Genomic DNA, 57,671 nt, shown 5'->3' on the forward strand with positions numbered 1-57,671 from the left:
GCGCTTTATATAGCGCAACTCTTGAATCTTTTCCATAAGGATACTTTTTGTGTATCGCTATTTCAGGACAAGACAAAATAATAATATAAAAAAAATAGCTTCCGGACAGGAAGCTATTTTTTTTGAACACAAAAAATTATTCAGTAAAAGGAACAGCTGCTCTTACTTTGCCCCAGCCTAAATTTAGAATAATACCTTTATCGCCTTTTGTAAAAACCATTGAAAAAGCTTCTAAAGAATCTGCAGCTTCTGTTACAGGAACCTTTAATCTGGCCACATCATTTGCTTCTTTATAGGAATAAGATCCCCATGCATTTAAATCTTTACTGATGATAATAGTGATACCGTCTTTTTCCGGAAGGGAAAATAAGGTGTAAGTTCCTGCTTTAATTTTTTTGTCACCTAATTTCAAGTCTTTGTAAAAAGTAATTTCCGGGGCTTCATTTGCGCCTGTTCTCCAGACTTTTCCTTCAGGTACAAGTGTGTTCAGCTCGCGCCCTTTTAGTTGTGGTCTGCTGTAAGTAATTTTTACAATTTTAGCTGCATCTTTATAATCGTTTGGATAAGCTGCTGCATCCATTGGGCTTTTGTCTAAGTCAGGGAATTTTTGAGCAATGACATTTGATGATAAAAGCATCGTTACTCCAAAAGCAATTGTGGTAATGATTGTAGATTTTTTCATAATAATAGTTAAAAATTAATGAGTGTTAAAATTATATATTGTTTGTCAAAAAATATTAAACATCTTGTTAATTTTTGTTAATGAGTTTGATATTGAAATTAAAAATAACAATTAGGTTTATGAAATTTTTGAATAAAACCTTTGCATCTTTGTAACTTGGAACCTTAGTAGCTTTAAAAAAATGACTTTCAAACAAAAAATACATTCCCATTATTTACAAATCGTTCAGGACCGAATTGATGTTTTCAGAGATATGATTTCAAATCTGACCGAAGATTCTAAAAACGATGCCAAAGGCTCTGCAGGCGATAAGCACGAAACGGCTTTGTCCATGATGCATATCGAGCAGGAAAAGCTTACGAATAAACTTAAAGAAGCAATTGCTCAAAAGGCGGTTTTAGATAAAATTGATGCCTCGAAAACAGCTGAAAATATCATTTCAGGCAGTCTGGTAAAAGCTAACGGAATTTATTTGTACCTAAGCGTTGCCCTTCCAAAAATCGCAATTGATGGTATAAATGTTATTGCACTTTCTCCGCAATCTCCTTTAGGAACACATCTAATGGGTAATAAAGTTGGGTTTCAATTTGAAATTAATAAGACGCATTATACGATTGAAAGTGTAGATTAAAGATATTCTACTCAATCTTGTCATTCCGAGGAACGAGGAATCATACTAGAAATTCGACAAAAACTGGCGAGTTTTAATGAATTGTCAGGAAGAAGTTGCTTTTTTAAACCATTTTTGCCTTCCAAATTAAAATTTTCAAGTTTCAACCTTTTTTTGGTGATAAAATTTTGCATTTTATATGTAAATTGATTTTTTTGATTGATATTTGTAACTGATATTGCTATTTGTGTTTTTCAATTGTAACTAATATTTCATCTTTGCCCTATCAAAATAAAATTTAAAAGTAAAAATATAGAATTATGTGTGGAATTGTATGTGCCTTTGACTTAAAGCAAAAAGCTGAAAGCTTAAGACCTCAAGTATTAGAAATGTCTAAAATTATCCGTCACCGCGGACCGGACTGGAGTGGAATTTTCAGTAATGATAAAGCAATTCTTTCTCACGAGCGTTTGGCAATTGTTGACCCGGCTTCAGGAAAACAGCCTTTATTTACGGAAGATAAAAAATTGGTTTTGGCTGCAAATGGTGAAATCTACAACCACAGAGAGCTTCGCAAACAATTTGCAGGAAAATATAACTTTCAGACTGAAAGTGATTGTGAAGTTATTTTAGCACTTTACAAAGAAAAAGGAGTAAACTTTGTTGATGAATTAAACGGAATCTTCGGATTTGCTATTTATGATGTTGATAAAGATGAATATTTTGTGGCTCGTGACCACATGGGAATTATTCCATTGTATATTGGTTGGGACCAAAACGGAACTTTTTACGTAGCTTCTGAATTAAAAGCTTTAGAAGGATACTGTACAAAAATCGAGTTATTCCCTCCAGGGCATTATTTGTCAAGCAAAGACGGTGAATTTGTACAATGGTACAAAAGAGACTGGACTGAATATGATGCTGTAAAAGACAACGAAACAAGTATTCCTGCAATTAAAGAAGCTTTAGAAGCAGCAGTTCACAGACAATTAATGAGTGATGTTCCTTACGGAGTTTTACTTTCAGGAGGTTTAGATTCGTCTATTACTTCAGCTGTAGCCAAAAAATTTGCACAAAAACGTATTGAATCTGATGATACAACAGATGCGTGGTACCCACAATTACACTCTTTTTCAGTTGGTTTAGAAGGTTCTCCGGATTTAGCAGCAGCAAGAAAAGTAGCAGATCATATCGGAACCATTCACCATGAAATTAAATTTACAATTCAGGAAGGTTTAGATGCAGTTCGTGATGTAATTTACAACCTTGAAACTTATGATGTAACGACAGTAAGAGCTTCAACTCCAATGTGGTTAATGGCGAGAGTTATTAAATCTATGGGAATAAAAATGGTTCTTTCAGGTGAAGGTGCAGATGAGTTGTTTGGAGGATACTTGTATTTCCACAAAGCACCAAACGCAAGAGAGTTTCACGAAGAAAACGTTCGTAAATTAGGTAAACTTCACATGTACGACTGTTTACGTGCAAACAAAAGTTTAGCAGCGTGGGGAATCGAAGGTCGCGTACCATTCTTAGACAAAGAATTTATGGATGTTGCAATGCGTATTAACCCACAGGATAAAATGATAAACAAAGAGCACCCAATGGAAAAATGGGTAGTTCGTAAAGCTTTTGAAGATATGCTTCCCGAAAGTGTGGCATGGAGACAAAAAGAGCAATTCTCTGATGGAGTAGGATACAGCTGGATCGATACTTTAAAAGAAGTTGTTGCAAGAGAAGTTTCGGATGAACAATTGGCAAACGCAAGATTTAAATTTCCATTGCAGACACCAACTTCAAAAGAAGAATATTACTATCGTTCAATCTTCTCAGAGCATTTTCCAAGTGATGCGGCAGCATTATGTGTTCCTCAGGAAGCAAGTGTGGCTTGTAGTACAAAAATTGCTTTGGAGTGGGATGAGGCTTTCAAAAATATGAATGATCCATCAGGTAGAGCGGTTGCGAGTGTACATGATGATGCATATCAAAAATAATAAAGTTTAATTTAGAACTTATATTGCAGAAAAACGTTCTCTTTGAGAACGTTTTTCTGGTTTACAGAAGGGCTTAGATTATTTTATTTTTGGAGTTTAATTGTTTGTAAATTAAAAGTTTATTGATTTTTTTTATATTTGGCTTTCGCTGAATTAAAATAGATTTTAGAAAAAAATAAAGGAGATTAAATATAATAAAAGTATGGGTGGAATATTAGCTGTTATTGGTAAGGGAAAAGATCCGCAACTTGTAAAAGAACTTTCAGGAAGAGTTTCGCATCGTGGTTCAGATGAAAGTGATTTACATATTATGGAAAATGGAAGCGTTTTAGCCAATCAACGCTTGACTATTATTGATTTAAATTCAGGGAAACAACCTATTCAGGGTTCGAAAAATGCCTGGATGATTCATAACGGAGAAATTTATAATCATCAGGAATTAAGAGAAGGGATTTTAAAACATCACACTTTTAGATCAAAATCAGATTCGGAAGTAATCGTCCATTTGTACGAAGAATTTGGTTATGATTTTTGTAATTTACTCGATGGTGATTTTGCCTTCGTAGTTGTTAACGGTGATGATTACATTGCCGGAAGAGACCCGATTGGTGTTAAGCCTTTGTATTATGGATTAGATGAAAGAGGAAGAATTTATTTTTCTTCCGAAATGAAATCAATTGCGGATCAGTGCAAGTCTTTTTCTACCTTTCCTCCGGGACATTATTACACTGCAAAAACAGGATTTGTAAAATATTATGAACCTGAATACGAAGAATATGAAAATGCAAATCAGCCGCTTGATTTAGACTTGATCCGTGAATCTTTAATTGAAGCAACCCGTAAACGTTTAATGAGTGATGTTCCGGTTGGAGTATTGCTTTCAGGGGGTCTGGATTCATCATTAACTTCGGCGATAGCTTCTCGATTATTAGCAGGAAGTAAGGAGAAATTAAAATCGTTTTCTATTGGCTTAGATGCTAATTCGCCGGATAATATTGCGGCTAGAAAAGCTGCAGAATTTTTAGGAACCGATCATCATGAAATTTATTTTTCTGTGGAAGAGGGGGTAGAGGTTTTAGAAAAATTGATTTATCATATCGAAACGTATGATATTATTTCAGTGCGCTCCGGTGTACCAATGTACTTGCTAGCTAAAGCTGTGAAAGAAAAAGGAATAAAAGTCATCATTTCAGGTGAGGGAGCTGATGAGGTTTTTGGAGGTCATTTGTATTTTAGAAACGCACCTTCTTCAGAGGAATTTCAAAAAGAAACTATTGAAAGGGTTCAGAAGTTATTCACGGCAGATATATTACGTGCTGACAAATCGACCATGGCACATAGTTTAGAAGCCAGGGTTCCATTTCTGGATAAAGATTTTCTGGATGTAGCGATTCGTATCAAAACAGAAGAAAAACAGCCAAAAACATATGAGGCTATTGAGAAATATATTTTAAGAAAAGCATTTGATACGCCTGAAAATCCCTATTTGCCATCAGAAATTTTATGGAGACAAAAAGAGCAATTTTCAGATGGTGTAGGATATGAGTGGGTTAATCAATTAATTGAATATTGTACTTCCCAGGTTTCAGATGAGCAATTAGCGGGCGCTTCTGTAGAGTTTCCGTACAATTCGCCAACGACAAAAGAAGCTTACTTATACAGATCTATTTTTCATAAATATTATCCGCAGGTAAGTTCAGCACAAACTGTAAGAAAATGGATTCCAAAATGGCAGGATAATCCTGATCCAAGCGGAAGAGCAAATGCGGCACATTTAAATGCAGATATTGAAATTGCAAAACCTGGTGTGATTGTTTAGTCATAAAAACGATTTTAAATTCCGGATTTAAATTTTGGAAAGATAATTCGAAAGAAAAACCGAAATAACGTTTAATGTTATTTCGGTTTTTTTATGTTATTCCTATTTTCGGAATTTCGAATTTATGAAGTCTGGAATTTTAGGATGTCTTTTAGAAATTATTTTCTGTAATTTTTAATAATTCTGTTAATAACTTAGGTGCTTTAAATAGCATTTTAAGAGGTATATAAATTGCGTTTTCATATATTTGCGTGTTAAGACAATAATTACATTTTTTAGAATAAATTATATGAGCGAAGAAATCAAGAAGAACAATTATTCAGCAGATAGTATTCAGGCATTAGAAGGAATGGAGCACGTAAGAATGCGTCCATCGATGTATATTGGAGATGTAGGTGTTCGAGGGCTGCACCATTTGGTTTATGAAGTTGTGGATAACTCTATTGATGAGGCGATGGGAGGACATTGTGATACGATTAGTGTTGCAATAAACGAAGATGGTTCGGTAACAGTTGAGGATAATGGTCGTGGTATTCCGGTTGATTTACATAAAAAAGAAGGCGTTTCTGCTCTTGAGGTTGTAATGACTAAAATCGGTGCAGGAGGTAAATTTGATAAAGATTCTTATAAGGTTTCCGGAGGTCTTCACGGTGTTGGGGTTTCTGTGGTAAATGCACTTTCTGTTCACATGAAATCTACTGTTTTCAGAGAAGGAAAAATCTACGAACAGGAATACGAAAGAGGGAAATCTTTATATCCGGTAAAACAAATCGGAGAAACAGATAAAAGAGGTACACGTCAGACTTTTTATCCGGACGATACTATTTTTCAGCAGACTACAGAGTTCTCTTATGATACACTTTCAGCTCGTATGCGTGAGCTTTCTTTTCTGAATAAAGGAATCACAATTACTTTTACGGATAAAAGAGAAGTAGATGAAAAAGGAGAATTTAAAAGCGAAGTATTTCATTCTGATGAAGGATTAAAAGAATACATTCGTTATTTAGACGGTAATCGTGAGCCAATTATTTCTCATGTAATCAGCATGGATAATGATAAAGGCGAAATTCCGGTTGAAGTTGCCTTGATATACAACACCAGTTATTCGGAAAATATTTTCTCTTACGTAAATAACATTAATACGCACGAAGGAGGTACACATTTACAAGGTTTTAGAAGTGGTTTGACAAGAACACTTAAAAAATATGCAGATGCTTCCGGAATGCTGGATAAACTGAAGTTTGAGATTTCAGGTGATGATTTTCGTGAAGGTTTAACAGCTATTATTTCGGTAAAAGTTTCAGAACCGCAATTTGAAGGACAGACAAAAACGAAACTTGGAAACAGAGAAGTGGTTTCTCCTGTTTCTCAGGCTGTAGGAGAGATGCTTGAGAATTATTTGGAGGAAAATCCAAATGATGCAAAAGTAATTATTCAAAAAGTAATTTTAGCAGCTCAGGCACGTCACGCAGCTAAAAAAGCACGTGAAATGGTACAGCGTAAAACCGTGATGGGCGGTGGAGGGCTTCCTGGAAAACTTTCAGATTGCTCTGAACAGGATCCGGCAAGATGCGAGGTTTACCTTGTCGAGGGAGATTCGGCAGGTGGAACAGCAAAGCAAGGTCGTGACCGTAATTTTCAGGCTATTCTGCCATTGCGAGGTAAAATTCTGAATGTTGAAAAAGCCATGCATCATAAAGTATTCGAAAATGAAGAGATTCGAAATATTTTTACAGCACTTGGAGTTACTGTCGGGACAGAAGAAGATAGTAAAGCACTGAATCTTTCCAAATTACGTTACCATAAAGTAATCATCATGTGTGATGCCGATGTCGATGGTAGTCACATTTCTACCTTAATACTAACGTTCTTCTTCCGTTTCATGAAAGAATTGATCGAAGAAGGTCACGTTTACATCGCGGCACCGCCATTATATTTAGTTAAAAAAGGAAACAAAAAAGAATATGCATGGAATGATGTTCAGCGTGATCAGGCGAATGAAAGAATGGGAGGAAGTGCAGCTATTCAGCGTTATAAAGGTCTTGGGGAAATGAATGCAGAGCAATTGTGGGAAACTACAATGGATCCTAATTTCAGAACTTTACGTCAGGTAAATATTGATAGTCTGGCTGAAGCTGATCAGGTTTTCTCTATGTTAATGGGAGATGAAGTACCACCTCGTAGAGAGTTTATTGAAAAAAATGCCGTTTACGCGAATATCGATGCCTAATAAAATTTAACCGTCAATTCGTTTAATTGTTTAAATTTACGTAAACAATTAAACGAATTGTTGATTTATCAGATAAATTAATTAATAACCAATAAAGTATAAAATATGAAAGTTACCATTGTAGGAGCAGGAAATGTTGGAGCCACTTGTGCGGATGTTATTTCTTATAGGGGAATAGCCAGCGAAGTAGTATTGTTGGATATTAAAGAGGGTTTTGCCGAAGGTAAGGCGTTGGATATTATGCAATGCGCTACAAACACAGGTTTTAATACGCATGTGTCAGGTGTTACAAACGATTATTCTAAAACCGCAGGAAGTGATGTAGTGGTAATTACATCGGGAATCCCAAGGAAACCAGGAATGACTCGTGAAGAATTAATCGGTATAAATGCAGGAATTGTAAAAGCAGTTGCTGAAAACGTACTAAAATATTCCCCTGATACCATTATAGTTATGGTTTCTAATCCGATGGATACTATGACATATCTGGCTTTAAAATCCACAGGATTGCCCAAAAACCGAATAATTGGTATGGGCGGAGCATTAGACAGTTCCCGATTCAGGACCTATCTTTCGTTAGCTTTAGATAAACCTGCAAATGATATTTCAGCAATGGTAATTGGAGGCCATGGTGATACGACTATGATTCCGTTAACACGTTTAGCATCCTATAACGGAATACCGGTAACTGAATTTCTTTCAAAAGAAGTATTGCAAAAAGTAGCAGCTGATACGATGGTTGGAGGAGCTACATTAACAGGACTTTTAGGGACATCTGCATGGTATGCTCCTGGAGCTTCTGTGGCATTTTTGGTTGACAGTATTTTAAATGATCAGAAGAAAATGATAGCGTGTTCTGTTTATGTAGACGGAGAATATGGACAAAACGATATTTGTATTGGTGTACCATGTATAATTGGTAAAAATGGGGTTGAACAAATTTTAGAAATTCATTTGAATGAAGAAGAAAAAGCGCTGTTTTCTAAAAGTGCAGATGCGGTTAGAAGCATGAATGATGCTTTGAAATCGATTCTGACTTAAGTGTTTTAAATAAAAAAGAATCAAGACTGCACTTTTGCAGTCTTTTTTTTGAGATTAATTAATAAATAAATTGTTTAATCATTTCGAGAATTATATATTTGCTCGGTTTAAAAAAAATGTTGTAATTCGTGATTAAGTTTTTTCGTTTTAAAAACTCATATCAAGGCTTATTCTATAGAGATTTAAAACAAAAAGTAAACAAAACATAATTAATTTTTAGTAATAATGCAGAATAAAGGACTTATTAAATTTTTCGCAATTCTATTTGCATTGGTAAGTATTTACCAACTTTCTTTCACTTTTGTGGCAAATAATGTCAAAGAAGAAGCCAAAGCTTTTGCAGGAGATAATCCTGATAAGGAATTAAAATATTTAGATTCCATTGGTAAAGTGAAGGTTTTTGATCTTGGTTTTACAGATTTTACTTACAATGAAGTAAAAAACAAACAATTAAATAAAGGACTTGACTTAGAAGGAGGAATCAATGTGATTCTTCAAATTTCTATTAAAGATGTTTTGAAAGGTTTGGCTAATAATTCTAAAAACCCCGTCTTTAACAAATCATTAGCCGATGCAAGTGCCAATTTAGAAGGAAATAAGACCTATTTAAATAAGTTTTTTGAAGCTTTTGAAGCGAACTCAAAAGGTGAGGTGAAATTAGCATCACCTGATATTTTTGCAAACAGAAGTTTACAGGGAGAAGGTGGTATCGATTTTCAAATGTCAGATGCACAAGCTCAAAAAGTAATTAAAAGAAAAGTTGACGAGTCTGTTGAAAGTGCTTTCAAAGTATTAAGAGAACGTATCGATAAGTTTGGTGTTACTCAGCCAAACGTTCAGAAATTAGGAGAAACAGGAAGGATCTTAGTTGAACTTCCAGGTGCTAAAGATGTTGACAGAATTAAGAAATTATTAGGAGGAAAAGCTCAATTGGAGTTTTGGGAAACTTTTAAAATTGAAGAAATTGGAAATTTTTTAGTTGCTACTAATGAGGCTTTAAAAAAGACTGAAATCAAAAAAACAGAAACTAAAGCTGTTGTTAAAGATTCATTGAATGCCTTGTTAACAGATGCTAAGGATTCAGTTGATACTAAAAAAGGAAACAATCCATTATTTGACAAAATGATTGGTCAGGGTGGCGGACCGGTTTTAGGTTATTTTGCCCCAAAAGATACTGCAGTTGTTAATGAGTATTTTAAAAGACCTGAAATCAAAGTTTTATTGGCAGGAGACCAGCACAATGCAAAATTTGTTTGGAGTAAACCAACTGTTACAAAAGATGCAAAAGGAAAAGATATTGAAGCTGTAGAATTATATGCTTTAAAAGGAAACAGAGATAATGCTCCTGCTATGAGCGGAGGTGTTGTTACAGATGCAAAAGATACTTTTGATCAACTAGGAAAACCTGCTGTATCTATGCAAATGAACAGTCAGGGTGCTAAAATTTGGGAAGAATTGACAGGAAGAGCTTTTTCTCAAAAAAGCTATATAGCTATTGTTTTGGATAATGTAGTTTATTCTGCACCAGGAGTTACAAGCGGACCAATTGCAGGAGGAAGATCTGAAATTACAGGTTCTTTTGATGTTGCTGAAACTAAAGATTTAGCAAACGTATTAAATGCAGGTAAGTTACCGGCTTCTGCAGATATTATTCAGTCTACTGTAGTGGGTCCATCTTTAGGTCAGGCAGCTATTGATGCAGGGACTATCTCAGCTGTATTGGGATTTTTATTAGTTTGTCTATGGATGGTATTTTATTATGGTAAAGCAGGTTGGTATGCTAATCTTGCTTTATTATTAAATTTACTTTTCTTGTTCGGAATTATGGCAAGTTTTGGTTTTGTGTTAACATTACCGGGTATTGCAGGTATCGTATTAACATTGGGTACGGCTGTGGATGCTAATATTATTATATTTGAAAGAGCAAAAGAAGAATTACGTGAAGGTAAGTCATTGTCAGAAGCTGTTATAGCATCTTACGGATGGCATGGAGCGATGCGTTCTATTATTGATGCAAACGTTACTCACGTATTGACAGGTGCTATCTTATTTATTTTCGGAACAGGTCCAATTAAAGGTTTTGCTTTGACTTTACTTATTGGAATTGTAACTTCATTGTTTACTTCAATCTTTATTGCAAGAATTTTTATTGACAGAAACATAGCAGGAAAAGCAGATTTAACTTTCTCTACAAACATTACTAAAAATTGGTTTACTAATTTCCACTATGATTTTATTAAAGTGAAAAAATTCACTTATATTTTCTCATCTATTGTAACAGTGGTAAGTTTAGTTTCTATATTCTTCGTTAACGGATTGGATGAAGGTGTTGATTTTGTTGGTGGTAGAACTTTTCAGGTTAAGTTTGAAAAACCTGTAGATGCAACAGTTATTTCTGATGAATTGTCTACTGCTTTTGCTACTCCGGTTGAAGCTAAAATTTTGGGTGATGAAGATCAATTGAAAATCACGACAAAATACAAAATTAAAGAAGATGGTATAGCTGTAGATGAAGAAGTAAATCAAAAATTATATAAAGCATTAGCCAAATATTTCCCTAATGTTTCTTATGAGAAATTTACAAACACATATGATGGTAAAAGGATTGGAGTTTTACAGGCTTCAAAGGTAGGGGCTTCAATTTCAGAAGATATCAAAACGAACTCATACTGGGCAGTTCTTGGTGCCATGGCAGTTATTTTCTTATACTTAATGGTATCTTTCCGTAAGTGGCAGTATTCACTAGGTGCGATTGCAGCTGTAGCGCATGATGTAATCTTTGTATTAGGAATTTATTCTTTATGTTATAAATTCATGCCTTTCCACATGGAAATGGATCAGCATTTTATCGCGGCTATCCTTACGGTTATTGGTTACTCTATGAATGATACTGTGATTGTGTTTGACAGGGTAAGAGAATTTATCATAGGAAATCGTAAAGGTAGTTTTGAAGATATTGTAAATGCTTCTATTAATACTACTTTATCAAGAACATTGAATACTTCATTAATGATGATTATCGTGTTATTAACGATGTTTATCTTTGGTGGAGAATCAATTAGAGGATTTATCTTTGCAATGTTAATAGGTATTGTTGTGGGAACATATTCTTCATTGTTTATCGCTACGCCAGTATTGGTTGATACGATTTCTAAAGATGAGAAACATACAATCGAAGACAAGCATAATAGTAAGGTTTAATATAAATCTTAACTAAATATGTAGAGAAAGATCCAGTAAAAGCTGGATCTTTTTTTTGTTTATATTGGAATTGTAAGAGAGATTTTTAGTGAAGTTACTACTCTCAAAAAAAAATAATATTAGAAGAATTATGGAGTTTAGCGTTCAATCACAGTTTTCAAAGAGAATTTACTTTTGAGGATAGGTTAATATTTAATGATTTTGAACATTCTTTAAATAAATGTTTGACTGAAAAAAGTATAATTCTGAAATAGGAAAAATATACATTGTGTAATTTTGTGTGTAGAAAGATTTTGAGCTTTTGTTATGGCTAGACCCCTAAAGATATTAAGAAAAGAACCTGCTGTTGAATATAAATTAAACTTGAATTTGACTCTTTAAAAAAAAAAAATAGTGAACAAAGGATAAGGTTTTACAACATTAATTTTAATCGAGTCAAAAGAAATTTTGAGTAGCAAAAAAAAATGAAAAAATTTGTGTTTGATGAGTTTTTGAAAGATGTTGAGAAATGTTTTATTTAAAATGTTTTTGTTAGAAATGTTTTTGTGAAGTCAGATTAATTCACAGTACAAGAAAAGGTCTTTTGAAACAAAACATCTAACAACCCTGATCGAAGCGGCGTCCTTTTATGCCTGGGTTTGGTATAAAAGATACAGAGGAGAGCAGGATAAAAGTTGTTATGGAAATGTGCTGCCAGCTTCTAATAATATTTACATTATCAGATAGTTTTCTGTAAAAAAAAAGCCTAATATTTGGAATATCAGGCATTTGAATAATTTGTGATTTAGTTTTAAGATGCTGCCAAAGGATTTCTTTGAGCTCTAATAATAAAGAAAAGCCCAATGATGATAAACGGTATGCTTAGCCATTGTCCGGTTGAAAAATAGCCTAATGCATTTTCAAATCCTCCCTGACTTTCTTTTACAAATTCTACAATAAAACGTACTACAAACAGAAGTACTAAGAACAAACCAAATAAATAGCCTGATTTAAGTCTTGCATTAGTTTTCCAGTACAGAAAAAATAAAATAGCAAATACAAAAATATAAGAGAATGCCTCGTATAACTGAGTTGGATGCTTTACAGGAACTTCTGCTAATATTTGGGCAAATTTAGGATCTGTTGCTATTGCGGTATAAGCTTCTTTTGGATCTGCAATTCCTGTTTTACTGATTGCTTCGTTTTTACTGAATTGATCGTGTAAAAAGCGAATTCCAAATGCAGAAGAAGTTTCTTGCCCGATAATCTCTGAGTTCATGAAGTTTCCGATACGTACAAAAATAGCACCGCTTGCTACTGGAATAACCACTCGGTCTAAAATCCATAATAAAGGACGTTTTAGAATCATTTTGCTGTAATAATACATCGCGATTATAATTGCAATGGCCGCGCCATGACTTGCTAATCCCTGGAATCCTGTAAATTGAAATTCGGGTTCGAATTTAAATGGTAAAAAGATTTCAAGTAAATGATTTCTGAAATATTCCCAATCATAAAATAAAACATGTCCTAAACGGGCTCCAATAAGAGTTGCTAAAACGGTCCAGACAAAAAGAGAATCGAGCTTGTCTATTGATTCATTTTCGCGTTCGAAAATCTTTTTCATCAGGAACCAGCCCAGACCAAAAGCAATTACGAACATTAAACTGTAATAGCGAATCATAAAAAATCCTAAATCAATTCCTTCAGAAGGATTCCAAACGATGTTTAAAGCGTGTATCATGTAGTATTATGTTTTTTTTAGATAGTTGTAAAAATAAATATTTAAAACAGAGTAAGTCTTTATTTAAAGTTAATGTTTATGCGAACATTTCTTTTCAGGTACGGGATCATAACCGCTTTTTCCCCAGGGATGGCAACTCAAAATTCGTTTGATTCCTAAATATCCGCCATGAAATAATCCATGTTTTTGCAAAGCTTCAATCATGTAACTTGAACATGTTGGTTCAAATCTGCAAGATGCCGGTGTAAATGGTGAAATTGCATTTTGGTAAAAGCGTACTAATAAAACAAATGGAGTGATAACTTTCATGGTTTATTAGAAGATTATTTGATTATATCGAAAAGGTTGTTCCCTCTTTTCCGTCTTTTAATTGAATGCCTAAAGCGATCAATTGGTCACGAATCTGGTCAGAAAGTACAAAGTTCTTATCAGCCCTGGCCTGATTTCTCATTGAGATAAGCATGTTTACTACACCTTCTAATTTATCGTTATTGCTGTCAGCAGCCTTCTCGTCGCTTAAACCTAAAACATCAAATACGAAAGCATTAATTGCTGTTGAAAATGATTTTAAATCTTCTGCAGAAATGGTCTCTTTGCCTTCTTTTAATAAATTAATATAACGAACTCCTTCAAATAAATGGGCAATTAAAATAGGAGTATTGAAATCATCATTCATTGCGTCATAACACAATTGTTTCCATGCAGCAAAATCAATAGAACTTGAAGTGCCTGCTGAAATAGCCGGCAATGCATCAAGCGCTTCCATTAATCTTTTATATCCTTTTTCGGCAGCAGTTACGGCATCATCAGAAAAATCAAGGATGCTTCTGTAATGTGCCTGTAACATAAAAAACCTTGTTACTGAAGCAGAAAATGGTTTGCTTAAAACAGTATTGTCTCCACTTAAAATTTCTCCTGGAAGGATGTTGTTTCCGGTAGATTTAGCCATTTTTTTGCCGTTTAACGTAAGCATGTTGGCATGCATCCAGTAATTTACCGGAGACTGACCGGTGCAGGCTTCATTTTGTGCAATTTCGCATTCGTGGTGTGGGAATTTCAAATCCATTCCGCCACCGTGAATATCAAAATGATTTCCAAGGTATTTGGTGCTCATTGCAGTACATTCAAGATGCCAGCCCGGAAAACCGTCACTCCATGGCGAAGGCCATCTCATAATATGTTCAGGTTCTGCTTTTTTCCAAAGGGCAAAATCCTGTGGATTTCTTTTGTCAGACTGTCCATCAAGGTCACGGGTATTCGCTAACATATCTTCGATATTTCTGCCACTTAGAATTCCGTAGTTGTTGGTTTCGTTATATTTTACAACATCAAAATAAACGGATCCGTTAGCTTCATAACCAATTCCGGTATCAATAATTTTTTTGATAATTTCAATTTGTTCTATGATATGTCCGGTAGCTGTTGGCTCTATGCTTGGCGGTAAAAAATTGAAAGCTTTCAGAATATCATGAAAATCGACAGTGTAGCGCTGTACCACTTCCATAGGTTCCAATTGTTCCAGACGTGCTTTTTTTGCAATTTTATCTTCACCTTCATCGACATCATCTACAATATGTCCAACGTCCGTAATATTTCTTACGTATCTTACTTTATAATCAAGATGTAAAAAATACCTGAATATGACATCAAAAGACATAAATGTTCTCACATTTCCTAAGTGAACATTACTATATACGGTAGGGCCACAAACATACATTCCAACGTTTCCTTCATGGATAGGCTTGAAATTTTCTTTTTCACCCGAAAGCGAGTTGTATATTTTTAAATGCTGACTAGTGTATAAAGGCATATTTTAATTTATTTTTTTTAGGAGCTAATCCTGCTCTTCACTGTATCTTTTATGGTGAACCCCACCATAAAAGGATGTCGCTTCGATCAGGGCTAGACAATAAATAATAGAAATATAGTAATAATTAGAATTGTGTATCTAATTTAATATAATCTAAAAATTCTCTTTTTGTTTGAGGTTCTTTGAATTTTCCACCAAATTCAGACGTAACAGTACTGCTTTCAATATCTTTAATTCCTCTTGAATTTACGCAGAGATGTTTTGCATCTATAACGCACGCAACATCTTCTGTTCCAAGGGCTTTTTGTAATTCCTGAACAATCTGCATGGTTAAACGTTCCTGAACCTGCGGTCTTTTGGCATAATATTCAACAATACGGTTCATTTTTGATAAACCAATAACTCTTCCGCTGGAAATATAAGCGACATGAGCCCTGCCAATGATTGGTAATAAGTGGTGTTCACAGGTAGAATAAACGGTAATGTTTTTTTCTACCAGCATTTCGCCATATTTGTAGTTATTATCGAAAGTAGAAGCTTTTGGTTGTTTTGCCGGGTTAAGTCCGCCAAAAATTTCTTTTACAAACATTTTTGCTACACGGTTTGGAGTCCCTTTTATGCTGTCATCTGTCAAATCCATTCCAAGTGTCTGCAGAATATTTTCAACATCTTTTTTTATTTTTTCAATTTTTTCATCATCAGTCAAGGCAAACGCATCTTCTCTTAAAGGGTTTTTTGCATTACTGCTAAAATGATTGTCACCTATTTCGTCTAAAAAATCTTCGTTATTTGTCATTAAAAACTACTATTATAATGTGGTATATCTTTTTAAGGCGGTAAAGATAATTAATAAATAGGAAACCTTTTCTATCGTTTTTACTATTAATTACTCCTTTTTGGATATAATATTAAATTAAAACCCAAAGTGGTTTCTTAAAAACACAAAAGACAATAACTTAGTCAGTTATTGCCTTTTGAAGTCTCTATTTAAATCTTGTTATTTTTTGTTGTAAGCGGTAAGTGCTTCTTTCAATATATTTACAGCGGTAGTCAAATCCTTTTTATTTAATACATAAGCAATTCGAACCTGATTCAAACCCATTCCCGGAGTCGAATAAAAACCTGCTGCAGGTGCTACCATTACAGTTTCTCCGTTCAAATCATAACTTTCCAGAAGCCATTGTGCAAAATCTTCAGAATTGTCTATTGGTAACTGTGCTATACAATAAAAAGCTCCTTTTGGCTTAGTAACGATAACTCCTTCAATTTTATTTAATTCACTAATAAGTGTATCACGACGGCTTTTGTATTCTGAAATTACTTCATCAAAATAACTCTGGGGCGTATCGATTGCAGCTTCGCAGGCAATTTGTTCAATTGTCGGCGGACTTAAGCGTGCCTGTGCAAATTTCATTACCGTTGCTAAAACCTGCTTGTTTTTTGTTACTAAACAGCCAATTCTGGCACCACACATACTGTAGCGTTTTGAAACAGAATCAACCATTATAACATTTTGCTGGATGTCTTCTAAGTTCATTACTGAAAAATGTACATCATCTCCATCGTACAAAAATTCACGATATACTTCATCAGCAATTAAATACAAATCATGCTTTTTTACTAAGCCTGCCAATTGTTTAATTTCTGATTCAGAATATAAGTAACCAGTCGGATTTCCGGGATTGCAAATCAGGATTGCTTTTGTTCTGGGTGTAATTAATTTTTCAACTTCTTCAATGCTTGGTAATGCAAATGCGGTTTCAATTGTAGAAACAAGAGGCACCACAGTTGCGCTCGTTGATGATGCAAATGCATGGTAATTAGCATAAAATGGTTCCGGGATAATAATTTCATCTCCAGGATCTGTAATTGTGGCCAGTGCAAAAAGTAAGGCTTCAGAGCCACCAGTGGTTACAATGATGTCTTCTGGGTTAACGTTTACATTTTGGCGCTGGTAAAAATGAGCTAATTTTTTTCTATAGCTTTCATATCCTGCAGACGGACTGTATTCTATAATACTCAAATCAATATTTTTTACCGCCTCGATGGCCACATCCGGTGTCTTGATATCCGGTTGACCAATGTTTAAATGATACACTTTGTGTCCTTTTTTCTTTGCTAAATCTGCAAAAGGAGCCAGCTTGCGTATCGGTGATTCGGGCATGTTTCTACCCTTGTGTGAAATTGTTGGCATGAGTATAAATTATTGAAGTGCAAATTTGCATTTTTTTTTCGAATTTAACGCCAACAATACAGGGACTTATAAAAATGTAACAATAATCAATATTTTTAGTAATTTTATAATAAAAAAATGTCAATGAAAAAATATATTCTATTGTTTTTTGGACTTTTGGCATCTTTTGTATTAAAAGCTCAGGACGATTTCTTAATGGAAAAACACAAAAAAAAAGTTGTAATTCCGTTTAAATTGATTAATAACTTAGTTTTTATACCAATAAAAGTGAACGGTATTGAACTGAACTTTTTATTAGATTCCGGTGTTGATGAAACACTTTTATTCAGTATGGAGGACAAGAAGGAGGTAAGTTTTAAAAACATTCAAAAAATTAAACTACGGGGATTAGGAAGCGAAGAGGAAATTGAAGGCTTAAAATCAACCAATAATATCTTGGAAACACGGGGCTTAAAATCTATAAATCATTTGGTTTATATTATTTTAGATCAGGGATTTAACTTGTCATCACATATTGGGATCCCGGTTAACGGAATAATAGGTTATAAGTTTTTTAAAAATAATATTGTAGAAATTAATTATCAAAAGAAAAGAATTTTTGTACACCAAAATAATGAAATTGTCAAAAAGAATTTAGATAAGAAATTCAAAGTATTGCCTATTACCATTGAAAGATCAAAACCTTATGTTATGGCTGCAGCTGTGGTTGAAGGCGAAAATATACCCGCAAAATTACTTGTAGATATTGGTAACAGTGATTCATTTTGGGTTTTTGAAAATAACAAAATTAAATTACCTAAAAAGAATTTTCCGGATTTTTTAGGGAAAGGCTTTAGCGGGGATATTGAAGGACACAGGGCAAAGGTTGGTAAGTTTTCGCTCGCCGATTTTGAATTTAGGAATCCAATTGTAGCTTTTCCTGACTCAAGCTCTATAAAAAATGTAAAAATGGTTGCAAATCGACTCGGTTCAGTTGGAGGCGAAGTTTTAAAAAGATTTACAATCGTTATGGATTACACTGATAAAAAAATGTATCTGAAAAAAAATAATAAGTTCAATGAGCCTTTCAGTTATAATAAAAGTGGAATTACAGTTCAGCATAATGGTTTACAATGGGTACAGGAAACGGTACATTTAGAGACAGTGCGTGTAAGTAACGCAACTGATGAAAATTTTAAGGATCGAAATAACAATGATTTCAGATATAAATTTCAATTAAAACCTATTTATGAAATCGTAAATGTCCGCAAAAAATCAGCAGCTGAAAAATGCGGCCTGCAAAAAGGAGATGTCATTATCAGTATTAATAATATCAAACCTTACAAGTATACATTACAACAAATTAATAATCTATTAAAGTCAGAAGAAGAAATCTCGATTAATCTAGAAGTTGAACGTAATAGCGTTTTGCTGAAATTCCGTTTTCGGTTAGAAGATGAACTGTAGTTATATTCTTGTTTTTTTTTTGGTTTTGTATTTGATAATTAGATAGTTATTGGTTTGCTTTTGTAGATTTAATAGTTTTATTGAATAATTTAAGTATTTTTAGCAAAAATTTAATTAGTCTATGATTAAAAAATACTTTTCTCTAATTGTTTTTGGCTTTTATATCATTCTTTTTCTTTCACTTTCCACTAAAAGTTTTGCACAATGTGCAGGTCAGGACTCTTCGGCTCCTTTTGAAGTTTGTGATATACCAAATGTTAGTAGTCAGGCAATAGATTTGTTTCCTCTATTAGGAGCAACTGCAGTTCCCGGCGGGACATGGTCAGATGATAATAATTCAGGAGGTTTAGATGAAATTACGGGTGTTTTAAATGCTCAGCTAATTCGTTCTAGTGGGACTTATCATTATACATATACTGTTACAGGTATGAATGGCTGTGCAGATAATTCAGCAACTATCGAAGTTATTATTGGCGGATATGCAGGTTTTGCAGAAAAAGCTTCAGCGTGTAGCGATGATACTTCATTTAACCTTTTTCAGATATTCAATGCATCTAATCATTTGAGTCCTCAATCTGGGGGAAGCTGGTACAATGATACAAACGGTACCGCGTCCCCAAGTGTTATTAATGCAGAGACATTCGAACCTGGAACTTATAAATTTACATATTCTATTGCTGCTATTGGAAGCTGTCCGGCTGTTTCTTCAACAGGATTTGTAACTTTTTTCAGGTCACCGGAACCGGGAAAAGCTACACCATTAATATTATGTGAAGACAGTGATTTTTCAATATATTCTAATCTTGATCTGAATGATCGGATTGCCGGAGAAGATTCAGGAGGAACATGGACGGATATTAACGGTACAGGGCAAATTACTTTTATAAAAGATCATAATATAAATGTTCAGCAGATATTTAACAATTATGGCATAGGCGAATATAACTTTGCTTATACAGTTTTACCAACAAGTCCAGTTTGTAAAATAGAAACTACTGTTGTAAGAATTAAAATTGAAAAAAAATACGATTTCACAGGAGCAACTTTAGAAGTGAGAAAAGATATTTGTGAGTCTGATATTCGAACAGCGGATTATTTGGTTATATTAAATCAGGGTATTCAGAATATTCCAAATGGTCAATATTTTGTTACTTATTCAGTTTCCGGACCAAATGGAGGGACAAGAACAATAGAAGAAACATTTGTAAATGGAGTTTTAAGTTTTAATTTAAACAGGAATAATTTTCAACAGCCAGGAGATTTTACAATCAGAATCACCGAGATTAAGGAAGTTGGCAGTGAAGGTGGCTGTGTAAATATTATAAATGATATTTCAGATGTTCTGCATGTTTATAAAATACCTGTTTTAAACGGATCGATATTGAGCACTTCAACAACCTGCCAGAATAAAAGTGCTCAGGCGGTAATTTCAAATGCTTCAGGATTAGTTGATGGTTTGTATACAATTAGATACAATGTTTCAGGTTCAAATACGGCAACAGCACAAACTGCTACAATCAATGTTGTAGGAGGAAATGCAAGTTTTACGATTCCTTCCAATTTGAATTCAAACAGTGGCAATTCAATTATTACGATTACTAATATTACCAATGCGGCTACCCCATATTGCACAAATAGCGCGAATTTAAACGGAAATTTAATTATAAATAGATTACCGGATACTGCCAACTTAAAAATTGGAGTTTCAGATAACTGTTTTAATAAAACTTTTTCAGCTTCAGTTACCGGTTTAGGAACACTTACGAATGTTGCAATTACATATTTGTTATCTGGAAGCAATTCAGCAGTACAAACCATAACTTTAGTTGTAACTGATGGAAAAGCTAATTTCACTATTCCGGCTATTTTGCTTCCGAATACTGGTTCTACAACTATTTCGATTAACAATCTGGTAAACAATGATACTGGTTGTGATGTAAATTTGACAACAGTTTCTGATGCGTTTGCAATAAATCCTATTCCGATAGCTCCAACTGCAGTAAACCAGCCTTTTTGCAAAGCTGACAGAGCTACAATTGCTAATCTGGTTCCTAACGGAGCTCAGTATAAATGGTACAATTCCTCAGCGCTCACCACACCTTTGTCTGGTACGTATGTTTTAAAATCTGAAGATTATTGGGTAACAGAAACGTCAGCAGCAGGTTGTACTTCTGAAGCGACTATGATAGCAGTTACCGTAACTGATTCGCCGGCACCGATTTTAGATACAAATGGACAAAATTTTTGCGGTTTGGAAAATCCTGTTATTTTAGATTTATCTAATAACACAAATGCGCCATCAACAGTAGTCTGGTATGATGCTGTAAGTAATGGTAATTTGCTGGCTCCAACAGCACCACTTACAGACAATACAACTTATTATGGTTTCGACTTATCAACATCTACAAATTGTATTTCAGAAGATCATTTAGAAGTGAAGGTTTCCCTGAGTCATTGTGATGAAACAGAATATGAGACATTTTTTGTTCCGGATGGATTTTCACCGAACGGCGATAATATAAACGATACTTTTACCATTCTTAAAATTGACTTTTTATATCCAAATTATACCCTTGAAATTTATAATCGGTATGGCAATGTCGTGTATAAAGGAAATAAAAATAAACCGGATTGGGATGGGAAAAATTCTGAGGGAGCCGGTTTTGGTGATGGGATAGCGCCCAATGGAGTCTATTTTTATGTTATCCATTTTAATAAAGATAATAAACCGCCTCAGCAGGGCCGTCTTTATTTAAATAGATAATCTTCATTTACATTAATAAAATTTCAAATGAAAAAAATAATACTTTTTATAAGTTTCCTTTTTTATGTCATATCAGCATCCGCACAGCAAGATCCCGAATATACACACTATATGTATAATATGAGTGTTGTAAATCCTGCTTATGCTACAGGTACGGCTGCAATGCTAAATTTAGGAGGTTTGTACAGAACACAATGGGTTGGGGCAGTGGGTGCGCCAAAAACATTTACCTTTTTTGGTCATACCGCTTTAAGTGAAAAGATTGAAATTGGCGCCTCATTAATTTCAGACGACATTGGGGATGGTGCAAAAAAAGAAAATAATTTTTATGCTGATTTTGCTTATGTACTTCAATTAAAAGGGAAAAACAAACTTTCTTTAGGATTAAAAGCAGGGTTCACTTCTTTACAAACCAATTTTAACGGATTTCGTTTTACTGATCCCGCTACAGATTTGGCTTTCGCCGAAAATATAAACGTTACAAAACCTAATATTGGAGCAGGAGCCTATTATTTTACAGATAAATATTATGTTGGATTGTCTGTCCCTAATTTACTGAGTTCAAAACATATTGAAGAAAAATCCGGAATAAATGCTTTCGGATCTGAAGAGATTCATACTTTTTTAACTGCAGGATATGTTTTTCAGATTAATGATGCATTCAAATTAAAACCTGCATTTATGTCGAGATTTGTTTCAGGAGCTCCTGTTTCAGTGGATATTACGGCCAACGTTTTATATAATGAAAAATTTGAACTGGGTGCAGCTTACAGAATAAATGATGCTGTAAGTGCTTTGATGAATATAAATGTTACACCGTCCCTGAGAATTGGATATGCTTATGATTATACCGTTTCAAATTTGGGACAGTTCAATTCCGGAACTCACGAGATTATGCTGCTGTTTGATTTGGATTTATTAGGAAAAGGATATGATAAATCACCAAGATTCTTTTAAAATGAAAAAGATGAACAAACTACTCGTTATTATATTCGTATTTTCTATACAGTTTATAAACGCACAAGATCAGGATTTGGCAAGAGCCAAACGTTTTTTCGACCGAACATATTACGCTGAAGCGATTACTTTATATGAAAAATTAGCTGAACAAAAACCTTCTCAGGAGGTTATTAAAAATCTTGCTGATTCTTATTATTATACGAACGATTTGATAAAAGCACAACGATATTACAGGCTTTTGATTAAAAATTACGATAAGGATTTAGACCGAAATTACTATTTCAAATATGCCCAAACCCTCAAAGCTACAGAGAATTTGGAAGAAGCAGCCGAAGCTTTAAAAACATATTATTCGAAATCGGCCAATACTGAAGATTTGTCGAATTTTGAAAAAGAGATCAAAACTTTAGAAAATGTTGCTGCAATTGGAAACCGTTTTGAAATAAAAAACTTAGTTATAAATACATCAAATTCTGAGTTTGGAGCTGTAAGATACAATGACACTCTGGTATTCGCAGGAGTCAAACTCAAACCGGGATTATTTGATAAAAAATACAAGTGGGATAATGCAACTTATTTGAATCTTGTAGCTGTACCGATCAAAAATATAAATTCACCAGATCAGATTACACATTATTTTTCGAATGAATTAAAAACCGGAATGCATGAGTCAAATGCTGTTTTTACAAAAGATGGCAAAACAATTTATTTTACACGTAATAATTCTAAAAACGGCAGTAAAAGAAAAAATGAGAAGAAAATTTCGAACCTTCAGATTTTTAAAGCCGAAAAGGTAAACGGAAAGTGGACAAATATAGTATCACTGCCTTTTAATGGTGAGAATTATTCTGTTGAGCATCCCGCTTTAAGTGCTGACGAAAAAGTATTGTATTTTGCTTCAGACATGCCGGGAACATTCGGCTCTTTTGATATTTTTTCAGTAAATATAAATCAGGGAGCTTTTGATACACCAAAAAATTTAGGTCCAATTATCAATACAGACAAAAGAGAGCAATTCCCTTTTGTATCAGAAGACAATAAACTTTATTTTTCATCTGAAGGACATTTAGGATACGGATCTCTTGATATTTTTGTTTCTGAAATCAAAGGAAAAGAATACGAAAAGCCTGTAAACGTTGGACTGCCTGTAAATTCCAATTTGGATGATTTTTCATTTTACTTTAATTCTGATACAAAAGAAGGCTATTTTGCATCCAATAGAACAGGAGGAAAAGGTGGTGATGATATTTATGAGTTAAAAGAAATTAAGGATTTGGTAGTTGAAGATTGTAAACAGTTTATTACAGGAGTAATTACGGACGCCGACACAAAATTAGCTTTAGAAAATGCAATTGTAGAACTTCAGGATGCCGATAAAAAACAGCTGAATTTAGTTAAAACAACTGCTGACGGAAAATTTAGTTTTACCGTGCCTTGTGAAACTTCTTATACCGTTTTGGCTTCTAAAGAAAATTATACAAATAATTCAAAATCGTTGGCTTCTGGTAAAACCAGAAATGCGAATAACGATGCTTCAATGACTTTAAAATCATTAGAAATCATTAAACAGGAAGAAAAACAGATTGCTGAAAATAAACGAAAACAGGAGCTTATCTTAGAAGAAGAAAATAAGAAAAAAGAAGCCCTGGCAGTAATCGCCTTAAAAGAATCAGAAAAAAAAGCCAAAGCGGATAAAATTGCTGCAGAAGAAGTAAAGAAAAAAGAAAAAGTAAATCAGATTTTAGCACACGAAAAAGATGTTGTAAGGGATAAAGACAGACTTATTATTAAAACAGATCCTATTTATTTTGATTACAATATGTGGTATATCCGAAAAGAATCAAAAGTAGTTTTGGGAAGGGTAGTAGAGCTAATGAAGAAATATCCAGGAATGGTTATCGAAATTGGATCACACACCGATTCAAGAGGAAATGCTAAATTCAACGAAGATTTATCACAAAAAAGAGCAGCTTCTACCAGAGAGTTTATCATACAATCAGGAATTGATGCTAAAAGGATAACTGCCAAAGGTTATGGAGAGTCTGTACCAATTATAAAATGTAAAACAGATGATGCCTGTTCAGAAGAAGAACATGAGTTGAACAGAAGGTCTGAATTTGTCATTAAAAATTTGTAGATTTTTGAATAATAAATTCAACTAAGAAGCCTTTCCATGGCTTCTTTTTTATTAATTTTATAGGATAACCATGAAATTAAAAATATCAATTTATGAAAAAGCTAGTTTTATCCTGTCTGATTTTGTCTTTATCCGGACTGCAAAGTTGTAAAAATGATGAAAAACAGAAAGAAATTGAAGCAGCTAAAGCCGAAGGCGAAAAGGTTGTAAGTACCCAATGTTATAAAGCAATTTATGAGGATGATACTATTGATTTAAACCTGAATACTTTAAAAAACGGGAAAATTAGCGGAAACATGTCAATGAAAGTTTCGGGAGCGGCAGAAAGAATTGGCGAAATCAAAGGGGAATTTCATGGAGATACTTTGTTTGCAGATTATACTTTTACGGAAGGAGCGAATAAAAAAACATTCAAAAATCCCATGGCATTCTTGAAAAAGGACAAACAGCTTATTTTAGGAAACGGAACCATGCAGACTACAATGGGCGTAACATATCTGGTTAAAGACAAACCGATTGACTTTGAACGTGTAAAATATAAGTTTGACAGCATTGATTGTGCTGGTAAGTAAAATGTTTAGGAAGTAAAAAGTTAAATGATTTTACTTACTTCTAAAATAAAAGCCGTTTCAAACTAAATGAAACGGCTTTACTATTTTCTTTAAAATTATTTTTATAAAACTTCACCTTTAATTTTTAATGCAACCCTTCCGTCAGGATAATTTACAGCATTGGTTTCAACAGTAATCGTTTTACGGATTGGTCCTGTAGCCATGTTATATTTTACGTCAATTTTTCCTTTTTTTCCCGGCTGAATTGCACCAGCGGGTTTTGTAACAACAATTGAACTCAATGTAGACTGAGCATCAATAATTAATAAGGGTGCATTTCCGGTATTGGTAAATTCAAACGAACGAACTGCATTATCGCCTTTTGAAATTTTTCCGTAATCAATAGTGTTGTCCGGAGCTGAAAACTCAATTTTAGGACCGTTTTGAGAATAACCCGCTACGCTAAACAGTATGATTACAATAAATTTAATAACATTTTTCATTTTGAAATTGTTTTTAAGATAGGAGTAAATATACTTTCTTTTAATTAATACACAAATTATTAATTCGTTTTTTATAGTGTACTTAATTATTTACTTTTGCTGTCAGTTATAAGTACAAAAATTAAACCAATTTTTTTGTTTAACTGTTTAATCGTTATTTCGTTTAATCGTTTTTTGATTAATCATGAGTAATGCTATTAGTAAAGTAAAAACAATTAAAAAAAGTACTATTTTGACTAAGTAAAACATCGATTAAACAATTAAACAAATTCAACGATTAAACAACCTAAGTAAATGACAATTCCAGCACAATTTGACGCTAAGACGATTGAGAGTAAATGGTATGATTACTGGATGAAAAACAACTATTTTCATTCCGAACCAGATCATAGAACACCGTACACCATTGTAATACCGCCGCCAAACGTCACTGGAGTACTTCACATGGGACATATGTTGAATAATACAATTCAGGATGTTTTAATTCGTAGAGCACGTCTTAAAGGATTCAACGCTTGTTGGGTTCCTGGAACAGACCACGCTTCTATTGCTACTGAAGCAAAAGTAGTAGCAAAATTAAAAGCTGAAGGGATCAATAAAAACGACTTAACCCGAGAAGAATTCCTAAAACACGCTTGGGAATGGACAGATAAATACGGCGGAACAATCCTGGAGCAACTTAAGAAATTAGGCGCTTCATGCGATTGGGAACGTACTAAATTCACGATGGATCCGGATATGTCGGCTTCTGTAATTCGTTCTTTTGTTGATTTGTACAACAAAGGCTTAATTTACAGAGGTTACCGAATGGTAAACTGGGATCCGGAAGCGAAAACAACTTTATCTGACGAAGAAGTAATTTATGAAGAACAACAAGGGAAATTATTTTTCTTAAAATATAAAATCGAAGGTTCAGAAGATTTTTTGACTATTGCTACAACACGCCCTGAAACTATTTTTGGAGATACTGCCATCTGTATTAATCCGAATGATGAGCGTTTTACACATTTAAAAGGTAAAAAAGCCATCGTTCCAATTTGTGGCAGAGTAATTCCGATTATCGAAGACGAATACGTAGATGTAGAATTCGGAACAGGATGTTTGAAAGTAACGCCTGCTCACGATATGAACGACAAAACATTGGGTGAAAAACACAATCTTGAAATCGTTGATATTTTTAATGAAGATGCTACTTTAAACAGTTTCGGATTACATTATCAGGGAAAAGACCGTTTTGTAGTTCGTACCGAAATTGCAAAAGAATTAGAAGAAATTGGAGCTTTGGCTAAAACCGAAATCCACTTAAATAAAGTTGGAACTTCTGAAAGAACCAAAGCTGTAATCGAACCAAGATTATCAGATCAATGGTTCCTGAAAATGGAAGAATTGGTAAAACCAGCTATAAAATCAGTTTTAGAAACGGGAGATATTAAATTACATCCAAAACGTTTCGAAAACACTTATGCACACTGGTTAAACAATATTCGTGACTGGAATATTTCGCGTCAATTATGGTGGGGACAACAAATTCCGGCGTATTATTACGGAGATGGAAAAGAAGATTTCGTAGTTGCTGAAAACATTCAAGATGCATTAGCATTAGCCAAAGAAAAAACCAACAACCAACAACTAACAACTGACAACCTTAAACAGGATGTTGACGCCTTAGATACATGGTTTTCATCATGGTTATGGCCAATGTCTGTTTTTGGAGGAATCATGGATCCTGAAAGTCCGGATTTTAAATATTACTATCCAACAAACGACTTGGTAACAGGTCCGGATATTTTATTTTTCTGGGTTGCGAGAATGATTATTGCCGGTTACGAATATGCAGGAGATAAGCCGTTTACAAATGTATATTTAACAGGTTTAGTTCGTGATAAACAAGGACGTAAAATGTCTAAACAATTAGGTAATTCACCAGACCCTTTAGATTTGATTGATAAATTTGGCGCAGACGGTGTTCGTGTAGGATTGCTTTTAAGTGCTTCTGCAGGAAATGACATTATGTTTGATGAAGAATTATGCAGCCAGGGGAAAGCATTTTCAAACAAAATTTGGAATGCCTTCAAATTGATTAAAGGATGGGAAGTTTCAGAAACTATTCTACAGCCGGAATCTTCAAAAGTGGCAATCGAATGGTACGAAGCTAAATTACAGCAGGCTTTAGTTGATATCGAAGATAATTTTGACAAATACAGAATTTCAGATTCATTAATGGCTATTTATAAATTGGTTTGGGATGATTTCTGTTCATGGTTCCTTGAAATGATCAAGCCAGCGTATCAACAGCCAATTGACAGCGTAACTTTTGCGAAAGCGATCGAAATGTTGGAAAATAACTTGAAGTTGCTTCACCCATTTATGCCTTTCCTGACAGAGGAAATTTGGCAGTTAATTGCTGAAAGAACTCCGGAAGAAGCTTTAATTGTTTCAACCTGGCCGGAAGTAAAACCATTTGATGCAAAATTAATTGCTGACTTTGAAAATTCAATAGAAGTAATTTCCGGAATCAGAACGATTCGTAAAGACAAAAATATTCCGTTTAAAGATGCAATAGAATTAAAAGGAATCAACAGCGAGAATGTTTCAACTTATTTCGATTCAATTATAACGAAATTAGGAAACGTTTCGGCTTTCGAATATGTTTCTGAAAAAGTAGATGGTGCCTTGTCTTTCCGTGTAAAATCAAATGAATATTTCATTCCGATTACAGGAAATATCGACGTTGAAGCTGAAATCAAAAAACTGACAGAAGAGTTGACTTATACCAAAGGATTCCTGAAATCTGTAGAAGCAAAACTTTCAAACGAGAAATTCGTAAACGGAGCTCCGGAGAAAGTCCTTAATTTAGAAAAACAAAAACAAGCCGATGCTTTGGCTAAGATTGCAACAATTGAGCAGAGTCTGGCTGGTTTGAAGTAGGAAATTAAACTTAGTTTATAATACTAAACCCGATAGATTTTAAAATTTGTCGGGTTTTATTTTGGACTTAAATGACTAGTTTTTATTCAAAAAATATATTCGACTTTTATGATTTTGTATTTTAAAATGATATAATTTTAATACGGTTTTGTCTCTAAAAATTAACTGTATTTTGCAATGAAAAAAATCGTTTTGCTGGTGTTTGTTTTTTCTCTTTTTTGTGGATGTTCTAAAAAAGAAAATCAGGTTGTAAATGTTGAAAGAGCTTTCTATTATTGGAAAAGCGGTTCTTATTTTGATGCTGAATCGGCAAAACAATTAAATAAATTAGAGGTTAAAAAAATCTACTATAAACTTTTTGAGGTGGATTATAATGAATCGATGGGGAATTTTCCATATCAAAAAAATAGCCCGTCCCTGTATACTTTTCGCGATTTGGATTCCGTAAATGTTGTTCCGGTTGTTTTTATTAAAAATGAAATCTTTCAATATAATAATGAAAAATCATTAGATAAATTAGCAGATAACATAACCTTTTTGATAGATAAATATCATAAGGAAAATAATGATTATGACAAAAGTGACGAGAAAATAATATTTGATTATACAGAAATTCAGATTGACTGTGATTGGACAAAATCTACAAAAGACAAATACTTTTATCTGTTAAAGAAAATTAAGGAATTGTCAAAAAAAGAAATTAGTTGTACGCTGCGTCTTTATCCGTATAAATATCCCGATATTATGGGAGTTCCTCCGGTAGATAAAGCAACTTTGATGTGTTATAATTTAATTAAACCCTTATCAAAAAAAGAAAAAAACTCCATTTTAGATATCGAAGAATTAAAATCTTATCTAAATAAAAAAAGAAGTTATCCGGTACATTTAGATGTGGCACTGCCTGTTTTTTACTGGACACTTTGGTATCATAATAATCGTTTTGCCGGACTGGTAAATTTTAATTCGGCTGATATAAGTGAATTTGCCAAGCAAACGAAACCAATGTGGTATGAAGTAACCAAAGATTATACTTATGAATATGAAACGTATTTAAAAAAAGGAGACCAGCTGAAATGCGAAGAAGTAGATGCAAAAACGATTACAGAAGCTATTTCAATTATAAAGCAAAATGTCGAATTCGATAATACTACAACAATTTCATTATTCCATTTAGACGACAGTACTTTTAAAAAATACAGCCATGAAGAAGTTTCTAGTTTTTACAGTTCTTTTAGTAAGTAGTTTTAGCAGAACTCTGGCTTGTGGTTATTCTCCGAACGGCGAAGATGTAAGATATTCGATCTGTAAACCGGAATATTTTAAATATGCGTCATATAAAGCTTTTTATTATAACGCCGATCTATGGGGATTTGACTATGACAGAGACCCAAATAGTTACAAATTGATAGATGCCAATATTTTGGATTGGTACAATTTTACGAATAGAAAGGTTTCAATAGAAGATATAGAAGATTTTAATTTTAATTTGACTTATACAGATGTTCATTCACAAAGTGATAATGAATTTATTAAGTATTTGTATGTCAATAATAAAACAGAAGCGATCAGGTATCTAAAAATAGCAAAAAGCTGCGAGCTCACTAATGATTCAGATGATGTCTGGGAAAGAAATGAAAATGAAAACAATCAAAGAAGAAGTCAATTATTAGCTAAAATAATTAAGATTACAAACAGTGAAAAAAATCAATATTTTAAAAGAAAATATGCTTTTTTAACCATCCGTCTTGCATATTATTCAGGCGATATAAATATGATTAAAGACGTTTTTAAATCTAATTTTAAAGAAGGAAAAAAAGACTATCTCTATTATTGGAGTTTATTTTTTTACACTTTTACTCAGGAAAATCAGGCTTATATGGTCGATGTAGCCAATTTAATGGCTAATTGCCCAGAAAAAAAATATGCCAGTTATTATTTTTTTCATGAAAAATTTAAGATAGACGAAGCTTTAAAACTATCCAAAACTAAAGAAGAAATTGCAAATGTTTACGCATACGCTTCTATGCAGAAGAAAGATAAAAACATACACTATCTTAAAGAAATTTATAAAAATAATCCAAAGTCAGAAATTTTAGGTTTTTTACTTTTGCGTGAACTGAATAAAATTGAAGATTGGGTTTATACACCTTATTATTCTAATTACACACCATCAACAGATTTCGAAAATTTCTGGAGTAATGATAAAAATAAAATTACAACAGAGACATTAAGAAACCAATCTGAGGTTGATCGGCTTTATGCGCAGGAAATACTTGATTTTATAAAATCTATTGAAATCAATAAAATACACGATCCTGTCGTTTGGAAAGCTGTTCAAATTAATCTGGAGTTTATTACCAGACATTATAATGACTGTTTACAAAATATCACTTTGTTTAAAAAGCAGTATCCATCAGAAAAGGTTATTGAAGAAATAGAAAAAATAAAAGCACTTTGTATTACTGCCGATCAGGAAAATGGAAAAGCAGTTATAAAGCCGGAAATCGAATCTGTTATTTTGAAATACAAAGATGACGAGCGTTTTATTTTCGCATTGGGAAGAGAATTAGAATTTAAAGGAAATATTGTAGACGGATTAGCTTTAATGTCCTTAATTGAAGGAACTACAAATGAGGGCTATAATTCAGATGATGTAGAGTGGAGGGACAATCGCATTAAAACATCCGGAAATCTGGCAGAATTTTATCGTTACTTTGATTATGTAGATTTTGTTTATGCTGCTAAAGATTTACAAAAAATCATAAATAGAGTAGAGAATGAAAATTGGTCTGAATTTCAAAAAAACATTTATACAAAAATATCTAAAGACAAGGATTACTTAAAAGATTTGTTAGGGACAAAGTACATTAGAGAAAATCAATTAAGTAATGCTTTAAAAACCTTTAGAAGTTTAGACAAAAAATATTGGGATGATAATTACAATGCGTGGGAAAGAGGAGAATATGATGAAAATTACGTTTTTAATCAAAATCCATTTTATGATTTTAAACATACAAAAGACTTTATTGAACATAAAGAAAAATATATTGTTACGAAACTTTCAGTGACTGAGCGGCTTATCAAATACACTAATTTAGCCAATAACCCAAAAACCAAAGATCGGGATTATTATTATTTTCTTATTGCAAATTGTTATTACAATATGTCAGATTATGGTAATTCCTGGATGATGCGTCGTTATTTCAGCAGCGGTTATGATATTTACCATGGAAAGGAATCTTATATAGATGAAATTGAATATAGAAATAAATTGAAAGCTGTAGCAAATTACAAGCTTGCATTTCAAAATGCAAAAACAGATAAATTTAAAGCGTTGTGTTTACGGATGATTGATTTTGCAGAAAAAGAAGAATATACAAATTCGTCAAGAGTTACTAAACAATTTCCGGAATTTGCTTCAGATTTATCTGGATGTGAAAATTTGGAAAGTTATTTTAATGCGAGAAGATAAAAACAAACCCCGACTGAACTATATCCTGTCGGGGTTTTACATTTTTTTAGCACTTATTTCTTATTAAGCTCTGCAGCTTTTTGTTCCCAAAATGTTTCAAGTTTACTATAATCAATTGCATCAGCTGGTTTTTGGTAAGATAACCTGCCGGATTCAAATGCCCGGACGAGAATGGTTTCTATCAGATAATCTTCGTTGACTTCAAAAGGTTTGTATTCCCGTTTTAAACTAATGTCAAACATATTCGCAGTAGCATTTGACACAAATGCCTTGAAACCGCTTTTTAAAGTTTTTACTAATTCGTATGTTGTTATTCCGGTCTGTCGATGGATAAGTTTTACTAAAATTTGTCCTTGTTTTCGGGAAAGTTTTTTTAATCTTGCTTCGAACTCATTATTAAGATAATCTTCAACTATTTTGAAATATTTTTTCTTTTCCCGGCTGGTTTTCAAACGCGCCATTCCGTTGTTTAAAGCCGTTAATCGGTCTGCCGCCAGTTTTGCATAAGGATAAACTTTGTAAACCCTGTTCTGAAGAATCAGAAACTGTTTTTTAGCTTCAGGATTCAGTTCACCTTTTGAAATAACAATTTCCGCTAATTCAATTGTATCATTCAGAATTGAATCATTTTCAGTAAGCGTGTAGCCCATTTCACTTTCTTTTGGCGTAATCTGTGCTTTAGCAGTAAAAGAAATTAAAAGAAAACATAAAATACAGGTTGTAAATCTCATCGAATATATATTTAAGTGTAAAATTATACATTATATACACAACTGTAGTACCAAATTTTTAAATTAGCAAAAAAATATTTTTATGAGTACAAAATCTATACTGAATGATACGTCAATTGCTTTTTTAGAAAGCTACCTAAATAACGCTTCGCCGACAGGTTACGAAAGCGAAGGACAAAAAATCTGGATGAATTATCTGGAGCCTTATGTAGATACTTTTATTACGGATACGTACGGTACTGCAGTAGGAGTTATCAATCCGGATGCACCTTTCAAAGTTGTGATCGAAGGTCATGCCGATGAAATTTCGTGGTATGTAAATTATATCACAGATGATGGTTTAATATATGTAATTAGAAACGGAGGTTCTGATCACCAGATTGCACCTTCAAAAAGAGTAAACATCCATACAAAAAAAGGAATTGTAAAGGGAATTTTCGGGTGGCCAGCCATTCATACCCGTTTGCGCGACAAAGAAGAGATCCCGAAATTAAGCAATATTTTTATTGATCTGGGTTGCGAAACCAAAGAGGAGGTTTTAGAATTGGGGGTTCATGTGGGCTGCGTAATTACGTATCCGGATGAATTTATGATCTTAAACGAAAATAAATTTGTATGCCGTGCTATTGACAACAGAATGGGCGGCTTTATGATTGCAGAAGTGGCCCGTTTGCTAAAAGAGAATAATAAAACCCTTCCGTTTGGTTTATACATTGTGAATTCTGTTCAGGAAGAGATTGGTCTTCGGGGAGCAGAAATGATTTCGCAGCGAATCAAACCCAATGTTGCTATTGTGACCGATGTTTGCCATGATACAACTACTCCAATGATTGATAAAAAAGTCGAGGGTGATCTAAAAATAGGCAAAGGACCGGTTATTGGATATGCTCCGGCAATACAAAATAATCTAAGAGACTTAATTGTAGATACAGCCGAGGAGAAAAACATCCCTTTTCAGCGTCACGCGACTTCCAGAGCTACAGGAACGGATACAGATGCATTTGCTTATAGCAATGGAGGCGTGGCTTCAGCATTGATTTCCCTGCCATTGCGTTATATGCATACGACTGTAGAAATGGTTCACAAAGAAGATGTTGAAAATGTGATTCAGTTGATTTATGAATCATTATTGAAAATCGAAAACAATGAAACTTTTTCTTATTTTAAATAAGAAATCATTTAAAATGTTAATTCGGTTATCGGAATATAACCGAATTAACTAATAAAAAAAAGCATGAAAATTTTACTGCTCGAAGACGATTTTACTTTATCTAAAGAAATAGCTGTATTCTTTGCTTCAAAAGAATTCGAGTGTGTTCCCTATTATGATGGTGCATTGCTGTTAAGGAAATATTTGCCGTATGATTATGATTTGATAATTCTCGATATTAATGTTCCCGGTATAAACGGAATCGAAGTTTGTAAAAAAATTAGGGAAGCCGATAAAAAAACGCCTATTATCATGTTGACTGCTTTCAGCGAAATCGAAGACAAACTAGCTTCTTTTGACAGTGGTGCCGATGATTATCTGGTAAAACCTTTCCATTTTGAAGAATTGTATGCAAGGATTTCTTCTCTCTTAAGGCGAAAAGAAATTCCTCAGCAGGCTGAAAATAAGATTGTGATTCAGGATCTGGAAATTTCAGAATCTGAAATGAAAGTATTCCGCGCAGGCGAAGAAATTAAGCTCACCCCTAAAGAATTTAAACTGATTCTGATTTTAGCCCAAGCCAAAGGAAAAGTACTTTCAAAACAATTTATAGCCGAAAAATTGTGGGATTATCATATCGAAACTAATCAGAATACCATTGAAGTTTACATTAATTTTCTTCGAAAAAAAATTGACAAGGACTACGAAACCAAACTAATCCGAACCAAAATAGGTTATGGATATTATCTAAGCGATCAGGAATGACATTAAAAAACAGGATATCACTATTAGTAAGTCTGCTCTTTACAATCCTTTTTGGACTGGCTTCGACTGTGATTTTTGTTTTGTATTCTAATTTCAGAAAAGAAGAATTTCGTGATCGGTTAGAAATAAAAGCACTTTCGAACATCAAACTTCTCGTAAATGTAAAAGAGGTTGACGATCAGCTTTTAAAAATGATTGACCAGAATTCAATCAATAAATTGTACGATGAAAAAACGCTGGTTTTCGACTCACATTTTAAACTCATTTACAGTAGTATTGATGATGCCAAAATTAACTGGTCTGTCGACGATTTAAAATACCTGAAAAAACATAAAACGTTTTTTAAACAACAGGGCGATTACGAAGTTTATGGTGTTTTTTATGATACCAAAGACAGGGATTTTTATGCCTTAATCTCAGCTACCGACGATTATGGCAAACGAAAATTACTATTTTTAAGATATACTTTAATTATATCCTACATTTTCTTTACTTGTATTTGCTGGGTTTTAACTTCTTTAATGGTAAAAAAAGCCATGAATCCGTTAAGTATTTTTCATCAAAAAATAAAAAATATAAACGAGAATAATCTGGATACCCGCGTAGAATCTAAAAGCAATAAAAACGAAATTGACCTGATTGCAAATGAGTTCAATTTTATGATGGACCGAATTGAAGTTTCGTATCAAAAACAAAAAGAATTTACCGCTCACGCCTCACATGAACTCAGAACTCCTTTATCGAGAATAACATCACAAATTGAAAACACAATTGCGGATCCGGAAACATCCAGTAAAGGAAAAACTTTTTTAAACACTATTTTATCAGATGTCAATCATTTATCGGAACTGATCCATTCTTTACTAGTGTTGTCTAAAATTGATACAAAAACTTCTGCCAATGATGAAATACAACGAATGGATGAAATTCTGTTTTCGGCTATTGAAAATTTGAATAAAACCTTCCCTGATTTTGTTATTCTTTTTGAAATAAAAGAAAGTGATAATCTCGATACGGCTTTAGAAATCAAAGGGAATAAAAACCTTTTGGAAATTGCTGTGAGTAATGTCCTAAAAAATGCCTGTGTGTACTCTGATAACAAACAGGCAAAAGTAAAAATTAATACTCAGGAAGATCATTTGGTCATTTCAGTTTTAAATACCGGAAAAACGCTGAGCGAAAACGAACAAAAAAATCTTTTCCAGCCTTTCATGCGTGGCGAAAATTCAAAAGGTACTTATGGTTTCGGACTTGGGCTGCGTATTGTAAACCGCATTTTAATACTTCATAATGCAAAAATCAGGTATAGCGTACCTGTAGAAAAGACTAATTTATTTGAATTAATTTTTCATTAAATAAGTATTCTTAATTTTTTTAAGCACTTTTTAAGGTCTTTCTTAAGGTGTCTTAAAGTCCTGCAATAGCATATTTGTATCAAATAAAAATGATACGATGAAAAAGTTATTTGCATTATTCCTGCTTATGGCCATGAATCAGATGGTTTTGGCTCAAAAAACAGTCACTTTAGAAGATTGTGAAAGTCAGTTTCTAAAAAACAACCTCTTCCTGCTGGCCTCACATTACAATGTCGATGCCTCAAAAGCACTTACGATTCAGGCACGTATCTGGGACAACCCAGTAATTTCTGCAGAACTGAACGCCTACAATCCGGATCGTGATAAATATTTTGATATCGGGAAACAGGGACAGAAAGTATTTGGTATCGAGCAGCTGATTTATCTGGGCGGGAAAAAACGCAACGAAATAAAATTAGCAAAAACTAATGAACAGCTGGCAGAACTGGAGTTCAATGATTTGCTCAGAACCCTGAAACTGCAATTGCGTAAAAGTTTTTATACGGTTTATTACAATTCAAAAAGTCTGGAAACCACAGACAAACAATTAGCTCACATTGAAGATTTAATCAATTCGTACTCAGTTCAGGCGCAAAAAGGCAATATTCCTTTAAGGGATGTTGTGCGTCTGCAGTCGCTTTATCTGAATTTTAAAAATGAGCGAATGGAAGTCGTGAATAATAATATAGAAGAACAGGCGAATCTGAAATTGCTTCTAAATTCTACTGAAGAAATTGTTCCGAATGTTTCAAAAGACGAATTCAGCAAATATTTAAAAACGATTGATTTCAACTTAAAATCTTTTGAAAATGAAGCTATTGCCAATCGACCTGATTATCTGGCAAAACAAAAAGAAATAGATGCCAACGAACTGAATGTAAAATGGCAAAAATCGCTTTCGGTTCCGGATATCACTTTAGGAGCCAAATACGATCAGCGAAGTGGGGCTTTTAATAATGAAGCTAATTTGACTGTCGGAATTCCATTGCCGCTTTGGAATCAAAATAAAGGAAATATCAAGTACGCAAAAACCATTCTGGAGCAATCAAAAATTGAAAAACAAAATTTTGAACTGCAGCTACAGACTGAAATTACATCAGCATGGAATAAATGGGACGAATCCCGTAAAAATTATGTATTGATAAAACCAACAGTAAACTCTGATTTTGAAGCTGTTTACAACGGTATCGTAACCAATTTCCAGAAACGAAATATCAGCTTATTAGAATTTACGGATTTTATGGAAAGCTACAATCAGGCGAACATTCAGGTAAACGAGTTAAAGAAAAAACTGGCGCTGTCTGCCGAAGAACTAAACAATACAATCAATAAAGACTTATTTTAAAACTAAATAAAATGAAACATAAACTAATTATCGGAATTGCAATTGTGAGTTTATCCATCGCAGGCTGTAAAAAAGAAGTTGAAAATCCGCAGATTAATACCTCTTTTGCTTTGAGCGATAACATGCTGAAAACGACAACAACGGCAGTTGCACAGACACAGCCAGTAACAAACGAATTAAGTTTTTACGGAAAAATTACAGCCGACAACAATAAAATGATTGATGTTTATCCGCTTGTAGGCGGAAATGTTATTAAAGTAAATGTTGAGCTTGGCGATTATGTAAAAAAAGGACAAGTTCTGGCAACTATTAAAAGTACTGATATTGCCGATTTCGAAAAGCAATCCCTTGACGCCAAAAGTGATTTGCTCGTTGCCAAAAATAATCTGAAAGTGGCACAGGAATTATTTGACGGAAAATTAAATTCTGAAAGCGATGTGCTTCAGGCAAAATCTGAAGTAAATAAAGCACAGTCGCAATTAAGCAAAGTTCAGGAAACGTATAAAATCTACAATATCAAGGCAGGTTCTATTTACGAAGTAACGGCTCCAATAAGTGGTTTTGTCATTCAAAAAAGTATCAATCAGGATATGCTTTTGCGAAGCGACCGCTCAGAAAATATTTTTGACATTGCCGAAATAAGCGAAGTCTGGGCAATGGCGAACATTAACGAAATCGACATCAATAAAGTAAAATTAGGAATAGATGCAGACGTTACGACTTTAAGTTATCCTGATAAAGTTTTTAAAGGGAAAGTAGATAAAATTTTCAACGTAATTGATCCGGAAACCAAAGCAATGCAGGCGAGAGTTAAACTGCAAAACCCGGGCTTTTTACTGAAACCGGATATGAATGCCAACATCAAATTGTCTTTTAAAGAAGATAAATCGATGATTGCAATTCCAAGTGACGCTATTGTTTTCGATAAAAGTAAAAATTTCGTCATGATTTTCAAAGACCGAAACAACATCGAAACCAGACAAGTTGAAGTGTATAGAGTGGTTGGAAAAACTACTTATATCTCAGGCGGTTTAAAAGAAAACGAAAAAGTCATTACCAACAATCAGTTATTTATTTACCGTGCTTTAAACGAATAAGACATGAACAAATTCATACGAAATATTATTGCTTTTTCGCTCAAGAATAAAGCATTCACCTTTTTTTGGGTGGGATTATTGGCCGTTGCAGGATTTATTTCCTTCAAAAATATGCCAATTGACGCTTTTCCGGATGTAACAAATACCCAGATTATCATCATTACGCAATGGAACGGAAAAAGTGCTGAAGAAGTTGAACGTTTTGTGACTTCTCCTATCGAAATTTCCATGAACTCGGTTCAGAAAAAAACGAGTGTGAGAAGTATTACCATGTTTGGATTATCGGTTATCAAAATCATTTTTGATGACGGAGTAGATGATACATTCGCACGTTTTCAGGTGAATAATTTATTGAAAAATGTTACGCTTCCAGATGATGTCGAACCGGATGTACAGCCACCTTACGGCCCAACGGGAGAAATATTCCGATATATTGTAAAGAGCAACAGCAGAGACAGCCGTGAATTATTAACGTATCAAAACTGGGTGATTGACAAACAGCTTCGTTCTGTTCCCGGTGTGGCCGATTTGAATGTTTTTGGAGGTCAGACTAAAACGTACGAAGTTGGTGTTGATCCCGTTAAATTAGCAAAATACAATATTACACCGCTTCAGGTATATAATGCAGTTGATGCCGGAAACGTAAATGTTGGCGGAGATATCATCGAAAAAAACGGACAGGCATTTGTGGTTCGTGGGGTTGGTCTTTTAAAATCCCGAAAGGATATTGAAAACATCATCGTCGATCAGGCCGGTGGAAATCCAATTTTGGTTAAAAACGTAGCTTCTGTTTACGAAAGCTCCATGCCAAGAGTCGGACAGACGGGTATTGGCAATAATGATGATGCAGTTGAAGGGATTGTAGTAATGCGAAAAGGTGAAAATGCAAAGGAAACGTTAGCTTTAATCAAAGATAAGATCAAAGATTTAAATGAAAATGTACTGCCGAAAGATATTAAAATAGAAACTTTTTATGATCGTGATAATCTGATGAATTTCACGACAGAAACAGTAATGCACAATTTATTCGAAGGAATCATTCTCGTAACCTGTGTTGTGTTTCTGTTCATGGCCGACTGGAGGACTACTTTTACAGTTTCTATCGTGATTCCGCTTTCCTTATTGTTTGCTTTTTTATGTCTGAAAATGATGGGAATGAGTGCAAATCTGCTAAGTCTGGGAGCAGTTGATTTTGGAATTATTATTGACGGTGCGGTCGTAATGGTCGAAGGATTGTTTGTGGTTTTGGACCATCGTGCGCATCAGTTAGGAATGACAGCCTATAATAAAATTGCTAAAGGAAGCCTGATTAAGAAAACGGGAACCGAAATGGGTAAAGCCATCTTCTTTTCTAAATTAATCATTATTACAGCCTTATTGCCAATTTTTGCTTTTCAGAAAGTCGAAGGGAAAATGTTTTCACCTTTAGCCTTTACCTTAGGTTTTGCGTTGATGGGAGCTTTGCTTTTTACTTTGACACTGGTACCGGTTTTATCACACATTCTTTTGAATAAAAATGTAAAAGAAAAAAACAATCCTTTTGTGAATTTTTGGGACCGGATAGTAGGAAAGGGGTTCGCCTGGACATTCAAACATAAAATAAAATCACTAGTGATTTCGATCGGTATTATTGCAGCAACCTTCTTTTCGGCTTCTTTTTTAGGAACCGAATTTTTACCTCAGTTAAATGAAGGCGCTTTATGGGTAACAGCAGAGTTGCCAATGAGTACGTCGCTTCCTGAGAGTGTGCAGACAGCAGCACTGATCAGAAAAGACCTGGAAACTTTTCCGGAAGTGAAAAAAGTGCTTTCGCAAACCGGTCGAAGCAACGACGGTACAGACCCGAACGGTTTTGGATTCATTCAGCTTCAGGTAGATTTAAAACCGAAATCTGAATGGACGCGTAAAATCAATATGGATGAACTGATTAACGAAATGGATCAGAAACTTAAAGTTCATCAGGGAATTACCTATAACTATTCACAGCCGGTTATCGACAACGTAGCCGAATCAGTAGCCGGTTTTAAAGCTTCAAATGCGGTAAAAATTTATGGAGATGATCTGGATAAACTGGATGAATTATCGAATCAGGTTCTTGAAAAAATTAAAAACATTCCGGGTATAAAAGATGTTGGAATCCTGAGAAACGTTGGTCAGCCTGAAATCAGTGTAATTCTGGACAGAGAAAAAATGGCTGCTTACGGTGTGACTTTAAGCGATGCACAGGCTGTTTTAGAACTGGCTTTTGGAGGAAAAACTGCTACTCAAAAATACGAAGACGAAAAGAAATTTGATGTTAGGGTTCGTTTCTCTAAAGAATACCGTAAAGACGAAGAAGATTTGGCAGAACTAAAAGTGCCAACAATTAGCGGTGCTAAAATTCCGCTGAAAGAAATTTGTGATATTAAAACGGTTACAGGTCCGGCTTTTATTTACAGAGATAACACCAAACGATTTATTGGGGTTAAATTTTCTGTCCGTGACCGTGATTTGGGAAGTACCATTGCAGAAGCACAGGAAAAAGTAGCTCAGGTAAAAATGCCTGCAGGCTATACCACAGGCTGGACAGGCGAATTTGAAAATCAGGTTCGTGCCAGTGCTCGTCTGGCTCAGGTTGTACCTATCAGTTTAATTGGGATTTTTGTACTGCTATTTATTTTATTCGGAAATATTAAAGATTCACTGCTTGTTTTAGCGAATGTTCCTTTTGCTGTAATTGGCGGAATCATAGCGTTACATTTAACCGGAATGAATTTCGGAATCTCTGCAGGAGTTGGCTTTATAGCCTTACTCGGAATCTGTATTCAAAACGGAGTTATCCTGATATCCGAATTCCACCATAACCTCAAGGCTAAGTTTTCGCTCGAAGAATCTATTTTCATGGGAGTAAAAGCCAGAACCAGAGCAGTAGTAATGACAGCTTTAATGGCTTCAATTGGTTTGTTGCCGGCAGCAATTTCAACCGGAATTGGTTCAGAGTCTCAAAAACCATTGGCCATTGTAATCATTGGAGGGTTAATTACGGCAACAGTTTTAACTTTATTGGTTTTTCCAATTTTGTTCTGGATCTTCAATCGTAAAAAACATGCTCCAATCGAATAATAGTAATAGTTGGTTATTTTAATTTGAGGAGAAAAGCATCATTATTTTTATACTGGTGCTTTTGTATTATAAGGAAAGTATTAAAGAGAGAATATTAATTTTCAGGAGCTATTCCCGCTGTCCCTTCTATCTTTTATGGCGAACCCCGCCATAAAAGGATGCCAGTCCCATCGGGGCTAAAAGACACAAAAATAAAAACGACCTTCTGCTCAGGAAGGTCGTTTCAATTACTAACTCAAACTCTTAAAAATTTTCAGGGATTTTATTTCAAATCTTTCAAAATCGCAGCTGCTTCTGCTGCATTAGATAATTGTGCATATTTAAAAGCAGTGAATCCTTTTTCGTTTTTAATACCAGGCTTTGCTCCCTGTGCTAATAGAATTTTAATGATTTCAACTTTGTTGTAACGGGCAGCGGTCATTAAAGGAGTCATTTCTTCGCTTATTTCATTCACGTCAGCCCCGTATTCAATAAATTTTAAAACGATTTGAAGATCTCCTTTTAAAATTGCCACATTTAGTGGCGATGCATCATAAGGTGTAATTATAACTTTTTTGTCTTCATTTAAAGACTTGAAATCTGAAGCTAAAGAAACATTTGTAAAAGCTACTAAAGCTACTCCTAAGTAAACGATTGATTTTTTCATAACGATTGTTGTTTGTTGATTGATTAATGATGATTTTTAATTCTGATGTAAAGATATTCTATTTTTTGTATTATGTATTGCAAGGTACTATGTTTTAACTAATTATTAACATTTTATTAGATTAACTAGTCCTGTTAAATTCATTACTGTTATAGACGCCTTAATTTCAATTTTGTTACAGGATTTAGGGAAATTATACAAAATCAGCAGTAATTGTTAAAATATATCAACAATCCAGAAGGTATTCATTAAGTTTACAAACATATAAAAGCATAAAAATTAACATTATAACTTTGTAATATGCTATGAAAATTCAAATATTTATACCAATCGTAATTCTGCTTATGTCTTTTACATTAAGCTGCAGCACTTCAAGTATGTATAAATATCCTATTACAAAAAATTATGTACCAGATCCACAACTGTATAAAACAATTGTAAGCTTAGATAGTATATTCTTTGATCTTTATAATTCATGCGATAAAAATCTGGAGAAATATGGTGATTTTTATTCTGAGGATATTGAATTCTATCATGATAAGGGAGGATTAATGACTTCTAAAAAAGATATTATAGAAGGCACTAAAAATAACATCTGTGGTAAAGTTACCCGTGAATTAGTAAAAGGAAGCATCGAAGTCTATCCAATAAAGAATTATGGAGCTATAGAAATTGGTTTGCATAAATTTCATAATAATGCTGAAGCGGCAAATACAGAATCAAAAACAGGAAGGTTTATGATTTTTTGGAAAAAGGAAAAAAGCAATTGGAAAATATGCCGTGTAGTAAGCCTGCATTAATTATCTAAGTCTGAATTTATTTTGATAAATATTTTTCAAATCCTTTTCAAACAAAATATAGCTGTTTTCGTAGAACTTTATAAAATCTGGCACACTTACCTGACCGGGAAAAGGAGCATAATAATGTGTGGGGCTCTTAATATCATTACGCCAAACCAAAACATAAGCGAGTTCTAACTTTTCTGATTGTAATGTTTTTAATAAAATTTCAGTCCACCATGTTGCATTCGGAATTGATTCTAAACCTGTCTCAGTAAAAGCAGCTAATTTTTTCTTTTTAATTGCGATATCTGAAATTATTTTCAATTTCTTTTTCGCAGCTTCGGGATCATATTTTCCGTCACGTCCAAAATCACCATAATCATCCATTCCAAAGAGATCGACATAATCATCTCCGGGATATCGCTCTAAATATTCTTCTTCAGAATTAAAACGGTTATCTGGTGAAAAAGCATAAATAAAATTATGAACTCCCAAAGTATCTCTCAAATAAGTAACTGTAAATTGCCAGACAGCTATAAAATCTTCACGGGAAGTATATTTTTTACCCCACCAGAACCAGTCTCCGTCAAACTCATGGTAAGGTCTGAAAATCATGGGAGCTAACTTGCCGTCTTTTGCTTTTACAGAATGGGCAAAATCAGCTATTGTTTTTAAAATTTCTTTGTATTGTTGGTGATGAGAACCGTCTGGTTTAATTAAAGCCATTGAAGCAGTCGAGATTCCGTCTTTCCAATAAAAGCCTCCTTCTGATGCCGGATTTTTGAAATGCCAGGAAACAGTAGTAATGCCACCGCGTTCATAAGTATCAATTACATTTTTTTTCAGTCTTTCTTTTTCTTTTTCAATATTCTCTTTTGATTGTCCTGAAAAATCGCTGAAATCGATTCCTACAACTGCAGGATGTGAACCGGTTACAGATTTTACATCCGATCTGTCAGATTCATTTGACCATCCATGTCCATATTCCATTGCATGCTGATGACCAAATAAAATATGCTCTTTTGAAATCAGTTTTAGATTGTTGTATAAATTCTCGGTTTCTTTTGTTGCCTTTTTATCAATTTGTGCAAAAAGAAAATGCCCTGCTGTCATTAAAACAATTAGCAAGGCATTTTTTTTATTTGTGAATATATTCATGGTTTAAATGGTTAATTTAAACCCTAAAATTACTCTTTAGAAGCAAGATATTCTGATACGTTTTTATCAATACGTTGGTCAATATTGTCAATATCAGCCTTAACGAATTTTTCTCCTAAAATATTCTCGTATAATTCGATATATCTTTCAGAAACAGATTCAATGTAAGCATCTGTCATCTCTGGAATCTGTTGTCCTTCCTGACCCTGAAACCCATTCTCGATTAACCAGCGGCGTACGAACTCTTTTGATAATTGTTTTTGCTCTTCGCCTTTGTTCTGTCTTTCCTGATAACCATCTGCATAAAAATAACGCGAAGAATCAGGGGTATGGATTTCGTCAATCAAAACAATAACGCCTTCTTTTGTTTTTCCGAATTCATATTTGGTATCCACTAAAATCAAACCGCGCTCTGCAGCAATTTCAGTTCCTCTTTGAAATAAATCACGGGTAAATTTCTCTAAAACAATATAATCTTCTTCTGAAACAATTCCTTTTGATAAAATGTCTTCACGGGAAATATCCTCATCGTGAGAGCCATTGTCAGCCTTTGTAGTCGGTGTTATGATTGGTTCAGGAAATTTATCATTTTCTTTTAAACCTTCTGCCATAGTTACCCCACAGATTTGTCTTCTTCCTGCAGCATATTCTCTTGCAGCGTGTCCTGAAAGATAACCGCGAATTACCATTTCGACTTTAAAAGGTTCGCACAAATGCCCAACAGCAACGTTAGGATCAGGAGTTGCAATCAGCCAGTTTGGAACAATATCTTCAGTCAATTCCATAAATCTGGTAGCAATCTGATTAAGGATTTGTCCTTTGTAAGGAATTCCTTTTGGCAAAACCACATCAAATGCAGAAAGTCTGTCTGTAGCGACCATTACTAAAAGCTCATCATTAATATTATAAACTTCTCTAACTTTTCCTCGGTAAACTGACTTCTGGTTCGGGAAATTAAAATTTGTGGTTGTGATTGTATTGCTCATTTTCCTTTGTTGTGTTGTTTTTTATAAATGCAAATTTAAAATTATTTCACAGAGTACACCATCAAATAGAGCAGATAAATTAGAAATGTGATTAAATTGCATTTTAAAATTTGAAATAAAAAAATCCCTGAATTAGTATTTCAGGGATTTAGAGTTTGTATTGAACAAATTAGTTTGACGTCAATTCTTTATCAAGTATTTTTGAGGCGATATATTTTGCGACGCCATCTTCTCCATTGGTTTTTATAACTTCCAAATCGGACAAAGTTTCTTTTAATAAAGCCGGAGCATTTCCCATAATTAAACCTTTTCCTGCTGCCGATAGCATCTGAACATCATTGAAGCCATCTCCAAAACATACTGCTTCTTTTAATGTAAAACCTTCTTTTTCAAGAGCTCTTTCAATCGCTACCGCTTTATCAATTGACTTATCCATAAATTCAAGACAGGTTGGCAGGCTAAATGCATGGTGCAAATGTTCTGAAGAATTCGCCAGAACAGCATCTTTTAATTTTACCAGTTTTTCATGGTCATCACAGGAGAAAAAAAATTTAATGGCTCCAAAATCTTCCAGGGTTTTATAATCAACCAATTCCGGACGGTATTTTAATTCGGCCTGAAAAGCATTTAACCTTTCATTTACCCTATTAGTCTGCCAAACATTCTCTTTGAATAATACCACTGTAATCTCAGGATCAATTTCAACATTCAAAGCTGCTTTTACAACATCACTGTCTAAATTAAAAGAAAACAATTCTTCTTTTTCCGGCGAATGAATTCGGGCGCCATTTGAACTCACTAAGTAAACCGGTACTTCAAGTGTTTCGATAATTGTCATAGCATCAAGGTGATGACGTCCTGTTGCAACCACGATAAGATAATTTTGATTGTGAAGTTCCTGAAAAATGGATTTGGTGTAATCTGAAATTCGGTGTTGAGGGTTGAGTAATGTTCCATCCAGGTCGCTTACAACAACTTTTATATTTTTAAGCTTAGTCATATTAATAATCAAATATTTAGGAGGTGCAAATTTACTGCTTTAAGCACAGTTGAACAAAATTTGAAGGTCTTTGACGCCCTAATTAAGGGAAGTTTATTATTTATTTAACTATTTGTTTCCAAACCTCTCTTTCATGTTTTTGGAATAATTGCAATAAGAATTTTAGACTCAGCTTACTGTTTCTGTTTTAAATAATCTGAAGGGGAAATTTTATAACACTCTTTAAAACAGGTACTAAAATAGCCAGGGCCGTTAAATCCTGCTTTATAGGCAACAGTGGCTATATCTGTTTCTCCTGCATCGAAATATTGCTTTGCTCTTTTTAGACGCATCTCGCTGACAAATTCTACAGGTGTGAGGTTTGTGAGGCTTTTAAATTTTCTGTTGAACGTAACTCTTGACATATTCAATGCATTTGCAATAATATCAATATTAAATTTTGGATTCGTCATACCATCTTCTACTATAGCTATGATGTCTTTTAAAAACTGTTCGTCTTTGGTCGTAATTACTATTTCTCCGGGTTCTAATTCAATTGTTTTTACATTCGATTGCAATTGTTCGAAAATTTTCTTTCTGGACTTTATTAAATTTTGAATTGAAGCTAGTAGAAAATCAGTATCAAAAGGTTTCGTAATATAATAATCTGCTCCATAGTGCAAACCTTCTATTTTGCTTTCAACAGATGATTTTGCAGTTAATAAAATGACTGGAATATGACTGGTTTCGGTTTTATTCTTCAGTGCATCGAGTAATTCAATACCAGTCATTTCCGGCATCATAACATCACTTAAAATTAAATCCGGAAGTTTTTCTGAAGCCGTTACAAAACCTTCTTTTCCGTTTTCAGCTTCCAGTATTTGGTAAAAATGCTGTAGCTGACTTTTTAGAAATGACCTTAATTCATGATTGTCTTCTACTATTAAAACTACAGGAAAGTTAGTATTATAATTGTTTTCAACTAATTGGTTTTTATTGTCTTGTCTTTTAGCAGCAAATTTGTTTTGTTTTTCTTCTGATACCATTGAGTCATAATTGTTGTTCTGAAAAACTGGATTGTTTAAATCTATTTTTATGTAAACTGAAAGACCTTTATTGGTAGTATTATTAGCATAAATAGTTCCCTGATGTAATTGCACATACTCTTTACAAAGTGCAAGACCAATTCCCGTACCTGCTATTTTATTTGTACCACTGTCTGTTTCGTAATAAAGCTTAAAGATATCCTCAAGCTTGGCTTCATCTACTCCGGCTCCCTGATCTGTTACAATGATGTTTAAAATATGATCGTATTCTATTTTTATTTCAACTGTAATGATACTGTTGTTTGGAGAAAATTTGATTGCGTTTGACAATAAATTATAGAGGGTAATATCCATTTTTTGCTTGTCCAGATTTACATTAAGTACATCGCAATCAGAAAGTGTTTTAATTTTGATATTTTTCTCACTAGCTGCGTGAGAAAACAAACTATTGATTTCATTTACAAAAGAAATTAGTTCTACAGGTTCAATATGGAGTTCTTCATTGCCACTTTGAACTTTTCTAAAATCAAGCAACTGATTCACAAAACGTACTAAACGGTTAGTATTTTTTCGCACTGTTTCGATGTATTCACTGCCCAAAGGACTTAGCTTTTCATTTTTTGCAATTTCATTTATCGGATTCACAATCAGGGTTAATGGAGTCCTTAATTCATGTGAGATATTAGTGAAAAAACTCAGTTTTAATTCGGTCATTTTTTGTTCTACAACAACTTTGTTTCGCAGTCGTATCACAGAGTAAGCAATCCTTCTTGAGATTTCAAGCAGACTAATAATAAGAACAGCATATAAAAAATAGGCCAAATTGGTTTTCCAGAAAGGCGGAGTAATTGTAAACGATAAATTTTTTTGAGGAATATTAGTATATAAGTCTGTGTTTGTGCATTTTACCTGAAACTCGTAATCTCCGGGCGATAAATTGGTGAAGGTTGCTTTTTTCTGGTTTTTTACTTCATGCCATGTATCGTCGAGACCTTTTAAACGGTAAGCATACATTTGTTTGTTACTTGATCTGTAATCTAAAACCGTGTAATAAATACTGATCGTATTTTTTGTATAATCTAATTCTATATTATTGCTGTAATTTATATTAGATTTTAATGGGAATTCAGAAGACTTTACATTTGAATTTTTATTATTGATTTCAAAATTTGTAAAAACCATTTTTGCACTATTCTTTTGGTTTTCTATTTTCTTTGGATTAAAAATTAAATATCCGTTTCTACATCCGAAAATCAATTCACCATTTGGCAGTTTTAGAGCTGTCGATTCAGAAAATCCTGTTTTCAGTAAACCATCATTGGAGTCGTAATTTTTAAAAGTATGATTGCTTAAATTGAATTTTGAAATCCCATTTTCAGTTGCTAACCATAAATTCTTCTCATTATCTTCTGTCATGCTCAGGATAAAATCACTGGGCAAGCCATTGTTTTTCGTGAAGTTTTGAAATTTTAAATGATCCCCATTTTCAATAGCCTGATTAAGTCCGCCTCCGGCCGTTGAAATCCACATTTTATTATCCGAATCTTTATAAAGAAACAAAACATCATTACTTCCTAAACTAAATTTGTCACTGGAAATCTTTTTATATCTTGAAAATTTTATTTTATCGGAATTGTAATTGCCAGGATCAAAAGTTAGTAATCCGTTTGTTGTTGCCAACCATATCTGTCCTTTATAGCCTTCTGCCAGATATCTGACTTTATTGGATTCAGTAACGGGGTAATTTTTGAATTGATGTGTAAAGTTAATTTGTCCGTTGTTTTCTTCCACTAAATTGATGCCATTATCATAAGTACCTATCCAAATCCGCCCTTTATTATCTTCTAAAATAGAATAGATTTGGTTGCTGCTTATGCTTTTAAGATTTTTTTTGTCCGCTTTAAATTGTTTTAATACGTACTGAGAATGCAGGTTATTGACAGGTGTTGCCTTAAAAAGGCCGTTTCCCTTTGTTCCTAGCCAGATATTTCCTTTTTTATCGCCGACAATAGTATATATATGACCAATTTCATCTGTTTGATAATTTATAAATGGTTTTTTTAATTCCTTATTGCCTCTGTAAATTTTTACTTTTCCAGCTTTTGATGCAATCCATAATCGATTATTGGTTTTATCTGTAAAAACAGCTCTGATTTCATTCTCAGATTTTATTTTACTGCCCGGAATTAATAGATGTTCTTTAAAAATATTTTTTTGAAAAACAACTTTATTAATACCTCTGTCATCAGTGCTGATCCAGAGAATTCCTGAAGGGTCAAAATACATACTGGAAACGATGTTCGAAAATTTCTGATTTTCATCCCCGGGTTTATTAAAAAAATAATCTAATGTATTGTTTTTGGAGTTATAATATCCAAAGCCGCCACCTTTTAATTTTATCCAGACCCTGCTGAAATTATCTTCAAAAAAGCCAAAGCTATGCTTTAGATCTAAAAAAGTAGCATCGGTTTGCTGAGAAAAAAATCGAACTTTTTTTTCTTTGGGATTTACCATAAAAACCCCGTGTTTCTCAGGTTCGATCCATAATAGGCCTTGTTTGTCCTGATAGACTTTATAAATTGGCGAATCAGAAATTTTAAGTGTCGATTCTATTTTTAAGGTTTTGGAATTAAAAGTAATTAACTCTCCTGATGACGTGGTTAAGAACAGTAAATTGCCGGTTTTTGATTTTATGATTCCATTTATGCTTTTTTTAGCGATAGCTGCTTTCCAATAATTTTTGTGAATTTTATTGTAACGAATCAACATACCTTTTTCGCTTCCGGCCCAGACATTATTATCAGGAACAATAAGACATTTGATATTGGTGTTACGTATTATATTTTTGCTCTGATATTGCTGACTATCATATTTTGATATATGATCTAATCCATTTGCAGAACAGATCCAGACAGAATTATCCGGATCTCTGAAAAGAAAATTTAATTTATTTGAAGCTATCGAAAAACCAGATTTTGAGTTTTGTCTGAAGCAGTTGATTTTTATTTGACCATCAGTTTTTTTTTGTATTAAAAAAATGCCTTTGTCCATTGTTGTGAGCCAAACATTTCCATTGTTGGTTGGAAAAACATTATCAAATTCAATTTTAGTTGTGCCTAAAATGTTTGCTATAGAAAGAAACGATTCTGTGCTTTTATCGAATCTGTAAATCTGGCGATCATAAGCCTTAAGCCATATGTATCCGTAAGCATCTTCCTTGATTAATGCAATACGATTATTGCTGAGGCTGCTATTGTCCCCGGCAGCTGCTTTGTAAGTGGTGAAGTTTTTGCCATCAAACCTGTTTATTCCATCCCAGGTAGCAAACCACATAAAACCTTCCCTGTCTTTCATTGTATAAGCAATGGCATCATGGGACAGTCCATCCTCTGTAGAGTAATTTTCTATTTTGCATTTTATTTGTGCTCCTAATTCACTTGTAGAAGCAACAAATAAATTAACAATTAAAAATTTAATCAATAGAAGTTTTTTCATTAACAATTCCGGATTAGTGTATTAAAGTAATTTTTTCGGTTTAAAAATAATTTTAAAAAATAGAATTAGTCAATTGCAATCCCGACAAACACAGCTAATGATAAAAAATTGGAAGTAAATGACCAAAATTTGAAACTCATTATTCTTTTATTAAAATAGTTTTGATGCAAGGTATTAATTAATTAAAAAATTGGCATTAAAAATACAGTATTGATTTTTTACTGGATGAATAAATAAATATTCAAGAGGTCCTGATGCTGATTTTTTATTGATTAATTCTAAAATATTTTGAATAGTTAACTATTTAAAAAATTTAAACAACTTTACGAAACAACCAATCACTAACTATCTAATTTTATGAAAAAACTCGACTTTTTTGTCCTTCTGTTTATAGGACTTTTATTTTTTAATACAGCTGCTGCTCAGAGCTTTAGCCCGGATATCATAGTAGATATTAATGGATCCGGAAATTTTACTTCGATACAGGCCGCAATTGATGCAGCACCTGCCGGAACGCCTACGATCATTTATGTGAAAAGAGGGTTGTACGACAAGGAAAAATTATTAGTTCCTGCCAATAAAACCAATTTAACTTTAATTGGTGAAAGCAGGACCGAAACCATTATCTCTTATGATATTTATAATTGTAACGATGGAGGAGATGGCCTGTGCCCTGATGCTAAAGTGGCACTTTGGGCTTCAAATACAAATTTAGTGGCTACGGCAGCAACACTTACTATCATGGCAAATGATTTCAGAGCAGAAAATATAACTATCCGAAATACAGCCGGACCAGTAGGACAGGCGCAGGCATTAACGCTTCGTGCAGACCGGAATGTATTTGTCAATTGTGATATAACTGCTTATCAGGATACTATTTATTTCTGGACAGCTGAAACTTCACGTGCTTATTTCAAATCCTGTATGATTTTAGGCCGTACTGATTATATCTATGGACGTGGAGTTGGTGTTTTTAACGAATGTGAAATCAGAAGTTACGGCGGGGCATGGATAACAGCTCCTTCAAGCGAAGAAACGCAGACTTACGGTTTTGTATTTTATAAATGTAATTTGACGTATCAGCCGAATAGCCCAAGGTTAGGCGATGATGGGATGAAAATTAAATTCGGACGCCCATGGCATCAATACCCAAAAGTAACCTGGCTTTATTGTACAATGCCTGCAGAAATCGACCCTTTAGGCTGGGGTGATAAATGGAATATGGCTTATTCCGATACAGATCCAAGACTTAAATTGTATGAATGGATGAATACTGGTCCTGGAGCTGATATGAGCGGAAGAGCAAATTGGGTAGGCATCAGGCCATTGTCAGATCAGACTGAAGCCAATTTATACGAACCTAAAATTGTATTGGCAGGCACTGACAATTGGGATCCTACAGCCATACCTCCAACCGTAACCGTATACAATTGGGATGCGGGCGCTAATAATAACGGATGGATTGAAGCAGACAACTGGAACCCAAATGCTGTACCGGCCGCATCAGAAGCAGCAAACGTTGACGGAAATTTTACAATAAATGCCAATGGAGGAAATTTTGCTGCAGATTTGAATTTATTGAACGGGGCAGTTATTGATGTCTCTGCTAATAGCTCAACAACTTTGCTTACACTTAATCAGGCATCAATTTCCAGTATTGCCAGTGCAACTTTATCCGGAAATATCAAGACTAAAGGAACCGTAACAATCAACAGTTCTGCTAATCTGAATCTTACTGCTATGATAAGCGGTGTTCACCAGATCACTAAAACTGGTTCAGGAATTGTCCAGCTCAACAGTAATAATTCAGGCTACACAGGGAATTTAGTTATCGAAGCAGGTGAACTTCAGGCTAAAATCGCTAATTCATTAGGAAAATCGCCAAAAATCACTATAAAAACTAATGGAAAATTAACAGTTGATCTAAGTACTGCTGTCGATGTAAAAACAGCACTTTATACAGAAGGAACAGCCTCAATTGTTCTTACCCAGGATATCACAATCAATGAATGGTATATTGATGGGGTTTTACAGCCAGTTGGTGTTTACACTTCGGCTACAAATGCTTCTACTATTAGCGGAACAGGGAAAATAATTATCGGAAGACCAAGTGAGTTTGGTTTTTTAGGAGGATTGTGGGACGATGTCACTAAGTATTCTCCGGCACTGTTGCCAAAAGCAGGTGAGAAAGTGAATGTGAACACTGGTATAACCATTGAAACCACACTCACGACATTTGAAGCTGATATGTATGTAAAAACAGGTGGAACTATCCGTTTAAGACAAACAAAAGATTCAAAATGCTCTGGTCCGGTGAGAATGGCTCAGGGATCTGTTATAACTTATGCGACAAGTGGTACAGGTTTCTATCTAAATGCTCCAATTATTTTAGAAGGTGATATTTCTCTAACTATGAGTAGTAATAACGTAGCAGGAAACACAATGGATTTACCGGGAACATTTTCGGGAAGCAATAAAGTGATTGTTCGTAACATCAGGGATTTTGCAAGTGCAGCAACGGTAAAATTAGGAGGGGATAACAGCAGTTTTACAGGAATCTGGGATTTGACTCTTGCTGCAGCAAACGCCGGAGGTTCAGCTGCAATCAACGGAACCGTTGAAAATGCTTTTGGTAAAGGTACAATCAATTTAGCTTTTAATAACAAAGCTGTTTTCAATCATGCAAAATGTGCCGGAGACGAATTAAATATGAATATAACCGGTTCTTCTTCTTCGGCTGTATTAAACGTGGCTGTTAATGTTAAAAAATTTACGCTAAACGGAACTCAGCTGGCAAACGGAACATACAATACCACTACACATCCGGGACTGCTTACAGGCACAGGTTCAATCACAGTAAATTCTGGTAATTTGGGTTTAGATGAAAATGTTTTTTTAGAGTATGGCATGTTGAAAGTAAACGGTGTAATTGAAAATCTTGATGTTTACAATCTTGCAGGGCAACGTGTTTATCATACAAAATCTACTGTTACAGAAATAAACCTGAATAATCTAAAAACAGGAATCTATATTGTTCGTTATAAAATCAACGGAAGACAAGGAGCTACAAAAGTTTATAAAAAGTAAGATTAACCCGTTGGGTGTAATTATTAAATCGTCAGTTCGAGTATTTTTTGTGTAGAGAAACGCAACAAAAAATGTATCGAGAACCTTTTTAATTTACCCAACGGTAAGATTATAATTTATCCAGTTAAAAAATACCACAAAGTATATGTTTCATATACATAAATACATAAAATAAATCCAAAAATGAAATCAATATTATCAAAATTATTCGTTGTTGCATTAGTTTTTTGCAGTATCTTTTCAGTAAACGCACAAATTACACTTCACACCATTGGCGATTCTACAATGGCAAATTATGACGAAAGTACTTCAGATATAAGAGGCTGGGGAATGATGTTCCAGCAGTTTTTCAACTCAGGAGTTACAGTTAATAATCGTGCAAAAAATGGAGCCAGCAGTAAAAGTTTTTATATGGAAGCACCCTATTGGACAACCGTAAAACAGCAGATAAAATCTGGGGATTATGTCATCATTCAGTTTGCTCATAACGATGAGAAAAACGGAGGACTTGATGGTGGAACTGATCCTGCAAACCCAATCAACGGCTCAGACTACAGAGGTACAAATCCGCAAACAACTTATAAAGATTATCTCAGAAAGTATATTGATGAGACTCGTGCTTTGAATGCTACTCCTATCTTGGCCACGTCTATGTGTAGAAAATATTTTAGTGGGGGCACGATTACACGCAAAGGACTTCATGATTTAGGTCCGGACTTTAGCCTTCCTGCAACAGACCATACTTATGATTATCCTTATGCTATGAGAGAAGTTGCAACAGAAAAAGGCGTACAGCTTATCGATTTGACTACCTTGACAAAAACCTTAGTTGAATCTTATGGTGATGCTGCCAGTACAGCACAGCTTTATGTTTCTGCAGATTCAACCCATCCAACAGCATTGTTAGGGACACTAACCGCCAGATTATGCGCTCAGGAAATGGTAAAACAAAATATTTTGGCATCTAATATCAATACATCAACAGATGTTTTAATCAATCCGGCTAATTGTGACTTTGGTGATGCCTACACAGGTCAGACGCTTACGAAAGAAGTAACTATTACAGGTTTTGATCTTCAGCCTGCAGCAGGAACATTCAATCTTTCCGTAGACAATGGTTTTCTTATAGCAGCGAACAAAACGGATACTTTTAATTCTTCAATTACGATGAATTACACAGGTGGGAATCTTGCCTTTACAAAATTTTATATTTCAGCAACACAGCCTGTTGGAGGAAATAAAACAGGTACACTGACCGTAACCAACGGAAGCGTAACAAAAACAATCCCTTTAACAGCCAATTTTATTACATTAACCGGAGGAACAGAAGTGAATCTTATTTGGGGATTGACTACAAATGATACTTACGTTTTGCAAGGTCCTGCTATTGCTGTGGACCAGTCACATACAGGGATGTCTGTTCAGTCCTATGCTGCACCAAGCGGAACTGCAACTATTTGGCCGGTAGGAAGCGGTTATGATACGACACGAAAAACTCAAAGAAATGAACCTCCGGGAGGAAGCTGGCCTGCCGGAGAAATTGATGAGGTATCAACGCGTTATACTCAGTTCGGAATTTCTCCTGCTGCGGGAACAGAATTAAATGTTGATTTAATAAGTTTATATGTTGGTGGAGCAGGAGGAAACGGTATGAGATGTCGTATTTCGTATTCTACTGATGATTTTGTAACCACGTCTGTTGTTGGAGAGTTGACGAGTATGACCTCAAACACCATGTATGCGGTGTCAAAAATTCCGGTGCTTAAAATTCCTTATGGAAAAACATTAAAAGTTCGTGTTTATCCATGGTACAATACTGCTTCTGCTACTACCGGAAAGAGAATTTGTCTTTCAGATGTCAGAATTCATGGAGTTGCTCTTCCTGCAACTAGCCTGGGCACTGATGATTTTTTGAAAAGTCAATTAAAATGGACAGTAAAAGATGGTTTTATCAAGATAGAAAATGCTCCCGAAAATAGTAAAATCAGAATCTATGATTTAACCGGAAAACAAGTGCTTAAACCAACCATTATTAGTAATCATACAGGGGTAGAATTGCCAAAAACAAAAGGAGTTTATATTGGTAAAGTTGAATCTGAAGAGAGTGTCAAAACAATAAAGTTCTTAGTGCCATAAATTTTAATCAAATGTACAGTTCATAATACAATTGATGTTAATTGAAAGCCATCAGATTTTATTCTGATGGTTTTTTGGTTTTAATCTAATCCAAGCAATTGTTAAAACGATTTGTAAAGTTTAAAAAAATGGTGTTTATAACCTAAATTATCTTTTGTTGATATTTTAACCTTACAAGTTCAGTTTTTTAAATAATGTAAAATTGCTTTAATTTCATTTTCATTAAAATTAAAACTATGTAAGTAAACATTGTTATTACTCCAGTCTTTTAATGCTAAAGCTTCTTTGTTTTTATTTTTCAAAAGACTATTCTGTTGAGTAATAAAGTTTTTCAGAAACAGGAATTCATATTTATCGTCTTTAATTGCATATTCTAAATAATTGTCTTTTGCGCCCTTATTAGCGTGACATCCCAAACAATTTTTCTCAAAATACATTTTTCCTATCGCTTCAAATATTTTTTCGTTTTTCTCTAAAGCAAGTTTTTGATAATAATCGTTTTGATAATTTTCTTTCTCTTTGCAAGAAATAAAAATACATAAGAATATAAAACTGAAAATTTTAAACCTCATATAAAATCATAATTTATGGTCAAAAAATATTCGTTTTACTCATTTCAAAAAGAACATGAATAAAACGAATACCACTAAATGCCAAAATACATTCTACGATTTACATTTGACATTTCACTAAAAATTAATCAATCGTGGTTTTCTATTTGCTTATAAGCATCAATAACCTTTTTAACGAGTCTGTGACGAACAATGTCTTTATCATCCAGATAAATAATTCCGATGCCATCAATGTCTTTCAATACCAAAAGGGCTTCTTTAAGTCCGGAAATAGTGCGGCGCGGTAAATCAACCTGACCCGGGTCACCTGTAATCATAAATTTTGCATTTTTCCCCATACGGGTCAAAAACATCTTCATTTGTGAATGTGTGGTGTTTTGTGCTTCATCAAGAATTACAAAAGCATTGTCTAAAGTTCGTCCACGCATGAAGGCTAGAGGGGCAATCTGAATAATTCCTTTCAGGATGTAGTCTTCCAGTTTTTCGTTCGGAATCATGTCACGCAAAGCATCATAAAGCGGCTGCATATAAGGATCAAGCTTTTCTTTCATATCTCCTGGCAGAAATCCCAGATTTTCTCCTGCTTCAACTGCCGGACGGGTTAGAATAATTCTTTTGACTTCCTTGTCTTTCAGCATTTTTACGGCCATTGCCACACCTGTGTACGTTTTTCCTGTCCCTGCAGGTCCAACGGCAAAAACCATATCATTTTTTTTGATGGTATCAACCAACAGCTGCTGGTTAGGAGTCATAGCTTTTACAATTTTACCGCCAACTCCATGAACCAGTATTTTGTCATGATCTAATGATTTTCTTTCATCCTGACCATCACTCATAATGACACGTTCAATTACATTATCGTCAATGTTGTTGTATCGGGTAAAATGAAGCATAAGCCTCTGAAATCTTTTTTCGAATTCATCTAAAACTTCTTTTTCTCCAAAAGCCTTTAAAGTGGTCCCTCGTGCTACGATTTTAAGCTTTGGGTAGTACTTTTTGATAATTTCCAAATGGCTGTCCTGAGCGCCCCAAAATTCTTTAGGAGCGATGTCTATTAGCTCTATTATTCTTTCGTTCAAATGAGGTAGTTTTAAATTAAAAATAAATTTGTTTGTAAATCTATTGCTGTCGGGTATGTTTATATCTTTAAGGGCAAATTGTATTTCTTTCTTTC

General features: G+C 34.0%; 38 protein-coding genes. 23 read left to right on the forward strand and 15 right to left on the reverse strand.

The features are described from left to right. Positions 1 to 136: 136 nt before the first annotated feature. Positions 137 to 682 carry a DUF2911 domain-containing protein gene (locus GXM16_RS21910; protein WP_163396634.1) on the reverse strand — a complete coding sequence of 182 codons (546 nt, stop codon included), beginning with the start codon at positions 680 to 682 and terminating at the stop codon, positions 137 to 139. Positions 683 to 863: 181 nt separating this feature from the next. On the opposite strand from GXM16_RS21910, the gene GXM16_RS21915 reads away from it, so the two are divergent. From GXM16_RS21915 to secDF, 6 genes are all read left to right on the forward strand, one after another. After that, a complete protein-coding gene (locus GXM16_RS21915) occupies positions 864 to 1,313 on the forward strand; it encodes a hypothetical protein (RefSeq protein WP_163396635.1) in 450 nt (149 codons plus the stop codon). Between the two features lie 299 nt (positions 1,314 to 1,612). Continuing rightward, positions 1,613 to 3,286, forward strand: a complete 1,674-nt coding sequence (gene asnB, locus GXM16_RS21920; protein WP_163396636.1) for an asparagine synthase B — start codon at positions 1,613 to 1,615, stop codon at positions 3,284 to 3,286. 202 nt (positions 3,287 to 3,488) lie between these two features. After that, positions 3,489 to 5,105 (forward strand): asparagine synthase B, encoded by a 1,617-nt coding sequence (gene asnB, locus GXM16_RS21925; RefSeq protein ID WP_163396637.1) that lies wholly within the window; start codon positions 3,489 to 3,491, stop codon positions 5,103 to 5,105. A gap of 289 nt (positions 5,106 to 5,394) precedes the next feature. Further along, complete coding sequence (gyrB, locus tag GXM16_RS21930; protein ID WP_163396638.1) at positions 5,395 to 7,335, forward strand: DNA topoisomerase (ATP-hydrolyzing) subunit B; 1,941 nt, start codon at positions 5,395 to 5,397, stop codon at positions 7,333 to 7,335. A 105-nt stretch (positions 7,336 to 7,440) separates the two neighbouring features. Next, positions 7,441 to 8,376, forward strand: coding sequence for a malate dehydrogenase (gene mdh, locus GXM16_RS21935; protein ID WP_163396639.1), 936 nt, complete (start codon positions 7,441 to 7,443; stop codon positions 8,374 to 8,376). Positions 8,377 to 8,601: 225 nt separating this feature from the next. Further along, the gene (gene secDF, locus GXM16_RS21940; RefSeq protein WP_163396640.1) at positions 8,602 to 11,577 is read left to right on the forward strand and encodes a protein translocase subunit SecDF; all 2,976 of its coding nucleotides are present in this window, start codon (positions 8,602 to 8,604) and stop codon (positions 11,575 to 11,577) included. A gap of 790 nt (positions 11,578 to 12,367) precedes the next feature. Here the strand turns inward: secDF and lgt are convergent. From lgt to GXM16_RS21965, 5 genes are all read right to left on the reverse strand, one after another. Continuing rightward, the gene (gene lgt / locus GXM16_RS21945) at positions 12,368 to 13,300 is read right to left on the reverse strand and encodes a prolipoprotein diacylglyceryl transferase (RefSeq protein ID WP_163396641.1); all 933 of its coding nucleotides are present in this window, start codon (positions 13,298 to 13,300) and stop codon (positions 12,368 to 12,370) included. Between the two features lie 69 nt (positions 13,301 to 13,369). After that, on the reverse strand, positions 13,370 to 13,609 hold the full coding sequence (gene yidD / locus GXM16_RS21950; protein ID WP_163396642.1) for a membrane protein insertion efficiency factor YidD: 240 nt from the start codon (positions 13,607 to 13,609) through the stop codon (positions 13,370 to 13,372). A 22-nt stretch (positions 13,610 to 13,631) separates the two neighbouring features. Beyond that, positions 13,632 to 15,110, reverse strand: coding sequence for a cysteine--tRNA ligase (cysS, locus tag GXM16_RS21955; protein WP_163396643.1), 1,479 nt, complete (start codon positions 15,108 to 15,110; stop codon positions 13,632 to 13,634). 124 nt (positions 15,111 to 15,234) lie between these two features. Then, positions 15,235 to 15,906: a GTP cyclohydrolase I FolE gene (folE, locus tag GXM16_RS21960; protein ID WP_163396644.1), complete on the reverse strand. Its 672-nt coding sequence runs from the start codon at positions 15,904 to 15,906 to the stop codon at positions 15,235 to 15,237. A gap of 201 nt (positions 15,907 to 16,107) precedes the next feature. After that, positions 16,108 to 17,304, reverse strand: a complete 1,197-nt coding sequence (locus GXM16_RS21965; RefSeq protein ID WP_163396645.1) for a pyridoxal phosphate-dependent aminotransferase — start codon at positions 17,302 to 17,304, stop codon at positions 16,108 to 16,110. Between the two features lie 123 nt (positions 17,305 to 17,427). On the opposite strand from GXM16_RS21965, the gene GXM16_RS21970 reads away from it, so the two are divergent. The 5 genes from GXM16_RS21970 (at position 17,428) to GXM16_RS21990 (ending at position 25,183) form a co-directional block, all read left to right on the forward strand. Then, a complete protein-coding gene (locus GXM16_RS21970) occupies positions 17,428 to 18,750 on the forward strand; it encodes a PDZ domain-containing protein (protein ID WP_163396646.1) in 1,323 nt (440 codons plus the stop codon). A 121-nt stretch (positions 18,751 to 18,871) separates the two neighbouring features. Next, positions 18,872 to 21,514, forward strand: coding sequence for a gliding motility-associated C-terminal domain-containing protein (locus tag GXM16_RS21975; RefSeq protein WP_163396647.1), 2,643 nt, complete (start codon positions 18,872 to 18,874; stop codon positions 21,512 to 21,514). A 27-nt stretch (positions 21,515 to 21,541) separates the two neighbouring features. Next, entirely contained in the window at positions 21,542 to 22,471 is a 930-nt protein-coding gene (locus GXM16_RS21980; RefSeq protein ID WP_163396648.1) for a PorP/SprF family type IX secretion system membrane protein, read from the forward strand. Positions 22,472 to 22,481: 10 nt separating this feature from the next. Beyond that, a complete protein-coding gene (locus GXM16_RS21985) occupies positions 22,482 to 24,611 on the forward strand; it encodes an OmpA family protein (RefSeq protein WP_163396649.1) in 2,130 nt (709 codons plus the stop codon). A gap of 92 nt (positions 24,612 to 24,703) precedes the next feature. Then, entirely contained in the window at positions 24,704 to 25,183 is a 480-nt protein-coding gene (locus GXM16_RS21990) for a hypothetical protein (protein ID WP_163396650.1), read from the forward strand. Positions 25,184 to 25,284: 101 nt separating this feature from the next. Here the strand turns inward: GXM16_RS21990 and GXM16_RS21995 are convergent, their stop codons facing one another. Beyond that, entirely contained in the window at positions 25,285 to 25,665 is a 381-nt protein-coding gene (locus GXM16_RS21995; protein WP_163396651.1) for a DUF1573 domain-containing protein, read from the reverse strand. Between the two features lie 294 nt (positions 25,666 to 25,959). Here GXM16_RS21995 and GXM16_RS22000 point away from each other — a divergent pair, with 294 nt between their 5' ends. From GXM16_RS22000 to GXM16_RS22010, 3 genes are all read left to right on the forward strand, one after another. Further along, positions 25,960 to 28,593: a valine--tRNA ligase gene (locus tag GXM16_RS22000; protein WP_163396652.1), complete on the forward strand. Its 2,634-nt coding sequence runs from the start codon at positions 25,960 to 25,962 to the stop codon at positions 28,591 to 28,593. Between the two features lie 177 nt (positions 28,594 to 28,770). Then, positions 28,771 to 29,835: a hypothetical protein gene (locus tag GXM16_RS22005; protein ID WP_163396653.1), complete on the forward strand. Its 1,065-nt coding sequence runs from the start codon at positions 28,771 to 28,773 to the stop codon at positions 29,833 to 29,835. Continuing rightward, positions 29,795 to 32,065 carry a hypothetical protein gene (locus GXM16_RS22010; RefSeq protein WP_163396654.1) on the forward strand — a complete coding sequence of 757 codons (2,271 nt, stop codon included), beginning with the start codon at positions 29,795 to 29,797 and terminating at the stop codon, positions 32,063 to 32,065. Before GXM16_RS22005 ends, GXM16_RS22010 begins: the two co-directional genes overlap by 41 nt. Positions 32,066 to 32,118: 53 nt before the next feature. Here the strand turns inward: GXM16_RS22010 and GXM16_RS22015 are convergent, their stop codons facing one another. Then, positions 32,119 to 32,796, reverse strand: coding sequence for a DUF4294 domain-containing protein (locus GXM16_RS22015; RefSeq protein ID WP_163396655.1), 678 nt, complete (start codon positions 32,794 to 32,796; stop codon positions 32,119 to 32,121). A gap of 82 nt (positions 32,797 to 32,878) precedes the next feature. Between GXM16_RS22015 and GXM16_RS22020 the strand changes: the two genes are divergently transcribed. The 6 genes from GXM16_RS22020 to GXM16_RS22045 all read left to right on the forward strand — a co-directional run bounded on the left by GXM16_RS22020 (position 32,879) and on the right by GXM16_RS22045 (position 41,610). After that, on the forward strand, positions 32,879 to 33,967 hold the full coding sequence (locus GXM16_RS22020) for a M42 family metallopeptidase (RefSeq protein WP_163396656.1): 1,089 nt from the start codon (positions 32,879 to 32,881) through the stop codon (positions 33,965 to 33,967). A gap of 63 nt (positions 33,968 to 34,030) precedes the next feature. Beyond that, positions 34,031 to 34,711 carry a response regulator transcription factor gene (locus GXM16_RS22025; RefSeq protein ID WP_163396657.1) on the forward strand — a complete coding sequence of 227 codons (681 nt, stop codon included), beginning with the start codon at positions 34,031 to 34,033 and terminating at the stop codon, positions 34,709 to 34,711. Continuing rightward, on the forward strand, positions 34,708 to 36,066 hold the full coding sequence (locus tag GXM16_RS22030) for a HAMP domain-containing sensor histidine kinase (RefSeq protein ID WP_163396658.1): 1,359 nt from the start codon (positions 34,708 to 34,710) through the stop codon (positions 36,064 to 36,066). The genes GXM16_RS22025 and GXM16_RS22030 overlap by 4 nt, the downstream gene beginning before the upstream one ends. A gap of 97 nt (positions 36,067 to 36,163) precedes the next feature. Then, on the forward strand, positions 36,164 to 37,411 hold the full coding sequence (locus tag GXM16_RS22035) for a TolC family protein (RefSeq protein WP_163396659.1): 1,248 nt from the start codon (positions 36,164 to 36,166) through the stop codon (positions 37,409 to 37,411). 11 nt (positions 37,412 to 37,422) lie between these two features. Beyond that, entirely contained in the window at positions 37,423 to 38,508 is a 1,086-nt protein-coding gene (locus tag GXM16_RS22040; protein WP_163396660.1) for an efflux RND transporter periplasmic adaptor subunit, read from the forward strand. Between the two features lie 3 nt (positions 38,509 to 38,511). Continuing rightward, entirely contained in the window at positions 38,512 to 41,610 is a 3,099-nt protein-coding gene (locus GXM16_RS22045) for an efflux RND transporter permease subunit (protein ID WP_163396661.1), read from the forward strand. Between the two features lie 262 nt (positions 41,611 to 41,872). Here GXM16_RS22045 and GXM16_RS22050 read toward each other — a convergent pair whose 3' ends face one another. Continuing rightward, positions 41,873 to 42,256, reverse strand: a complete 384-nt coding sequence (locus tag GXM16_RS22050) for an ankyrin repeat domain-containing protein (protein WP_163396662.1) — start codon at positions 42,254 to 42,256, stop codon at positions 41,873 to 41,875. Positions 42,257 to 42,561: 305 nt separating this feature from the next. Here GXM16_RS22050 and GXM16_RS22055 point away from each other — a divergent pair, with 305 nt between their 5' ends. Further along, positions 42,562 to 43,056, forward strand: a complete 495-nt coding sequence (locus GXM16_RS22055) for a nuclear transport factor 2 family protein (protein WP_163396663.1) — start codon at positions 42,562 to 42,564, stop codon at positions 43,054 to 43,056. Here GXM16_RS22055 and GXM16_RS22060 read toward each other — a convergent pair whose 3' ends face one another. From GXM16_RS22060 to GXM16_RS22075, 4 genes are all read right to left on the reverse strand, one after another. After that, positions 43,057 to 44,196, reverse strand: coding sequence for a glycoside hydrolase family 26 protein (locus tag GXM16_RS22060; RefSeq protein ID WP_163396664.1), 1,140 nt, complete (start codon positions 44,194 to 44,196; stop codon positions 43,057 to 43,059). It abuts the gene before it with no gap. Between the two features lie 29 nt (positions 44,197 to 44,225). Beyond that, complete coding sequence (locus GXM16_RS22065) at positions 44,226 to 45,182, reverse strand: phosphoribosylaminoimidazolesuccinocarboxamide synthase (protein ID WP_163396665.1); 957 nt, start codon at positions 45,180 to 45,182, stop codon at positions 44,226 to 44,228. 169 nt (positions 45,183 to 45,351) lie between these two features. Next, on the reverse strand, positions 45,352 to 46,182 hold the full coding sequence (locus GXM16_RS22070) for a Cof-type HAD-IIB family hydrolase (RefSeq protein WP_163396666.1): 831 nt from the start codon (positions 46,180 to 46,182) through the stop codon (positions 45,352 to 45,354). A gap of 173 nt (positions 46,183 to 46,355) precedes the next feature. Beyond that, positions 46,356 to 50,702 (reverse strand): hybrid sensor histidine kinase/response regulator transcription factor, encoded by a 4,347-nt coding sequence (locus tag GXM16_RS22075; RefSeq protein WP_163396667.1) that lies wholly within the window; start codon positions 50,700 to 50,702, stop codon positions 46,356 to 46,358. A gap of 357 nt (positions 50,703 to 51,059) precedes the next feature. Between GXM16_RS22075 and GXM16_RS22080 the strand changes: the two genes are divergently transcribed. Next, on the forward strand, positions 51,060 to 53,789 hold the full coding sequence (locus tag GXM16_RS22080; protein ID WP_163396668.1) for a pectinesterase family protein: 2,730 nt from the start codon (positions 51,060 to 51,062) through the stop codon (positions 53,787 to 53,789). 183 nt (positions 53,790 to 53,972) lie between these two features. Next, positions 53,973 to 55,925, forward strand: coding sequence for a GDSL-type esterase/lipase family protein (locus GXM16_RS22085; RefSeq protein WP_163396669.1), 1,953 nt, complete (start codon positions 53,973 to 53,975; stop codon positions 55,923 to 55,925). 179 nt (positions 55,926 to 56,104) lie between these two features. Here GXM16_RS22085 and GXM16_RS22090 read toward each other — a convergent pair whose 3' ends face one another. Together GXM16_RS22090 and GXM16_RS22095 are read right to left on the reverse strand one after the other, a co-directional pair. Beyond that, positions 56,105 to 56,497, reverse strand: coding sequence for a c-type cytochrome (locus GXM16_RS22090; protein ID WP_163396670.1), 393 nt, complete (start codon positions 56,495 to 56,497; stop codon positions 56,105 to 56,107). Between the two features lie 128 nt (positions 56,498 to 56,625). Further along, a complete protein-coding gene (locus GXM16_RS22095) occupies positions 56,626 to 57,576 on the reverse strand; it encodes a PhoH family protein (RefSeq protein WP_163396671.1) in 951 nt (316 codons plus the stop codon). Positions 57,577 to 57,671: the final 95 nt, after the last annotated feature.

This window comes from Flavobacterium limi (assembly GCF_010645075.1).
GTDB lineage: Bacteria > Bacteroidota > Bacteroidia > Flavobacteriales > Flavobacteriaceae > Flavobacterium > Flavobacterium limi.

What these genes read in the sequence shown, in the direction of transcription:
- asnB (WP_163396636.1), top strand. Translation starts at nt 1,613, where the DNA reads ATGTGTGGAATTGTATGTGCCTTTGACTTAAAGCAAAAAGCTGAAAGC.
- GXM16_RS21970 (WP_163396646.1), top strand. Translation starts at nt 17,428, where the DNA reads ATGAAAAAATATATTCTATTGTTTTTTGGACTTTTGGCATCTTTTGTA.
- cysS (WP_163396643.1), bottom strand. Translation starts at nt 15,110, where the DNA reads ATGCCTTTATACACTAGTCAGCATTTAAAAATATACAACTCGCTTTCG.
- GXM16_RS21910 (WP_163396634.1), bottom strand. Translation starts at nt 682, where the DNA reads ATGAAAAAATCTACAATCATTACCACAATTGCTTTTGGAGTAACGATG.
- GXM16_RS22030 (WP_163396658.1), top strand. Translation starts at nt 34,708, where the DNA reads ATGACATTAAAAAACAGGATATCACTATTAGTAAGTCTGCTCTTTACA.
- GXM16_RS22090 (WP_163396670.1), bottom strand. Translation starts at nt 56,497, where the DNA reads ATGAGGTTTAAAATTTTCAGTTTTATATTCTTATGTATTTTTATTTCT.
- gyrB (WP_163396638.1), top strand. Translation starts at nt 5,395, where the DNA reads ATGAGCGAAGAAATCAAGAAGAACAATTATTCAGCAGATAGTATTCAG.
- GXM16_RS21915 (WP_163396635.1), top strand. Translation starts at nt 864, where the DNA reads ATGACTTTCAAACAAAAAATACATTCCCATTATTTACAAATCGTTCAG.
- lgt (WP_163396641.1), bottom strand. Translation starts at nt 13,300, where the DNA reads ATGATACACGCTTTAAACATCGTTTGGAATCCTTCTGAAGGAATTGAT.
- GXM16_RS22040 (WP_163396660.1), top strand. Translation starts at nt 37,423, where the DNA reads ATGAAACATAAACTAATTATCGGAATTGCAATTGTGAGTTTATCCATC.
- GXM16_RS22000 (WP_163396652.1), top strand. Translation starts at nt 25,960, where the DNA reads ATGACAATTCCAGCACAATTTGACGCTAAGACGATTGAGAGTAAATGG.
- GXM16_RS21995 (WP_163396651.1), bottom strand. Translation starts at nt 25,665, where the DNA reads ATGAAAAATGTTATTAAATTTATTGTAATCATACTGTTTAGCGTAGCG.
- GXM16_RS22060 (WP_163396664.1), bottom strand. Translation starts at nt 44,196, where the DNA reads ATGAATATATTCACAAATAAAAAAAATGCCTTGCTAATTGTTTTAATG.
- GXM16_RS22015 (WP_163396655.1), bottom strand. Translation starts at nt 32,796, where the DNA reads ATGAGATTTACAACCTGTATTTTATGTTTTCTTTTAATTTCTTTTACT.
- GXM16_RS22080 (WP_163396668.1), top strand. Translation starts at nt 51,060, where the DNA reads ATGAAAAAACTCGACTTTTTTGTCCTTCTGTTTATAGGACTTTTATTT.
- mdh (WP_163396639.1), top strand. Translation starts at nt 7,441, where the DNA reads ATGAAAGTTACCATTGTAGGAGCAGGAAATGTTGGAGCCACTTGTGCG.
- GXM16_RS21990 (WP_163396650.1), top strand. Translation starts at nt 24,704, where the DNA reads ATGAAAAAGCTAGTTTTATCCTGTCTGATTTTGTCTTTATCCGGACTG.
- GXM16_RS21975 (WP_163396647.1), top strand. Translation starts at nt 18,872, where the DNA reads ATGATTAAAAAATACTTTTCTCTAATTGTTTTTGGCTTTTATATCATT.
- GXM16_RS21985 (WP_163396649.1), top strand. Translation starts at nt 22,482, where the DNA reads ATGAACAAACTACTCGTTATTATATTCGTATTTTCTATACAGTTTATA.
- GXM16_RS21980 (WP_163396648.1), top strand. Translation starts at nt 21,542, where the DNA reads ATGAAAAAAATAATACTTTTTATAAGTTTCCTTTTTTATGTCATATCA.
- GXM16_RS22005 (WP_163396653.1), top strand. Translation starts at nt 28,771, where the DNA reads ATGAAAAAAATCGTTTTGCTGGTGTTTGTTTTTTCTCTTTTTTGTGGA.
- GXM16_RS22050 (WP_163396662.1), bottom strand. Translation starts at nt 42,256, where the DNA reads ATGAAAAAATCAATCGTTTACTTAGGAGTAGCTTTAGTAGCTTTTACA.
- GXM16_RS22065 (WP_163396665.1), bottom strand. Translation starts at nt 45,182, where the DNA reads ATGAGCAATACAATCACAACCACAAATTTTAATTTCCCGAACCAGAAG.
- GXM16_RS22070 (WP_163396666.1), bottom strand. Translation starts at nt 46,182, where the DNA reads ATGACTAAGCTTAAAAATATAAAAGTTGTTGTAAGCGACCTGGATGGA.
- GXM16_RS21965 (WP_163396645.1), bottom strand. Translation starts at nt 17,304, where the DNA reads ATGCCAACAATTTCACACAAGGGTAGAAACATGCCCGAATCACCGATA.
- GXM16_RS22055 (WP_163396663.1), top strand. Translation starts at nt 42,562, where the DNA reads ATGAAAATTCAAATATTTATACCAATCGTAATTCTGCTTATGTCTTTT.
- GXM16_RS22025 (WP_163396657.1), top strand. Translation starts at nt 34,031, where the DNA reads ATGAAAATTTTACTGCTCGAAGACGATTTTACTTTATCTAAAGAAATA.
- folE (WP_163396644.1), bottom strand. Translation starts at nt 15,906, where the DNA reads ATGACAAATAACGAAGATTTTTTAGACGAAATAGGTGACAATCATTTT.
- GXM16_RS22020 (WP_163396656.1), top strand. Translation starts at nt 32,879, where the DNA reads ATGAGTACAAAATCTATACTGAATGATACGTCAATTGCTTTTTTAGAA.
- GXM16_RS22035 (WP_163396659.1), top strand. Translation starts at nt 36,164, where the DNA reads ATGAAAAAGTTATTTGCATTATTCCTGCTTATGGCCATGAATCAGATG.
- yidD (WP_163396642.1), bottom strand. Translation starts at nt 13,609, where the DNA reads ATGAAAGTTATCACTCCATTTGTTTTATTAGTACGCTTTTACCAAAAT.
- GXM16_RS22075 (WP_163396667.1), bottom strand. Translation starts at nt 50,702, where the DNA reads ATGAAAAAACTTCTATTGATTAAATTTTTAATTGTTAATTTATTTGTT.
- GXM16_RS22045 (WP_163396661.1), top strand. Translation starts at nt 38,512, where the DNA reads ATGAACAAATTCATACGAAATATTATTGCTTTTTCGCTCAAGAATAAA.
- GXM16_RS22085 (WP_163396669.1), top strand. Translation starts at nt 53,973, where the DNA reads ATGAAATCAATATTATCAAAATTATTCGTTGTTGCATTAGTTTTTTGC.
- secDF (WP_163396640.1), top strand. Translation starts at nt 8,602, where the DNA reads ATGCAGAATAAAGGACTTATTAAATTTTTCGCAATTCTATTTGCATTG.
- asnB (WP_163396637.1), top strand. Translation starts at nt 3,489, where the DNA reads ATGGGTGGAATATTAGCTGTTATTGGTAAGGGAAAAGATCCGCAACTT.
- GXM16_RS22010 (WP_163396654.1), top strand. Translation starts at nt 29,795, where the DNA reads ATGAAGAAGTTTCTAGTTTTTACAGTTCTTTTAGTAAGTAGTTTTAGC.